The following is a 57353-nucleotide window of genomic DNA, read 5'->3' on the forward strand; positions in this document are numbered from 1 at the left end:
CGATTTGTCGAGCACTCTGTTGCCCGGCTTCTTGCGACGATCGATATCGACAACTCTCCGCACCGTTTCGTCTATCGGACGCGGCTCGAAGCGATGAAGGCCGGGGGGCAGATCACGTTCAAGCTCGAGCCGGAGGCAGTGACGAAACGGTTGATCCATGCGGTCGAGAGCAATCGTCCACGCCGGCACTATTACGTCACGACGCCGACCTATCTCGCTGCCGCCATGCGCAGGCTGCTGCCGCAGTTCGCGATTGATTATTTCGCGCGGCGGTTCTGAGGTTTTGGCGGCAGATAAGGCGCGAGCCGGTCGTGCCAAACCGCAAGCTTTTCCTCAAACGGTATGGTGTGGAGCGGGCTCGACGAGGGAAGATCGATTGCCGTCAGGCGATCGTTCGCAACGATGCCTGGCTTGATGACGTAGCGGCGAAAGAGATCGTGCGCCTTCTGGCCGTTGAACGCCACCGACGTTATGTCTGGATATTTCGAAAAGAATTTTCCAAAGGCGTTCGGGGTCGGATTGCGGATGGCGGCGTCCGAGCTTCCGATGCGTTCGGCACCTTCGAGCACATCCCAGAGTGCCCATCGGTTGCCTTGGAGAAGAGCGACGCGTCCGGCAAACGATGAGGGCATTCGTTTTCCGGCAAGAGCCGCGATCAACGGCCAGAAGTGATTGCGCGGATGTGCGTAGTATTGCTGGAGGCGAAGCGACTCTTCGCCCGGAAGCGTGCCCAATATGATGAGACGCGCGCCGTCGGGTACGAAGGGTGGGAAGCTGTATTTGATCGAGGGGGACGTCTTGGCGATCGCCATAGGTTCAAGCGCGATGATAGGGATGGCCCGACAGGATCGTCGCCGCTCGATATAGCTGCTCCGTCAATACAACGCGAGCAAGTCCGTGCGGAAGGGTCAGAGGACCAAGTGAGAGCTTGAGTTTGGCTGCACGTAAAGCGGCTTCGCCGTGGCCGTCCGGTCCGCCGATCAGAAAGACGCAGCTTTTGGCTCCCCCGTCACGCGTGTCGCGAAGGAAAGCGGCGAAGGCCTCGCTGGTCAAAGATGCGCCAGTGGGTTCCAGCGCGACGGCAAGGTCGCCGAAACCGACGTCCTTCAATAGCCTCGTGGCTTCCTCGCGTTTGCGCTCGGCGACATCGGCAGCGCGGCTTTCGGGATATTCGCGGATGTCGAGCGGGCCGAGGCCCAGCGATTTGCCGGCGCCGTTCATGCGCTTCGCATAACGCTCGACGATTGCGCGTTCCTCGGCGTCTTTCAGCTTGCCGATCGCGGAGATGGCGATGCGCATCAGAAGACTGCTCCGCGGCCGAAGACCTCAGCCGCGCATCAATGAACCTTACGTCGCGATCTGCCTCAGTGCTGCGAGCTATCGCCGCGCGAGGCATCTGGCGGGATCTCCGCCTGCCACATTTTTTCGAGGTTGTAGAATTCACGAACCTCGGGCCGGAAGACGTGGACGATCACATCGCCCGTGTCGATCAGCACCCAATCGCAGGCGTTCAAGCCTTCGACGCGAACGCGAGCCTCGCCGCGCGCTTTCAGCTTTTCGCGCAGTTGCTCGGCAATGGCGCCGACGTGGCGATCGTTGCGGCCGGAAGCCACAATCATAAAGTCGCCAAGGGCGGATTTGCCTTCGAGGGGGATGGTTACGATCTCTTCTGCTTTCGCATCGTCGAGCCAACGGACGATGTCATTGAGCAGAGCTGCCGTCTCGGGCGCCTTGGCGGCGGACGGGGCAATTGAGGAGCTCTTGCGAGCGGCCTCGGTTGTGGGTCGGATCAAGCGGCGAGCGTCCTTTGCTGGTTTGTCCCGCATGTCACTCAGGGTCCGGACCATCCGGACGACGCAGATATTAAAGGGCGTCGGGCCGAGCCGCAATTGGAAATGCGCCACAGGCCGTCTTGGAACTGTCATAAATATCAAATGTTTATGAGTTTTACCCGGGCAAGGCGGGTGCTGCACCGCGTAAAGCGGTGGACGAAAGGCCCGACAGACGGATGGTTAGCAGCACCCAGGCAGGGGGTTTTTGATCGGCAAGCGAGGCAGCCTCGGACTCGGGGAGGCGGTAGCGGCTGAGGGCATGCGCGGCGGGGGACGCCAAACCCGCGTGGCGCCAGCCGGGGCGGTCGACGACGGCGATCGGCATCGTTTTCGCGATCTCGCGCCAGTGCTGCCAGCGGTCAAAGGTGGCCAGATTGTCGGCACCCATGATCCAGACGAACCGGACGGCGGGATAGCGGCGCTTGAGGAAGGCCAGGGTTCCGGCGGTGTAGCGCGTCCCAAGCTCGCGCTCGAAGCCGGTGATCTTCATTCTCGGGCCGCGCGCGAACGGGCTGACGAGTTTCATGCGATGATCGAGCGGCGTCAGGCCGTCGCGGGATTTCAGCGGATTGCCCGGCGTGATGAGCCACCAGATCTGATCGAGGTGTAGGCGCTTCAGGGCCGCTTCGGCCGCAATGCGATGGCCGTCATGGGGCGGATTGAATGTGCCGCCCATGACGCCGATGCGCTGCCCGGGAAGGCAGGTAGGTGTGGCGACGCGAAGGGAGCCAAAACTTTGCAGCGGAATTTTTCGCGTCAACTCAGACGTGCCTCATCCCGCGTGCATCACTTCGGCCGGATCTGGCCGGTGCCTCGCACCTTGTACTTGAAGCTTGTCAATTGCTCGACGCCGACCGGGCCGCGCGCATGCATCTTGCCGGTCGCGATGCCGATTTCGCCGCCGAAACCGAATTCGCCGCCGTCGGCGAACTGGGTCGAGGCGTTGACGAGCACGATGGCGGAGTCGACCTCGTTCAAAAACTTGTCGGCGGCCGCTTCGTCTTCGGTGATGATGGCGTCGGTATGCTGCGAGCCATATCGGGCGATGTGCTCGATGGCGCCATCGACGCCGTCGACCAGTTTCATCGCGATGATCGCGTCTAAAAATTCCTTGCCGAAATCATCGGGCGTTGCAGCCTTGACGCGCGAGTCCGCCTTTTGAATCTCGGGTTCGCCGCGCACTTCGCAGCCGGCTTCGAGCAAGGCTTTGACCAGCGGTGTGATGATGTCCGTCTTGGCATTCTTGTCGATCAGCAGGCACTCGGTCGCGCCGCAGACGCCGATGCGGCGCATCTTGGCGTTGACGACGAGGGGCACCGCAATCTCCATGTTGGCGGCTTTATCGACGTAGGTGTGGCAGATGCCTTCGAGGTGCGCGAAGACGGGGACGCGGGCCTCGGTCTGCACGCGTTCGACCAGGCTTTTTCCGCCACGGGGAACGATGACGTCGATGGCACCGTCGAGGCCGCGCAACATGGCGCCGACGGCTTCACGGTCGGTCGTGGGAACAAGCTGAATAGCAGCTTCGGGTAGCCCGGCCGCGCGCAGTCCCTCGACGAGGCAGGCGTGGATCGCGACGCTCGAATGGTGGCTCTCGGAACCGCCGCGTAGGATCGCGGCATTGCCGGCCTTGAGCGACAAGGCGCCGGCGTCGGCGGTGACGTTGGGGCGGCTCTCGTAAATGATGCCGATGGTTCCGAGCGGAACGCGTACGCGCTGGAACCTCAGGCCGTTGGGCCGCGTCCATTCGGCGAGAACGGTGCCGATCGGATCGGGCAGCGCGGCGATTTCCTCAAGGCCCTTTGCGACGCCTTCGATGCGTTTCTGATCGAGCATAAGGCGATCGACGAAGGCGGCAGGGCGGCCGGCGGCCTTCGCGGCTTCAAGATCCTTGGTGTTGGCTTCGAGAATTTTGGGTGTCGCGGCGCGCAAAGCTTTTGCGGCGGCATTCAGCGCCCTGTTCTTTTCGTCCGGTGTCGCGATGCCGAGGCGGCGGCTCGCGGCCTTCGCGGCTTCGCCAATACCGCGCATCAGGGCGGCGGTTTCGTTTTCAATGCGCTCGGGTCTGTTCATCGGTCACGTCCTCGTCAGCGCCATGTCGTCCCGGTGAATAAGGGTATCGCGACCCTCATATCCAAGTATCGCGGCAATCTCACTCGACCGCTTGCCCATAATACGGCGCGCGTCGGCGGCCGTATAGGCGACGAGGCCACGGCCCAGTTCGCGGCCGTCGGCAGACCTAATGATAACGGCATCGCCGCGGTCGAACGAACCGTCGATGCGGGTGACGCCAGCGGGCAGCAGGCTTTTGCCCGTCAAAAGGGCTTTCTCGGCACCTGCGTCCAGGAAGATTTGGCCGTTCGGTACCAGCTGGCCCGAAATCCAGCGTTTTCTGGCTGTCACGGGATCGGATTTGGCAATGAACCAAGTGACGCGCGCGCCTTCGGAGATGGCCCGCAGCGGGTGATAGACCTTGCCGGTGGTGATCACCATGTTCGTTCCGGCTGAGAGCGCGATCTGACCGGCGGTGATCTTGGTTTTCATGCCGCCTTTCGACAGCTCGGTTCCGGCGTCGCCGGCCATCGCTTCGATCTCGGGCGTGATCTCGGTGACGATCGGAATGTGCTTGGCGTCGGGGTTTTCGTTCGGCGGCGCGGTGTAAAGACCGTCGATGTCCGACAGCAGCACGAGGCAATCGGCCGAGACCATCGAGGCGACGCGCGCTGATAGCCGGTCGTTGTCGCCGTATCGGATTTCGGTGGTCGCAACCGTATCGTTTTCGTTCACGACCGGGATGGTCTTGAGGCTCAAGAGCACTTCGATGGTGTTGCGAGCGTTGAGATAGCGGCGGCGCTCTTCGGTATCGCCGAGTGTCAGCAGAATTTGCGCGGCGGTGAGGCCACGGGCGGCGGCGAGTTCCTGATAGGCGTGCGCGAGGCTGATCTGGCCGACGGCGGCGGCGGCCTGGCTCTGCTCGAGCTCCAGCGGTCCTTTCGGCAATTTCAGCGTATGGCGCCCGAGTGCGATCGAGCCGGACGAAACAATGATGACTTCCTTGCCGGCGCGAGAGAGGGCGGCGACGTCGTCCATCAACGAATTCAGCCATGCGGACTTCAAGCCGCCGGTTTCGCGATCGGTCAGAAGGGCCGAGCCGATCTTGACGACGATGCGCTGCGCATCGGCCCATTCGGGACGGACATTCAGCGTCGTGGCATCAACTGCGGGCGTGGCGGCCATGGCGGCGGATCTCGGCGTTCAAGAAGTAGGCTTGGCGTGCCTTATCTGCAAATGTCGGCCCTCGGGCAAGGGGAACACTCGCATATCGGCAATGCCGGGCGGAATTTTACCTTATCGGAGTCAAAAACGTCGCTGGACGCCCCTTTACGGGACGAAAGCCAGGAACAGAAATGTTCCGAAGATCACCAGATGCAGGAAGCCGAACAGCACGTTGGTGCGGCCGGTTCCGAATGTCAGGATGCTGGCGGCGAGCGTCATGACGACGAGCACAATGTCGCCCGGCTCAAGGCCGAGGACGAGAGGGGTATGAAGGAAAAGATTGGCAGCGGCCATGGCTGGGACGGTCAGACCGATGGTCGCGAGGGATGAACCGAGCGCGAGGTTCAAGCTTTTTTGCAGCTCGTTCTTCTGTGCGGACCTTACCGCCGCGATCGATTCCGGCATCAGAACGATCAGAGCGATGATGACGCCGCTGATGCTCGACGGCGCTTCGAGCCGAGATACGCCGATGTTGATGACGACGGCGATGAGTTTGGCCAACAGGACGACGGCGGCCAATGCAACACAGAGAAGGAAGGCCGAAAGGACGAGCTTCTTGTCGTCGGCGGGGTCGTGCTTGGTCTCGGTGCGCTCGCCCACGAAGTAATCGCGATGGAGCACGGTCTGAGTATAGAGAAAGACCAGATAGAGCGCGATGGTGACGATACTGATGAACATCAGCTGGCTCTCGGAGTAGAACTGGCCCGGCGCGGTCGTGGTGTAGTTGGGCAGAACGACGGTGAGCGTCGAGAGAACGATCAACATCGCGAGATAGATTTTCGCCGAGGTGACGTCGAAGCTTTGCTCGCGGTAACGCAGGCCGCCGACGACGATGCACAATCCGACCAGGCCCGTGGTGACGATCATGATGACGGCAAAGACCGTCTCACGGACAAGCGTCGGCGCGGCCTTGCCGGTCAGAGTCAGCGAAATGATGAGGGCAAGCTCGATGATCGTCACGGCGATGGTCAAGACGAGCGTGCCGACCGGTTCACCCATGATGTGGGCGACCTCTTCGGCGTGGTAGACGGCGGCGAAGACCGTGCCGATCAGAAGCGGTATCAGCAGAGCGGTGATCAGGATGCCCGTTGCGTGCGAGGCAAAATCATCGTCGTAGCCCGTCATGGTCGAGACAACGAACAGGAGCAGGCCGAGCACAGGCACGGTCCACGTCCAGACCGGTGTGCGCGCGGAATGGGTCATCTTGAAACTTCCTGATCATGTTAGGGGAGACGTGTTCTCTGATGTCGCCATTGTGAGCGAGTTGGCGACAGGGGGCAAGGCGATCGTTCGCATCTTGGCGGCTGTGTAATAGCCCGTGCGTTGTGTGACGCCCCGGGCTCGCCGGAGGCTCTATTCGTCAACGCGTGATCTGCGCGATGGATCCGCGGCCTAAAGCCGGGATGACACGGGGGTTATTTGGGTCCGGTCGATTATGACGATTTAGGGCTGCCAGGGGCCGGTTGAGCCGGAGTCCTGGTCTTCGTCGGCGTCGTTGGCGCGGGCGATCTCGCGAGCGAGCGCGTAGAGGGCCTCTTTCACGCCTTGACCCGAGACGGCGGAGAGCACGAGGGGTGTTTTCCTCGCAGCCTTTTTCAGAAGATCGCGGCGTTCGGCGAGCGTTGCTTCATCGAGGGCGTCGGATTTGGAAAGGGCGACGATTTCCTTTTTCTTGTCAATGCCGCTGCCGTAGGCTTTCAGCTCGCGGCGAATGGTCTTGTAGTCGGCGGCGACGTCCTCGGACGTCGCGTCGACGAGATGCAGCAGAACGCGGCAGCGCTCGACGTGGCTCAGAAAGCGATCGCCGAGGCCGGCGCCGTCGTGAGCGCCTTCGATCAAGCCTGGAATGTCGGCAAGAACGAAGTCGGTATCGCCGGCGCGAACGACCCCGAGGTTCGGGTGGAGCGTCGTGAACGGGTAATCGGCAATCTTGGGCTTGGCCGCAGAGACCGCTGCGAGAAACGTCGATTTTCCGGCGTTCGGCAAGCCAACGAGTCCGGCATCGGCAATGAGCTTGAGCTTCAGCCAGATCGTCAGTTCTTCGCCGGGCTGGCCCGGATTGGCGTGGCGCGGGGCCTGGTTCGTTGCGCTCTTGAAATGCGCGTTGCCGAAGCCGCCGTTACCACCCTTGGCAAGCCTGACGCGGTCACCCGGCGTGGTCAAATCAGCGAGGAGCGTTTCGCCGTCTTCGGCGAAAACCTCCGTGCCCGGGGGAACCTTGATGATCATGTCGTCGCCGTTGGGCCCGGCGCGGTTCTGGCCCATGCCCGGGGTGCCGTTCTTGGCGAAGAAATGCTGCTGATAGCGATAGTCAATCAGCGTGTTGAGGTTTTGGACGCACTCAACCCAGACGTCGCCGCCCTTGCCGCCGTCGCCGCCGTTCGGTCCACCGAACTCGATGAACTTCTCGCGCCGAAAGGCGATGCAGCCGTTTCCGCCGGCGCCCGACCTTATGTAGATTTTCGCCTGGTCGAGAAATTTCATGACGCGATCGCCCGTATGGCCATGGTCCAAGGACGCCGGCGCTCGTACGTCAAGGCGGGCAGATCGCACTGGCGAGCTTCGCACCACCCCGTGGACGTGCCGGTCGGCTTGAAGCCGAGCTTGTGAATGACGCGCGCGGAGGCGTCGTTGCCGATCAGATGTTTACAGATGAATCGGCGGACGCCCAATTTCGAAAAACCGTAGGTCATGACGGCGCGCGCGGCTTCGGTCGCGTAGCCCTTGCCCCAATAGGGTTTACCGATCCAATAGCCGAGCTCGGCATCGCCGTCGTCGTCGAGCATGAAACCGCAGATGCCGATCAATGCGCCGTCGAGGTCAATTCCAAATACTTCTTCCTTCTCGGCGAGGCCGTCGACCCAATGATGGGCTTCTCCTTCGGAATAAGGATAGGGAATGCGACCGGTCATGCTGGCGACATCCCAGTCACCCGCCAGCGCAGCGATGCGTGCGGCATCGCCGTGGATGACAGTCCGGAGGGTGAGGCGGGCGGTCTTCATCGTGTCCCTGATGGTGCAATACGGGCAGGATATGAGTGGGGTTATCAAAAGGCAAAAAGGGGACGGCAAAGCCATCCCCGTATCGCTTACAACCTGACGTCCGGTGCGGCGGGATTTATTCCGCTGCGACCGGCTTGGCGGGCTTCACCGAGATATAGGTTCGGCCGTTGCGCTTGGTTGCGAATTCAACGGTGCCTTCTTCGACGGCGAAGATCGTGTGGTCGGTGCCCATTCCGACACCGCTGCCGGGGTGCCACTGCGTGCCGCGCTGGCGGCAGAGAATGTTGCCCGGAATGACGTATTCGCCGCCGTAGCGTTTGATGCCAAGGCGTTTGCTTTCTGAATCGCGGCCGTTACGTGTCGAACCGCCTGCTTTCTTTTGTGCCATTTCAAATTCCTCGAATGGAGCGGCGGTTCGTTATGCGCCGGCGATGTCGGTGATGCGCACGACAGAAAGGTCCTGACGGTGGCCCTTCTTGCGGCGAGAATTCTTGCGGCGGCGCTTCTTAAAAGCGATGAGCTTCGGACCGCGCGATTGTTCGACGAGTTCGGCGACAACCTTGGCGCCCGATACGAACGGCGCGCCGATCGTGACGTCGGCGCCGGAGCCGACCATCAAGACTTCGCCGAATTCGATCTTGGCGCCGGCATCACCTGGCACCCGCTCAATCGTGACGACGTCGTCCTTGGAAACGCGGTATTGCTTGCCGCCTGTCTTGATGACAGCGTACATGGCTATTGTCCTTTCGGCCTTTCAGGCCTGTTACCGCGCCCTGTGGCGTCACCGGAAAACGGTGATCTTTCAAATGGTTGCTGGGCAGAGCCAGCACGAGCCTCGGGCAGCGCATTCGTCGCGGGCAGTTTTTCCTGTCCACGGGTGGCGGGCTTTATTGTCGATAAGAGGCCTAATGTCAATTGCGATACGGCGTCCGGGCCAAGCAATTTCATGGCGATGGACTCTCGCAATCGGGGCTGCGCGCCGCCACCTGTGAGCATGGTTATCGGAAATCAGGTGTCATGATGGCGATACATGCTTCGGCCCGACGTATAAAGCCGCGCGATGCGGTTCTGCCGACCATTCCGGTGATCGGCACCGGGCCGGATTTTCCGGTCGCGTCGCTCAGGTCGTGCGGCGAGAAAACCCATGCGCTCCTGGACGTGGCGACGCGGCGCTATCCGAAGAGCCTTCTCAAAAGCCTCGATAGGGTTTCCCGGGTATGGCTCGCCCGGTCGGATAACGGCCATCTCCGCGAGATCGACACCATCGCCGAAGAGCTCGGGCGGCCGGGCGCCTACTTCTTTTCGATCAACTACGAGTGGGGCTGCACGTGCCGGGCGGCGCCTTCGCCGGAGACCAACTCGGCGAGGCTCATTCGCGTGCTCGACTGGCAGACGCCGGGACTGGGGGGCAATCTCGTCTGCGCAAAGGTCGAGGGTGCGCCGGCTGGGCCATTCGCCGTGCTGACATGGCCGGGCTATACCGGCGTCTTGCAGGTGATGGCGCCGGGACGGTTCTCGGCAGCGCTCAACCAAGCGCCGATGCGCGATCCGACGGGACTTTTTTATGTCGATTGGGCCGCAAACCGTCATCGCGTGTGGAAAATGCCGTTTCCGACGCCGGCGCATCTTCTACGGCGCGTCGCGGAAGAGGCCAAGATTTTCGACGAGGCGTGTCGTCTCCTGAGCGATGCTTTGATTTCGACGCCCGGAATTTTCACGATCGCCGGAGTTGCACCGGAGGAGACTGCGGTCATCGAGCGGACGGAGCACGATGCGCGTATCCGGCGAGGGGACGGTGCCGTCGCGGCGAATCATTGGGGAGAAGCCGGCTGGCGCGGGCAAGCGCGGGGCGACAGCAGTTTCGAGCGCGCGCAAACCATGCAGGCCACGGCGCCGAGTTTCGATGCGGACTTTGCGTGGCTCGCGCCCCCCGTGCTCAACGACAAGACGCGTCTTGCCATGATTGCTGATGCCAAGTTGGGCCGACTTGTTGCGCGCGGCTATGAGGCGGACGGGGCGGCGACCCAGTCTCTCGATTTCGAATGGCATGCGTCCGTCTGAGCCGCTTGCGTCCGGGGCCGAGCGAAGCTACAAGCCCCACTTCGCCGACAGGCGCCACGGCACCAGGAGAGGTGGCAGAGTGGTCGATCGCGCCGCACTCGAAATGCGGAGTACTCGCAAGGGTACCGGGGGTTCGAATCCCTCCCTCTCCGCCATAAGTTTTTGAAATATATCTACAATTTTAGACGTTGAGATAGCGCGCCGGCTTTGGCTGTGGCCGCCATGGGCGGAGCTGCGCGATGGTTGTTTGCTGGTTCGCGGTGGCCGTAGCTTTCAACTCGGCGGAGAAAGCGAAAGCAGCCGTTGCCGCGGCTAAGTCACCGCCTGGGATACGGACGTCCGGAAGCGGGTCAACGCAACGACAAAGAGTAATCCTCCGACGGTGGCGATCAGCAGCAAATTTGGCCAGATGATCGACAGTCCGGCGCCACGGAAAAGAATGGCCTGGGCGACTTTCACGAAGTGCGTCGAAGGCACCGTTTCCATCACCAATTGCAGTTGCCTCGGCATGCTTTCGAGCGGGGTATATCCGCCCGACAGCAGGATCATCGGCAACACGACAAGAATGAAGAGCAGGCCGAATTGCGGCATCGAGGTCGCGACGGTGCCGAGAAGCAAGCCGATGGCTGTCGCGAAAAATAGATAGAGCATCATGCTGAGCATGAACAATGCGAACGATCCGGCCAGCGGCAGTCCGATCAGACCGTGGACGACGAGCAGGAGCGACAGCCCGGCCGCGACCATGATGACGAGACCGTTGGCGGCAACCTTCGCCATGGCAATTTCAAACGGTGTCAGCGGCAAGACGAGCAGATGATCGAGCGTGCCATGTTCGCGTTCGCGGATGACGGCGGCGCCCGACAGCACGATTGCGAGCATCGTCACGATGTTGATGAGCCAGGCGACGCCCATGAACCACGATGATTCAAGATTGTCGTTGAACGCGATGCGCAAGCTCAGACTGACCGGGAGCGTGGTCGTGGCATCTGTGCCATAGAAGAACCTGTTCGCCTCGTTCGTTACGATCTGCTCGATGTAATTGGCGCCTATTCCGGCTTGAAGAATTGCCGTCGCATCGATGTTCACCTGGATCGCCGGAGCGCGGCCCGCTGCGACGTCGGCTTGAAAATTGGGTGGGATATCGAGGACAAAGGTGCTCTGCCCACTGTTCATGCGTTGGTCGAGATCCTTGAGGCCGATCTGCTCCGGCGTTTTGAAGTGCGGCGGCAGGAACGCGTGTGCGATATCGTCGGACAGTCGAGAATGATCTTCATCGACAATCGCGATCGAGGCGTTGCGCAACTCATACGACATTCCCGTCGCCAAACTGTAGATGGCGACCGAGAACGCGAAGATGATCAGGCCGACGAGCACGGGATCGCGGCTCAGGCAGCGCAATTCCTTGATGCTGAGATTCCAGATGTTAAAGGCCTGGCGCTTCATGATCACCGGTCTTGCTTGGGAAGGAAGAACAGGCTGAGGCCCGTCAATAACGGAATGAACAACGCCAGTTTCACGAGGTATCCCGAGAGATCGAGAAGTCCCAGTCCCTTTGTAAAAGCACCGATGCAGATCTTGAGAAAATAGGTCATCGGAAATCCGTAGCCGATGGCGGCGGCGACGCCCGTGAGCGAGGAAACGGGCACGATCACGCCGGAGAACTGGAGCGCAGGCATCACGGTCAGAATGGCGGTTCCAAAAAGTGCTGCGACTTGTGTCGTGGCGAATGCCGAGATCAAAAGTCCGAATCCGGTCGTGACGAACGCATAGATGATCGCCCCCAGCGTCAACGCCAGCAGGCTTCCCTTAATCGGGACCTGGAATACAAAGAGGCCGAGAGCGACCATCGAGATGTAGTTCACCATCGCGAGGCCGACATAAGGCAGCTGCTTGCCAATGAGAAACTCAAAACGCGTGACCGGGGTGACGTAGAGATTCACGATCGAGCCGAGTTCCTTCTCGCGCACGATGCTCAATGCCATCAGGGTCGCGGGGATGAACAGCAACAGCAATCCAATCACCGTCGGCACCATGGCGTAAATGCTCTTGAAATCTTGATTGTAGCGATCGCGAATGGCGAGATCGACAGGCTGCCAGATGACGTCGGAGCCGGCCTCACGCAATTTGAGGTGCTTGAGGTAGGTTTCGTGGACGCCTGAGAGATAGCCCTCGACCGTTTCGGCGCGGAAGGGCATGGCCCCATCGATCCATGCCGAAACCTCGGCCGAAATGCCCTTTTTCACGCTGCGGCCGAAGTTCGGCGGAATTTCAATAGCGAAGGAAAGCTTTCCGCTCTTCAGCGCCTGATCGAGGTCGGCATCGTCGGTGAGTGGCTGGCGCTGCTGGAAATATCGGGTGTCTGCGAATTCCTCGATGTAGTTGCGGCTTTCCGGTGTCTGATCACGATCTAGGACTGCGAACGTCAGGTGCTCGACATCGAGCGTGATGCCGTAGCCGAATACGAGCATGAGAAGAACGGTGCCGAAAAAGGATGTCGCCAGCCGAATCGGGTCGCGAATGATCTCCAGCACCTCGCAACGGGCATAAGCATAAAGGCGCCTGGTGTTCAGCCAGCGATCTGCGATCGGTTGCTGCTTCGACAGGGCGGGCTCGGCGATGAGTTGGCTTGATTGGGGCAGAGTTGTCGTTTGTGGTGCTGCGTCTTCGAGATAGGAAATGAACGCTTCTTCGAGTGTTGCCGTGCCGCGTTTCTTTGCAAGTTCAGCCGGCGCTGCCGTCGCAAGAATCCGGCCGGCGTGCATGAGGGCGATCCGGTCGCATCGGGCCGCTTCGTTCATGAAATGCGTCGAGATGAAGATCGTGACGTTTTCTTTGCGCGAAAGCTCGACGAGCAGCGACCAGAATTCGTCGCGGGCAATCGGGTCGACGCCGGAGGTCGGTTCGTCGAGGATCAACATTTCGGGCTGGTGAACGACGGCAACCGCGAGTGAAAGGCGCTGGCGAATTCCGAGCGGCAGCCGATCCGAGCGATCGTTGAGATGAGAAGCAAGATGGAAACTGCGCACCAGGGTATCGATGCGCGTTTTCGCGAGTTCATCCGGCAACTGGAAGATGCGCGCGTGGAGTTCGAGGTTTTGAAGGACCGTCAATTCGCCGTAGAGCGAAAAGGATTGCGACATATATCCGACCCGCCGCCGCGACTCGATGTCGGTGGCGTCCACCGGGCGTCCGAATAGAAAAGCTTCGCCTTCCGTTGCAGGAAGGAGCCCGCTCAACATCTTCATCGTCGTGGTCTTGCCGCAGCCGTTCGAGCCGACAAAGCCGAAGATCTCCCCCTGTCGGATCGAGAGGTCGATGTGATCGACGGCGACAAAATTGCCGAAACGCTGCGTCAGTCCGCGCGCCTCAATGGCCGGTGGTCCGGGTTGGCTCTGGCGGGGTGGAATTTCGATGGCATGATAATCTTTTCGAATATCCTCGGGCAGAAGGGCAATGAACGAGGCCTCGAGCGTCGGCGCATGCCCCCGGGCTTTCAGCTCAATCGCGATCCCTGTCGCGAGAATACGTCCGGCATTCATGGCGACCAGCGAGTCGAATTGCTCGGCTTCCTCCATGTAGGCTGTGGCAACCAGGACGCTCATCCCGGGGCGCTGCGCGCGCATGGCGCCGATCAGCTCCCAGAATTGACGTCGCGACAACGGGTCGACACCGGTCGTCGGCTCGTCGAGAATGAGCAACTGCGGATCGTGAATGAGAGCACAGCAGAGGCCAAGCTTCTGCTTCATGCCGCCGGACAAATTGCGCGCCCGGCGTTCGCGGAACGGTGCCAGTCCGGTTGCCTGCAACAGGCCGTCAATACGTGCAGCGCGCTCGGCCGGGGACTGACTGAAGAGACGGCCGAAAAAGTCGATGTTCTCAGCGACGCTCAGTTCGGCATAGAGGTTGCTGCCCAAGCCTTGCGGCATATAGGCGACGCGTGGGCAGATGTTACTGCGGTGCGTGGCGTCCGCCATGCTGCCGCCGAGCACGTCAAGCCTGCCCGACTGCAATTTTCGGACGCCCGCGATCAATCCGAGCAAGGAGGATTTGCCGACGCCGTCCGGGCCGATGATCCCCACGATCTTGCCCGAAGGAATGTCGAGCGAGATATGATCGAGTGCCGTCGTGGCACCGTACCGATGGGTGACGTCAACGATCTGCGCGACGAGCGCCGGCCGTTCGCCGCTCATTTTGGAATATTCGGCTGAAGATAGGCGGGCCAAGCGCTGTTGGGATCGATGCGCACATAAGCGACGCCCGGAAGGCCTGTCCGGATATCGGCGATATGACGGGCAAGAAGCTCAGGATCGATCCGCACCTTGACGCGAAACATCAGCTTATCCCGCTCGGATTTCGTCTCCACCATCTTGGGAGTGAATTGCGATTTCGGGGACACGAAGCTGACGGAGGCGGGAATGACGAGATTTGGCAGCGCATCGACGATAATGCGTGCTTCGCTGCCGAGCTTTATCTTGCCGACGTCCTCGGTCGGCAGGAAGACGGTCATGTAAACGTTCGACAGATCCAGCAGGGTAAAAATCTTCGTGCCTGCGCCGACGACCTCTCCGGTGTTTACGAGCTTATACTGCACCCTTGCATCGCGCGGCGCGGTCAGAGTGCCGTCGGCTACAACGATCTTGTAATAGGCGACGTCATGCTGAGTTGCGGCGATTGCTGCTTCGGCTTCTCCGATCCGCGCATTTGCGGCGATAAGGGCCGCGTCCGCGGCGTTCAATGTCTGTTGGCGCTGGTCGAGCAATTCGTGCGTCGCGAAACCCTTCCCCACCAACGATTGAGTACGCTCCAACTCCTGCTCAGCCAGTTTGTGTTCGGTTTGCCGCTGTATCAAGGCGGCCTTGGCTTCCTCGAGCGCTTGCTCGGCGATCATCATTTGCGCTTGAGATTTTTGCAGCGTCGCTTCGGTGTCGCGCGTGTCCATGCGGGCGACGATCTGCCCGGCTTTCACGAGATCGCCTTCGTCAACAAGAAGGGTTTGGACGCGCCCAGAATACTTGGGCGTGATGTCGATGTCGTCGGCTTCGATGCGGCCGTTTCCGGATAAAAATCCGGCCGGCAACGCGGAGTAATAATATTTCCACCAATACCAACCTGCTCCGGCCGCGACGATAAGGACGGCGGCGATGGCGATGAGCGGGAGCCGAGACTTCAATTTTGCAGCGAAAGGGACAGGAAGATTCTCGGATTTTTTTGAAGGGGGAGGAGGGGTCTGCTGTTCCAGTGGGACGAGATTTCCTGCAGCCGTTGTCCGATTGCTATTATCGTCGTGCATCGTGGTCGTTGGTCTCCTAGCAATCATTCGGCTTGTTTAGATTCCAGCCACCCTTTCCTCATGGCGGGTAAGCCAAATCTAGCAGGAGTGCAGTTCAGGAATTTGATCTGTATCAGTTATCGGCCGTGGCCTGCCAACGGCATGACTCGATACGCTTAGCAAATTCCTTAGGACTCATTCCTGGACGTTGGCCAGGGCGGAAGGGGAGGCAGCCCGAGCACTTCGCGCACGGCGGAAAAAGAGCGGCGATGCTCGGGACAGGCGCCGAGCTTCTTGAGAGCAGCTTGGTGCGCAGGCACCGGATAGCCTTTGTGCGTGGCGAATCCATATCCGGGATGTCGGCGATCAATCTTGCACATCATCGCGTCGCGTGAGGTTTTCGCGAGGATGGACGCCGCGGCGATGCTGATGCTTTTTTCGTCGCCTTTGACGATTGCCTGTTGAGGTATGTCGATGTCCTCGAGACGGCGCGCGTCGAGAAGGAGATGGGCGGCCGCCTGACTGAGACCTTCGACCGCTCGTCGCATCGCGAGAATACCTGCCCAATAGATATTGATGCGATCTATTTCCTCGACGTCCGTGAAGGCAACGCACCAAGCCGTCGCTTTAGCTTTAATTTCGACGGCAAGCTCGGCGCGCGATTGAGGATCAAGCTTCTTGGAATCATCGATGCCGATAATGCGCGTGTTGGGCGGCAGGATTACTGCGGCTGCAGCCACGGGGCCGGCGAGGGGACTCATACCGGCTTCGTCGACGCCCGCAACGTTCAGGATATCGTTTTTCCAGAGCACCGTTTCGAAACGCATCATCTTGCGCAGGCGCTGCCCCTCAGAGCGGTTGCCGAACCGTCTCTTCGACACCGCCTGAAGAATAGCCTTTGCGCCGGCACGACTATCGTTGCGCAGCGCCTCTTCGACATCGGCTTCGAGAGGGCGTTGGTCGACAAGGTATCTTTGACGCAACTCTGAGAGTGAATATCTCGTCAACGACATCTTTCCTGGATTAGATCTTGGCTACCGGACACTATAGCGTGGGAGCGGCGGAATACCGCCATCCATCCGTTGCATACTGCAACACTTCCGGCGGAGTAAGCATGACCATCACCATCTACCATAACCCCGCTTGCGGCACGTCGCGTAACACGCTTGCAATGATCCGGCAAAGCGGTGAGGAGCCGGAGATCATCGAATACTTGAAAACGCCGCCTGCGCGCGCAACGCTGGTTGATCTGATGAAACGCATGGGCGTCGGTCCGCGCGAATTGCTCCGCCAGAAGGGCACACCCTATGGGGAACTTGATCTCGGCAATCCGAAGTGGTCCGACGATCAGCTGATCGATTTCATGATGAAGCACCCCATTCTCATCAACCGGCCGATCGTGGCGACGCCGCTGGGTGTGAGGTTGTGCCGGCCGTCGGAGATGGTTCTTGAGATTCTGCCGAACTCAAACATCGGCACATTTACCAAAGAGGACGGCGAATTGGTGCCGGCGAAGAAGAAAGATTGAATGAATAGAAGCGGCGCGCCCTATTGCGATCGCGGGTGGGCGTGATGGGGCTGGGAGAGTTCGCGCTGCTAACCGGCGACCGCATCGCTCGTGGTGGGTAGGCGAAATATGAAATTTGCATGATGGAAGCGAAAAAGCGGATGCAGCTCGCGAATGAGCAGGCGACTTATCTTCCGACTGCGCGCGAACTTGCGGATGGTTCTGCGCGCGCGTCGGCTCGGCTCTCGTTCTCGCCTTACTGGTGGGAAGCCGTTTCGCGAGAGGCGGAAGATGGCGACAGTTTCCTCCCACGGCGATGCGACGTCGTCGTTGTCGGATCGGGCTTTACCGGATTATCGGGTGCTCTGACGCTGCTTCGAAACGGCAGGCAGGTCGTCGTCATCGAGCGTGGACGCGCAGGTTTTGGCGCGAGCACGCGCAACGGCGGGCAAATCGGCAGCGGCAACCAGAAATTCCGAGTCAAAAAGCTTATCGCGATCAGAGGTCGCAAAAAAGCGGAGGAGATGCTTCGCGAGGGAACGAGGATGCTGGATCACATCGCAGCTCTCATTTCCCAAGAGAAGATCGAATGCCATTTCCGGCGCTGCGGACGTTTCCGCGCTGCGGTACGTTCCGAACATTATGAAGCGATGGCGCAGGATATGCGCGATTTAAAAGACATCGCGGGTGTTGAAAGCAGCATGGTTCCGCGTTCAGAGCAAAGCGCGGAGATAGACACCGACTGCTTTTTCGGCGGCTCGCTTCTGCCGAATGACGCTTCGCTGCATCCCGCACTTTATCATGCCGGCCTGTTGGACAGGATCAAAGCCGCGGGAGGGAAAGTTCTCGCGTATACGCCGGCACGGCATATCACCCGAGCCGGCCCCGATTTCCAAGTGGCGACCAATCGTGGCGTCATCGTCGCGAAAGACGTCGTCATAGCAACCAATGGCTATACCGATGGGCTCGTTCCGGAACTCGGTCGGCGGATCGTGCCGATCGGGTCAGCGCTCATCGCCACGGACGAGCTACCTGCAACGTTATTCGACAGGCTGCTGCCGCGCAATCGCGTCTATGGAAACACAAATCGTGTTTTCTTTTACTTCCGGGGTGCTCCGGACGCGCGTCGCATTATCTGGGGCGGCCGCGTGGGGCGTCTCGTGCCCGCTCAATCGCTCGCAGCAGTTCGGCATCTTGCCGGGGACATGCTTCACGTATTTCCCGACTTGAAGGACATTGCGATCACGCATGCGTGGGATGGCCAGATCGGCTACACATACGACGAAGTTCCGCACATCGGCTGCACAAGAGATGGGATCCACTACGCGCTCGGCTATTGCGGCACCGGTGTATCGCGCGCCACCTACTTCGGAACGAAGATCGCCTTGAAGGTTCTGGATAAGCCCGAGGGCCGCACTTCATTCGACGATTTGACGTTTCCTGCATATCCGGCACATCCAGTGGCGAAGCATGCGGTGCCGTTCGTCGAAACCTGGTATCGCATCCGCGATGCCGCAAATTTCTAATTGCATTGGAGGCAAACATGGCGGGCGGGATGTCAATGCACTGCGTTTGCCGAAAATATTCAGCCCAGCGAAGATCGATGCCGAACTATCACTCGACTGATTTGCGGTAAGCCAGGTGATAGCGAACGCAACGCGGCGCGATGGCGTCACGGCATTTCATCAGCGATTGCGGGTGAGCCGATGAGCGTGGCCCGCGATCCTTTGCAAGAACGGTTTCCTGCGTGCAGGCTGGTCTGAGATTTTTTCGCCGGCGGCGGAGTCAAATGTCAACCAATCGAAGCCGCGGAGGCTATGGGCGTAGATTCCACGGTTCTTATTATAGGAATTGTCGAGAAGCCGGCATTGTTTGCCGAGCAAGGCGCAGGCAATCGCGACGTGGAGCCGGTCGGTCACGACGCGTTGTGTGACCGAGATGGTTTTGAGGAAGCACCATGCGGCAATTTTGGAAGTTTCGGCGTCGGCAACCCTGCCGAACGCTCTCGATACATCCAGATCGGTTTCAACCCTGGACGATAGCGCTTCGCGATCGGTCCGCATGAAGCGGACGAGTGGCAGCTCGGAAAGCCGCTCGAGGCTGGTGTTGTGATCGCGCAGACCGGTTTCGAGCAACGATTGGGCTCTTTTCCGATAGTCGGGATCAGCGAGAAATTCGGTGGCGTCGCAATGAAAGGCCATATCGTGGCCGAGCCGGCAATCCAGATCGGGTCTCAATTTCCGGACGTGCTCGAATGAGTGTAGTTCGCGGCACCATATCGTGAAGCGATCATCGAGCGATTGGATCAAGTCGATATTGCCCCTGATGGTATGAGGCAGGAGAACGACGCGCGCGCCATTTGAGCGGGTGGCTTCCAGTGTCTCTCGCATGCCGCGATAGATATCGACGAGATTTCCGCCGCCGCCGAGGAAGACCGTACGATCGTGAAAATCCGCTGTGTCGTCGACGACCTCGACGGCGATTCCCGCTTTATCGAACGCGCTGAGCGTGGCCGCGAAAATCAGGCAATCGCCGACGTTGCCCTCATTGGGGATGAAGAGGACTTTCTGACCGGCGAAACCAGCGAGGAAGCTTTGCATTTCGGAGCGCAACGGGGCTGCGAGGTCAGTCATCGGGCGGATATGATCATTCAGTTGAAGACTTCGCTGCCATGATAGCGCCGGCGGAGATCTTCGCCAGCAGTCTCTCAAAGCGCGGGACTGCACAATGTTTTTTGCGGGCACGACAGGAAAAAAGCATATTCCTCGCGCTCGGCTAACGTTGATAACTTTTTTCGATGCTTGGCTCAGGGAAGCCGGGTAGGCTCAGCATTGGGCATAGGGGGCAATCGATTCGACCGCCGCGCGCGGTAAACGAGAGAAAATAATGACGAACCCGGTTCGCCAGTCGGCCATCGCGGCCTTCTACATCAATCTCGACCGCGATACGGATCGACGCACGCGGATGGAGGATGAGTTATCGAGCGCCGGTATTTCGGCGGAACGTCTTGCTGCGGTCGACGGACGCAACGTTCCCGATTGGCTTGCCGCTTTCTATGACGGGCGAATGGGTCCAGGCGAGGTCGGATGTTCGGCTAGCCATCTTTCGATCTGCAAGCTCGTTCTCGATAGGGCTCTGCCGTTCGCATTGGTGCTGGAAGATGATGCGCGCATTGAGGGCGATTGTCTTGCCGTGGTCATGAGGGCCGTACGTTCTGCTCCGTCGGGCTGGGATGTCATTCGGCTCATCGAAGCATCGCCGCGACCCACTCAATTGATCAGCCGTCTTTCCGAAGGGCGATCGCTTGTTCGCTATCTGCGAGTACCAAGGAGCACGACGGGCCTTGTCGTCAGCCAATCCGGCGCCCGGAAGCTTTTGACGCCGCGGCTTGTCAAAGAACCTATCGATGTCGAGATACGCTGGCCGTGGCAGCTCGATCTCAACGTCTATGGTATCGATCCACCTCCCGTCGCACAGGCAAGCGGAGTGGAGGTCGCAACGACCATCCCGTCGAGAAGCCGGCCACAGAAGTTCAATCAATTCAGACGAATGCTTTTCAATATCCGGAAGATGGGGCTTGGCCCTTATCTCGCGTGCAGTTTCAAACGCACGTCCAAACCTCAGCAGGATTTGCAGAATTTCATTCGAGGGTCGGAGCCGGTCGCTCCATCGACTTAAGCTTGCCATGCTTCGGGCGGCAGCGGCGCCGGCGGCTCGGCGCAGTCCTGCATCATCTCCGATAGATTGGCTATTGCGGCCGGCGAGATTCTTCCAGGCTTAGACGTAGATGCGTGAGCGTGTCGTGTTCGCGGAAGCCGCGGTGTATGGCCCAGACCTCGCCCTGGCCGTTGTGATGGAAGCGGTGCAGGGAGTGCCGGATCGGCTCGTGCCCCATGATCTGATATCCAAACGTTCGCTGATACCAATTGACCGCTCGAGGATCATCGCTCCACGTATGCACATCGATGGCGCCGCATTCCCGCATTTCATCGAGCCGGCGCTTCTGCAGCAGTTTTCCGACGTTTCGTGCTCGACCGGCGTCGGTAACCGAGATCAGCACGGTCTTGGCGGATCGTGAGGAAACGTCACGCCAATCCCAGCAGCAGAAGCCGAGGATATCTTCGCCGTTGTCGGCTATCCAGCATTTGTCCGCCAAGTCGATATGGGAAATCGCGTTGCGAACGGTCAGAATCTCGTCGTCATCGAAATCCGAATCCGCGCGTTCCGTGTCTCCCCATAGAACGTGGATGTTGTAGTATCGCAGACACTGAAACACGCCGCCGAGATCGGAATATTCCGGTCGTCGAATTGCGATGCTCTGTTCGAGGCGTGGCTCGCTTATTGTCATATTTTCCCCGTCGTGGTCTGTCGTTGCATGACTACACGGTGCACACTGATTATTTTGTGTTCGACAGCATCAGCTTCTAACATGCCATGGCTTCGCGAACGCGCCGATGCCACTTGGCAAGTTTTTTCCGGTATCCAGATCGGCGAGCGCTGCTGCGCGCGATCAGTCGATCGACCGCGGCCGCGAGTTCCTGGTCCGTGATGTCCCGGCGCAGCTCTTTCATAATCGAAATCAAATGAGGTCCAATGACGGGCAATCGATCGACGCGCGTTGCGAGCGGCACGCGCTGGTCGAAGGCCTCGCAGCGATCGAGCATGCCGGCGTTGGCAAATGCGATCATGGTTCGAACGCATTTCTCGCAATGAGAACAGTTGCCAGTCGGGGCGTTATTCTCGTGGCAAACACGGACGTAGCGCAAGGCGAGATCGTTGGTGGCGATGGCCTTCACTTTGCCGTTTCGCCGATGCGTCGCATCACCGTGCCGGATCTCGACCCCGGTCGAAGACCACAATGGATCGAGGTCCCAATGCGATCCCCACGGCTTCGGATCGTGATAGGGATAGCTTGCAGGTAGCGTGAGAGTGGCGATTTCACCGGTGAGAAGATGACCGACGGCGGCCAATGCGCCGCCATGGCTTTTCTCCCAGGAGCTTTCTCTGATGCGTGGATGCTCGCGCAGGTTCGTCGTGATCACGACCGGCTTGGCGCCAAACGCCTTGGCCGTCTCGTAGAAACCCGGAAGGAACGCTTCGAGGCGCTGCGTATCATGACGCTGGATATCGTAGCCGTGAACGAATACCAGCAAGTCGGGCGATGGCGACGAGGTGATGAGCTCGTAATACGAATCCACGCCGCCGGTGAAGCACTGTGCTGAGAGCGTTGGCCGCGCGAGCAACGGCCGAGCTTCTTCGCGGGCTACGATGCGAGCGCCCGGAAATTGCCACCAGACGTTCAACTGGTCCTGTGCGCGATCGGAATTTTCAAGCCAGACCGGATCGACTGCGCCTTCGATGAAGAGATCGCAGCCTTTTGCGGCAGCAGGCACGAGCAGTGCGGACGCAAATGCTTCCGCGCGCGCCGACAAGCGGATGTCCTGCGACGAGAACCAGATCGGCTCGCCGTCGACGTCGGCTGTCACAACAGACGAACCGTTGCTGTTGTTCCCAAATCTCGGGACGCCAATCCTGATCGCCGGATTGGACGTCTGGCTGCAGGAAACGTCGTATGGGCGGCGCATGGCTTTGTCCGTGGGTCTCGATCAGAAATGTACGAGGTAGTACCAAAAGCCATTGTCACAATACTGTAAGGGATGAGAATATTGTGCATACGACGGCAGTGGAGATGTGTTCATTCGTAGGCGTTGTAGTTGTGCACTAGCGCCGAACATTGTTCGGAAAGAGAACCTTCGCATTTTTTAGTGTTTCGGAAGCGGCGCGTGGTGACTGGCATCGGAAAAGTGCCCCATCAAATCATTGAGCAATTTGGTAGCGCGATAGGCGGTATCCGCTCGCGATGGGACGGGATGCGGGTTGGGCGTCGCGCACTCAAACGCCAGATCCAGAAATTGGAGGCGCATGTCCGACGTCGTCGGAGCCCCGCCCAGTTCATCGCGGTGACTGGAAGCAGCGGCAAGACAACGACGGTCAGCCTGCTCGCGCATATTCTTTCCAGCCAAGGCCAGACATTCTGTCAGGTCTTCGGCAATGGGATCGAGGATACGACAAAAACAATAAAGGAATCGCAGAGGTCCGATAAGTTTGTCGTGATGGAAGTCGGAACTGCGAGGCCCGGGCAAATCTTTCCGCAGGCCAAACTTGTCAGGCCCAACATCTCGATCGTCACCCTGGTTGCGCTGGAGCACTACTCAGCATTTCGTTCCGTCGAAGCCGTTGCGAGCGAGAAGGCACAACTCGTGCGAGTCCTGCCCCGTGACGGAGTCGCGATTCTCAATTTCGATAACGACTTCGTGCGGGCGATGGCAGCCGGTACGAAAGCACGAGTTGTGGGGTTCGGCATTGAACATGGGTCATACCGAATAAGCGATCTGCGGATCGGGTCGGATGGCCGACTTTCCCTTACGCTTCAGCCACCGTCAAAGGCATCCCTCCGCATCGAAACTCAGCTGCTTGGAACATACAGCTGGTTGGCCGTCGCCGCAGCGGCGACGTGCGCCCTGGAACTGGGTGTAAGCGCTGAAGTCGTCGTCAGCCGCATTGCATCGTTCACGCCGGTGCCCGGTCGAATGAGCGTCCACCAAATTGCGCACGGTCCGAAATTCATTCTCGACACGACAAAAGCGCCTTGGTTCAGCATGTCACTGCCTTTCGGAGTGATATCCAAGATCGTTGCGCCGCGCCGGAGAGTCGTAATCGGTCAAATCAGCGATTACGCCGGCAATCCAAAAGCGAAATATCGAGATGCTTACCGCGCCGCGCGGGAGTTTGCCGCCGAAGTCATATTTATTGGTTCGCATGCGCATCGGGTGAAGCCAGTCGAGGACGATGTCGCGCAAGGAAGGTTTCGCGTCTTTTCGAGCGTGCGCGATTGCGCCGACTACGTGCGTGAGACGGCGATTGAGGATGAAGTGATATTCGTCAAGTCATCCGGCAATCTTCATCTCGAACGGCTGTGGCTGCACTGCGCCACGGATGTGCAGTGCTGGCCGACAGAGTGCGGCTTCAACAGCCGGGCCTGCGTCCATTGCCTTCCCGACAAGCCGTTCGCCGAACATGGCAAGTTCAAATATTCGAAGTCCAGAGTAAGGCTTTAAGCGAGGATTTCCGCTTGCTAACGAAATGTAGGCTGTCGCCGGATAATCTCGCACGCGTCACATGTTGATCGAGTTGTTTTTCAGATAAGACTCGACTATGCACGAAGGGAGGGCTTTCGACGGAAACGTCCGACCCGTCAGTTAGCAACGTGTCAAGTTCTTGGGCACGCGCTCGACCAGACTGTAATGCTTGCTGCGCTAAGTTATCGACGCCAGTCCTCTGCTGCGTTATTGGATGGTCGAGGATCTCATACAGGAAGACATGCGAATTCTTTGCTTCATGCCCCGCAATATGAGATTTGGCCCATCGAACGCGACCTCGATCGATCTTTGTGTGCATGATCTCATTCTCGCCAGCCGGTATCGCGAAGAGACGAGGATTCTTTGCTGCGAAAATGAGACTTTGTTCTCTGGCTTGGATATCGTGACGTATCCGCCCTCGACCGATCGACACAAGGCGAGAAAAATCAAGTTTGCGCTCGGGCAAGCGAAAGCTCGTGCCGTCGACCTTATCGTCGTGCAACAGCATCTGCCGACCGCCGCAGCCGTGGCACGGCGATCGTCGACTCCGGTCATTCTGCACAAGCACAACCTGACGAAGCCGACACCGGCGACAGGTTTTTTAAACCGACTGAAGCGTATCTGGCGGATCCGTCAGCACAATGCATTGGCGGGCATTATCTTCGTCAGCGAAGCCTGTAAGGACGCATTCCGCGCCGATTGGCCCGAGATCACGGCGCCAATGGCCGTTGTCTACAATGGCCTTGATTTCCGCCAGTGGAATGCGGACGGCCCCCGACGCAACGAAATAATCTGTGTGGGGAGGGCTGCGCCGGAGAAAGGTATCAAAGAAGCGGCGGAGGCAGTCGTCAGCGTTCTTAAGACAGAGCCTTCATGGTCGGCGCGTTTTGTTTTGAGCGAGTCTCATCGGTTCGCCAACTATTTGCGACTCGTAACCGAAACTTTGCAACCGCTCGCAGATCGCGTGAGCATCGAACTCGATCAAACTCTTCCCGTCGTTCGCCGTCGTTTGGAGGAAGCCGCCATCGCCATTGTGCCGTCGCGATGGGAGGAACCGTTTGGCCGAACTGCACTCGAAGCCCATGCGGCAGGATGTGCTGTCATCAGTTCCGGCACCGGGGGATTGAAGGAAGTGAGCGGTGGTCATGCGGTCTTGTTGCCCGAAAGGTTCACAGCGGGCGACATTGCCGAAAAGCTGAATGCCTTGATCGGCGATGGGGCCAAACGCGAGGCGATCGCGCGCGAAGGGCGGGCCTATTGCGAAAGGCGGTTTGCGCTGGATGAAATCTCGGCGAGCGCGGATCGGTTTTATGAACAGATCTGTAAGCAGGTGCCACGTAAGGCAGCATGAGCCAGGGATCGCACCGTTTTCCCGGGCTTTCTAGCGCAAGGTCGAGGCCCAGGGCTCTACACGCCGGTGCGGCTACGGAGAGGTTGGGGACAAAACTTGCATTTTATTTGATGGGAAAAATGTCGCCTACTACGATCCGGCCAATGATGCTCGAAAATCAATGGAGGTTCCACACCGAGAGTGTTGTGGATCCCGTGGGCCGGGTTTTAAGCGCGTCCAATAGGATTGGACGCGCCATCAATAAACCGTTTGCCGACGAAATTCGAAACCTAGTTCACCTTGCTGAAAAGCGGAAATGGTTCGACCACGGTCTCGTAAATACTTGGATCGTCGATGATACGATCGACGGGTATGGCCTGGTGCTTGAGCACGAACGCATCCCGTATGTAACCTACCGCAGAGAGTGGCCGGCGTTGGCGCTGCAGCGGGCTGCGTTATGTACGTTGGATCTGGCAATTGCGCTTTATGCTGACGGTTATGCGCTGAAGGACGCGCACTGCTGGAATGTGCTTTTCCAGGGGACACGGCCGAAGTTCGTCGATTTCGCATCCATCAGGCCAATTCGCGAAATGAATGCTCATGCCTGGATGCGGGAGTTCCGAAACTATTTTCTGGCGCCGCTATGTCAGTTTTCTGAAGGGAAGCCGGACCTTGCGCGGGCACTTACCCAGGAGCACCTGAGCGGCACCGGCCTTTGGATCCTCAATCACGAGCCATCGCGTCTTGTCTCGTTGCCGTCGGCCAACGAATACACGATTGCTGCTCTTGAAGCATTGAGGAAGTCCGTTGCCGATCTCAAGTTTTCGAAGCTGGGCGGGGCATGGGGTAACTACGAACAGCCTGCCGCATCAAACGATGGGCTACGGCAAAAGGACGTTCAGGTCGCGCAGATTCTAGATAGGCTCAAATTCTCGTCTGCGATCGATATTGGCGCGAACCGGGGGCTCCATTCGTTTATGTGCGCCGATCGAGGCGCATCGGTGGTCGCTTGTGATATCGAGGAAGGCTGTCTCAACGATATTTTCCTAGAAGCGGAAGCGAGAAACGCTTCCGTCATGCCGACGTATTTGGATCTAGTAAATCCCGCCGGAACATCAGGAGCGTTTGCAAGCCAGCCGTCCGTTAGCGAACGATTGAGGTGCGACCTGGTCATTGCGTTGGCGATCGTGCACCATATCTGCTTCCGTCGCCGCTATTACGTCGATACTTTCGTTCGGAGCATAGCAAGCTTTTCCGATGAACATGCGATCGTTGAGTTTGTGCCCGACTCCGATTTTCACGTGGCTCAATGGAGATTGCCGCCTCTTGAGGGATATTCGACCGATGAATTCCGGCAGACGCTCCTGAAATATTTCAGACAGGTTGAGGAAGTGCCTATCGAGCCTGAGCCACGGTGCTTGTTCGTTTGCAGCTCTAAAATCTGATCGTCGGCTGGCTAGGCACGCATCTGATTTCGCTTGTATCGAGCGGCGGACTCGCGCTCGGTCAGAGGGCTTCGAGCCCGCCCGTTTCGACGTTGATGACGGGAAGTCCGGCGATCTCTCTGACCCGATCTGAGCCGGAGAGGAAATTGAGGCGGCCGGTTTCGTCACGGCTTTCGCGGTATTTGGAATCTGTGAATGTCTCTTCGAGCGATCTTTCGAAGACACGATTGTTGAGGAGGTCGCGGCGAACGAAGAAGGCGTTGTTGCCGGCGTTGTTGGTGCCGACGAGCGCGTAGCCCCAGGACGCCGCCAGATGAACCAGGGCCTTGAGGCTCGCGCCCCAATAAAGGTTCGAGTGGTGCGCGACCGTCCTCTGGAAGTTGTCGCTATAAGGGACCGTTATGGCGCGGTCTCGGCCGAAGACGGCGTTGTATTCCATGATGAGGATGCGCGGACGCCAAGTTTTTTTCAGTTCCGCTGCGACCCAATAATCGACGCCGTCGATGTCTATCGACAGAATTCCAACATCGGTGTCAAAACCGCTTTCGGCCAAAAGACTCGCTATGTTCTCACGCGTTATGAATGCGCAGTGGGCTTGAAGCGAATATTTCCAGGATTCACCCCATGAGTTCAGGCGACCGATGTTCTCGGGCGAGCCGTCAATGACGAAGCCGCTCCAGTTACGGTCCTCCAGCAGAAAGCGACAGTTTGCTTCGGAAAAGTCTTCGACACCGAACTCGATGAAGGTGTGATTTGCGATGTCGAGGTTCTCGACGAGGTAGTTGATAATGCCGTCTTCGCCCCACTGCGAGAAAATCCGAAATTCGGAGTCCTGCAGGTTCGACGAACCGCGGTTGACGGTCTTTAGAATGGCGCCCTGTGCGAGCAGCAGCCGTTTTTCGGCAGCCTGAAGCTGATATTGGAGACTTCCGATCTGGGCCCGCAATCCTTCGTTGGCGGCGACCGCTTCAAGGCCGCCCAGGCGGCCATTGAGTTCGAGGATGGCAGACTTCAACTCGCGAAGGTCATCACGCACATCGCTGCGGAAATTAAAGACGCTGTGCCTGAATTTATTCAGCTGCTTCAGCATGATCGCGACAACCTACCTGACATCCTACACCGCGAGCGGTAAACGCTCGCGTGACGCGGACCCGACGAAAGTCGCTCAATTCAAGTACGTTTTGACGGAATGCAAAAGGGCTTTTGAACAGTCGTCCACTGTTCTTGTAAGGGCTCTTAGGCGCTTATGCCTTGACGGGCTAAATCGACGTTATCGCGATACCAAGCATATGCGTTTTCCAGGCCTTCGCGGAGGCTATATTTCGGCGACCACCCGGTCGCAAAAAGCCGAGAAACGTCCATCAACTTGCGCGGTGTTCCGTCGGGCTTACTGGTGTCCTGGACCAGCCTGCCCTTGAAGCCTACAACTTCGCAAACGAGTTTTGTCAGTTCCAGGATCGTGAGATCCTCGCCCGATCCGACATTGATGTGAGACGCTTCCGAGTAGGTTTTGAGCAGATGAACGATCGCATCGGCGGCGTCGTCGACGTGCAGGAATTCGCGCCGAGGCGAACCGGTTCCCCAAACCGTTAGCGTCGGGGCGTTCGCGATTTTGGCTTCATGGGCTTTGCGGATCAAAGCCGGGATGACGTGACTGCTCTGCAAGTCGAAATTATCGCCGGGTCCATAGAGATTGGTGGGCATTGCCGATATGAAGTCGGCGCCGTGTTGACGGCGATAGGCTTCGCACATTTTCAGGCCGGCGATTTTCGCGATGGCATACCACTCGTTGGTGGGTTCGAGAGGGCCGGTCAAAAGCGAATTTTCGGGAATCGGCTGAGGGGCAAATTTTGGATATATGCATGAGGAGCCTAAGAAGACGAGCTTCTCGACACCTTCACGAAATGCCGCCTCGATGAGGTTCGCTTCGATGATCAGGTTGTCATAGATGAAGTCTGCGGGATAGCTGTCATTGGCGAGGATGCCACCGACCTTCGCGGCGGCGGCAATGACGGCTTGCGGTTTGTTCCGCTTCATCCAAGTTCGAACGGCCAGTTGATCGCGAAGGTCAACCTCAGCGCGACTGGCCGTCAGAACCTGGCATGGTTCGTCCGCCAAGCGCCGCACCACGCCTGCTCCAACCATTCCGCGATGGCCGGCAACGAAAATGCGTTTCGAAGTTATGTCGTATGGCATTTGTGCTCGCGCATCGATGTGTGTGTCGACTTTGCCACCCGGTTTCCGATCCTGCTAGGCCGAGCGATCGTTCCGCCAACTTTCGCGCTCTATAAAAGCCAGGTCTGCTGCGACCATCTCCGATACAAGCTGGCGGAATGTCGTCGTATGTTTCCAGCCGAGCTTGGCAAAGGCCTTCGATGCATCGCCCAACAGCAGGTCGACCTCGGTCGGGCGAAAATAGCGCGGATCGATGCGCACTAAAACTTTGCCGTTTTTGGCATCGCGACCGATTTCGTCGACCCCATGGCCTTCCCACGCAACTGTGCGCCCGACCTCGGAAAATGCCAGTTCGACGAACTCGCGGACGGCGTGTGTTTCGCCGGTGGCAAGCACAAAATCATCGGGTTCGTCGTGTTGCAGTATCCGCCACATGCCTTCGACATAGTCGCGGGCGTGGCCCCAATCTCGTTTGGCGTCGAGATTGCCGAGAAAAAGCGTCTCTTGCATGCCCCTTTCGATGGCGGCGACAGCGCGGGTGATTTTGCGCGTGACGAATGTCTCGCCGCGGACAGGGCTCTCGTGATTAAACAGCGTGCCGTTCGAAGCGAACATGCCGTAGGCTTCGCGATAATTCACGGTAATCCAATAGGCGTAGAGCTTGGCTGCCGCGTACGGCGAGCGCGGGTAGAACGGCGTCGTCTCATTTTGCGGAACCGCTTGGACCTTGCCGTAGAGTTCCGACGTCGAGGCCTGGTAAAAGCGCGTCGACTTTTCCATTCCCAGAATTCGGATGGCTTCAAGGATGCGCAGGGTACCGAGCGCGTCGGAATTTCCGGTGTATTCCGGCGTTTCGAAGCTCACCGCGACGTGGCTCTGTGCGGCCAGGTTATAGATTTCGTCAGGCTTCACTTCCTGGATCAGGCGGATGATGTTGGTCGCATCCGTGAGATCGCCATAATGCAGGTGAAAGCGGGTTTTGTGCTCGTGGGGGTCTTCGTAGAGATCGTCGATGCGCTCGGTATTGAATGAAGAGGAACGCCGCTTTACGCCATGGACGGAGTAGCCTTTGTCCAGAAGCAGTCTGGCCAGATAGGAGCCGTCCTGGCCGGTTACTCCGGTGATCAGGGCAATCGGTGATTTCGACACGTTCAGACGTACCTCGTCATTTCGCATTTCGTCCATTGCGGACCGAAAATCATAGAAATTTCAACTTGCCGCAGCGGCATGAGTAGATCAAGTTCTTGGAACCCGCGCTCTAGCTTTGGCTCGGATCGCCAGTGCGAGGCTTGGTGCCGCAGATGATGTGCTTTCATTTTGGCTGAGATGTCAAAAGCAGAGGGGGTGAAGGCAAGTGATCTTAGAGCCACGGTTCTGCGAGAACCGGCCATTTTTGAAGACTGCGAAATGGTGCGACATACGCCTTCCGTGTTCAATTTGAATAGCGGCTATTATGGATCTTCTGCAAAAACCTGTGCACTACATGTGCTGAGGAATCTTTTGCTGCGATCTGAGGTTGACGGTCGTCTCTAACGGCGTCTGTCATGGCCTCTTACGGCGCGAATTTGAGGGAGTTCACCGAGCGTTGGAAGCATCTTCATGAGCGGCATGAACGATCCGGCTGCTTCGATGCAGGTCGAATTGTCTGCGAAGGACGATCGGAGCGCTAGGCGTGCGTTTCGAGCGGTCGTAGGAGACACGGTTACCGAGCAGCTGCGGCAGACAGCTCATCACTTGCGCGACGGACTTCGGGTCGTGCGGCGCGGCAAGTTATTTCGTTCGGCCGAACTTGGCAGCAATGGTGGAAGCCCATTGATCCTCGACGGTTCCCGGATCAAAAAGATCGGGGTGTTGCGCAAATGGGCGCATGATTTTCGCGATCTTAGCAGGGCGGCGCGGCGCCAACGTCGGAAACAGCAGGCAGTCGCAGCTCTTTCCAATATCAGTGATGGAGAGTTCATCCTTGTCGTCGCCGAGCTCCTTTTTCAGGGTCGTGGCGCCAGGCCGGAAGATCTTGCGCAATTCAAGCAGTTCCTGCGTGAGGATCCCGCTCGACGTTATGAACTCATTGTCAGGTTGCTCGGTGAGCATCTGATCCGTCTCGAACATGGCGAGCATCTCGAGCTGAACCCGCATAGTGTCCATATCATGGGGACACGTATACGGCTCACCAAAGAGATATGGGAAGCACGCGCCGCCGAATTGGGCTTAGATGTACGAAGCGATAAACGAGGGGTGCCGCTCTCGGAACGCAAATTTCAGCACACAGGGCAATATGAGGTCTCGGCGATTGCCAGCCTCTATAAGGGACGACGATACCTCGAGAAGTTTCTCGATAACATTACCGCCCAGACGATCTTCGATCGCAGCGAGCTCATCATTATCGATGCCAATTCGCCGGAGGGCGAGAGCGAGCTGATCGCGCAATACCAAAAGGTCTATCCGAACATTGTCTACAAGCGCGTGAATCATCGCATCGGCATCTACGATGCTTGGAATGACGGCGTAGCACTGGCGCGGGGCCGGTATCTGACGAATACGAATCTTGATGATCTGCGAAGGTCAGATTCATTTGCGCTTCAGGCTGCGGCTCTGGACAAATTTCAGTTCGCGGACGTCGTGTATCAAGACTTCCTCTACAGCTTCGATTCAGACTTCGATGTCGAAGATGTCGCGAAAATGGGCTTCAAAAGCGAGGTTCCGATCGTAACCGCGAATAATCTTCTCCGGTTCAACTCGCCGCACAATGCCCCGATGTGGCGCGCCCGACTTCACGGCGAGGTTGGTCTCTTCGACACGTCTTTCAAATCGGCGGGCGACTACGAATTCTGGTTGCGGTGTTTGCTGAATGGGAAGCGCTTTTACAAGCTGAACGCGCCTCACGTCGTGTATTTCCAGAATCCGGAGGGCATTTCGACATCGCCGCAATCGAGAGGCATCGTCGAGGCTCGGCAGGCACTCAATATGTATGGGCGCAAATTGACTTCTCGGTACTTGAGCAAGTCACGGTCAGATTTTGCGGCTGATATCGGCGTTGAGCCGGAGTGGTCCTGGGAAACACCACTCTATAATGTCGTCCAGGATAAGCTGGTCGGTCTCAATCGCCAATTTCGATAAATTTCGGATTGTCGCGAGAATGGCTAAGGGCGCACGGATGAAGTTGTTGGTCGACGGCGTATTTTTTCAATTGGCCAATTCCGGTATCGCGCGCGTGTGGCGTTCTCTGCTCCCACGGTTGGCGACATATCCGGATATCGAAATCTGCTTGCTGGATCGCGGTCGAGCACCCGAGGTTCCGGGAGTTCGGCGGATCGATTTCCCTGCTTATACCATGACAGATACGGCCGCAGACTCTCTGCTCATCGAACAGATAGGCGAAGATTGGGGTGCCGATATTTTCTCATCAACTTACTACACGACCCCTGTCTCGATTCCGTCGGTCTTGATCGTGCACGACATGATCCCGGAGCTGTTCGATTTCGACATGGCGGATCGCATGTGGCAGGAAAAGGCGCTCGCAATCAGCTTCGCGCGAAGTTTTCTCTGCGTCTCCGAAAATACGAGAGACGATTTGCTGAAGCATTATCCGGATTCGGCGGATAGATCGGCGATTGTCGCCCGATGTGGATTGGATCACGATGTCTTCAGGCCGCAGCGCGATGTCGATGTTCAGGAGTTCAAGCAAGAGTACGGACTGAAAAAGCCGTATTTTCTGCTGGTCGGCTCACGTGAGCAGCACAAGGGCTATAAGAACGCGCGCTTGTTGTTCGATGCCATCAAGGAGAAGCGCGTCAACGAATTCGATATTCTCTGCGTCGGCGGCGAACGCGAATTGCAGCGTGGCTTCGTCGCTGGACTGCCGAAAGGTGTCGAGGTGAGAAAGATTGAGGTAGACGATCGGATACTGGCGCGAGCGTACGCGGGTGCGCAGGCTTTGGTATTTCCCTCGTTGTATGAAGGTTTCGGACTGCCCGTCGCCGAGGCTATGGCCTGCGGTTGTCCGGTGATCACGACGGCGCTGGGTTCGTTGAAGGAAGTGGCTGGGGATGCCGCCGAACTCATTTCCGGTCGCGATCCCGGCGAACTAGCGAAGGCTCTTGATGCCGTAAGAGAGCCACGCCGCAGGGCCGAGTTGATCGCGCGCGGCTATGAGCGAGCAAAAGCTTTCGATTGGGATACCATGGCCAAGAAGTTTCATGATCTTCTCGGTGCGACCTTGGCCGGAAGCAAGGCGCAGACGACGCAGCGGTTTCTGGCCGAGTGGAAAAGGCTGCGGGAAATTCAGGCTGCCGTCGATATTCACTAGTCATCGTGCCGCCGACAAACGAGATGCAAGACGAACCGATGGACGAGATTTCGGTTGTCGAAATTCCGATGGCTCTGAAGCTGCGTTGGTTGCGGCGACGATGGACGCTCGGTCATCTCTGGTATCGATCGCGCCTTCCTTTGCGGCGGCGGCGATGGTGGCGAGGCAGAAGCCAGCTTGCGAAGATTTATAGGAAGGCATCCGACGCCCGGCTGTCCGAAGGGCATGCCGTTGTTCTTGGAGACTTCTCGGGCAGGACGGGGATCTCGCGCGGCGCAATCTACGATCTGGCGAAAATTCGCGAGCGCCATGCCAGCGTGAACGCGATCGATATCAGCGACTATCTCTCGGGGAAAAAGGCGGTCGCCGAACTTCGAGAGCCGGTCGAAAATCTTTATCTGCTGTGTCAGCCGGATGTTTACGAGCATGTTCTAGGCTTGGCGACGCCGGATGCCATCAAAAGCTCCTATCGCGTGGGGCGATGGGTTTGGGAGACCGCCGAGCTCCCCGCAGGATGGAGTTTTGCGGGCGATATCGTACACGAAGTCTGGGCACCGTCCGATTTCTGCGGTTCGGTTTTTTCGCGAACCTTGTCGCTGCCGGTGCACGTGGTGCCCCATGCGGTCACAGCGCCGTCTCCGTCTTCGACCGACATGCGGGCTCGTCTCGGGATCTCCGATAGCGCGTTTCTCGGGCTTGCGATCATGGACATCAGGTCATGCCCGGAGCGAAAAAACCCCTGGGCGCACGTTTTAGCCTGGCAATCGGCATTCGGCAGCGACGACAATGCCGTTCTGGTTATGAAGGTTCGTGCGAGTAAGCGTACCGCTATCGTGCTTGAAGAACTCAACGACCTGATGGCAGGCAGCAAGAACATCAAACTTATTACCGATCATTTGGCGGACGAAGAGCTAAGCTCCCTGCAGAGATCGTGTGACGTTTTCTTGTCTCTGCACCGGTCCGAGGGCTACGGACTGAACGTCCATGAAGCGCTGCTTTGCGGCCGACCGACACTTGCGACGGACTGGTCGGCAAATCATGAATATGGGCCAGAGTTTCCGAATTATCGCGGCATTCGATATCGGCTCATGCCCTATCGTGATTGGACGAACCACTACGAGAACGGCAATTTCAAGTGGGCGGACCCCGACATCTTGCATGCCGCGGCCGAGCTTAGAGCGACGCGAAATTCATCAATGGCCGAGGGGAGACGAACCGCGCGCGTCCTTGCGGGAACGTCGCGCGGCTGAGCAATACGCAGAGTAAGCGAGGTTTCTAGGCAATCGGCGCGATCAGCGAGTGCGACGTGTCTTCGAACGTAGCTGTCAGCGAATTGATGTGAACCTGCTGAAGATTGTGCGCGCCACCGGTTCCGCCTGTGAATCCGAGATAGGCATATTCCGATCCGTTCTCATATTGAGCGACAATGTCCTGTGTGAGGATGGCTTTCTGAACCCCATCGAACCAGTACGTCATCGTATGGGTCTCGGCATCCCAGCTGACGAGAACATTGTGCCACTGGCCGTCGGTGACGTTGCCGTTGCCGAGCGTTTGCTGATCGCTGACACGGCCGAGCGCCAGCGGCGAACTGGTGTTGAAGAAGTTGGTATGATCTCCGGCGATATCTCCGGTCGAGGTATTTTGGTAGGTGTCGAAGGCGATGCCGAAGCCGTTCGAGATCCCGACCGCACCATAGCTTCCGCCGGATCCGCCGAGGGCATTGGCGCCATTGGGATCATTCTGGAGCACGAATGCCATGCCATCGGCGCCCTTGGAGTTGTTGCCCAAGTAGAGATCAAATGAGATCTGGAAGTCGTAGGAAAGGTCGACCCGCTGGTTGAGCATCACCGAGCCGGCCTGGCTGGATGAATTGGGGGTCAGCACAAAGGAATGATGCGTGCTGTCGTAGCTCGCCGATCCGTTGACGACCGCCTGATCCGAAAGCGCGATCGGATCCTGGATGTTGGCATAGTTCTTACTGACGCCGTCGAAGTAGGCGTCAACGGCATTGACGCGAACCTGCTGCAGGTCGTGGGCGCCGCCCGTTGCGCCGGTGAAGCCGGCGTAGGCTGTCGTCTGGCCGCCGAGGTATTTGGTGACGATGTCGCCAGTGAGCGTTCCGCCGAGTTTTCCGTCAACCCAATACTGCAAAACCTGGGCTTGCGCGTCCCAGGTTATGCCGACCTGATGCCAGCCGCCATCGACGATATTGCCGAGGTTGGTCGGGTTGGTGAGGCGGCTTCCAGGCGTCGCATCGGTGTCGAAGATGTCGGTGTGATTATAATTGGGGTCCTTGTAGGAGACGTTCCGGTAAGTGTCGAATTCGATGGCAAGGCCGTTCTGGATTCCCATCGCGCCGAGGCCGCCGCCGCCATTGCCGACAGCGTTGACGCCATTGGGATCATTCTGGAGCACGAAGGCCATGCCGTCGGTTGCCTGACCCGGACCGAAGTAGATGCTGAAGGCAAGATTGAAATCGTGGATCAGATCGATCTTGTCGTTTAGGAACGCGCTTCCCGCTTGTCCCGAGGCATCGGGCGTCAACGTAAGAGTGTGTTGCGCATCCTGGTAGTTCGCCGAACCGTTCAAGGTCACGTGCTGGCTGATCGAAGTGACGTCGAAGATGCTGCCGTCGTGGGCGCGGCCGGGTGCTAAACTCTGCTCCAATGTTGCGGTGAGAGAATTGATATGGACCTGTTGGAGGTTGGAAGAACCGCCGGTTCCGCCCGTGAAACCCAGATAGGCGTATTGCGACCCGTTCTCGTATTTGGCGATGATGTCCTGGGTCAGAGTGGCTTTCTGAACGCCATCGAACCAATAGGTCATGGTGTGACTCGAAGCGTCCCAGCTGACGAGGACGTTGTGCCATTGGCCGTCCGTGACGTTACCATTGCCGAGCGTTAGCTGGTCGCTGATGCGGCCGAGCGCCAGCGGCGAGCTGGTGTTGAAGAAGTTCGTGTGGTCGACGGCCACGTCGCCGGTGGAGATGTTCTGGAACGTGTCGAAGGCAATGCCCAAACCGTTCGAAATGCCGACGGCACCGTAGTTTCCTCCGCTTCCCCCGAGTGCGTCGGCGCCATTGGGGTCATTTTGGAGCACGAAGGCCATGCCATCGGCGCCTTTGGAGTTTTTACCGAGATAAAGATCGAAGGAGATCTGGAAGTCATAGGTAAGGTCGACGCGCTGGTCGAGCATTACGGAGCCGGCTTGGCCGGACGCATTGGGTGTCAGCACGAAATTATGATGAGAACTGTCATAGCTCGCAGAGCCGTTGAGCACGGCACGGTTTGCGAGAGCAATCGGATCCTGGATATTGGCGTAATTCTTACTGACATTGTCGAAATACGCATCGACCGCCGTGACGCGGACCTGCTGCAAATCGTGAGCGGTGCCGGTTGCGGCGGTGAATCCGGCGTAGGCTGTCGTCTGGCCGCCGAGATATTTAGTGACGATATCGCCGGTGAGCGTTCCGCCCAGTTTGCCGTCAACCCAGTACTGCAGGACATGGGCTTCAGAATCCCATGTGACGCTGACCTGGTGCCAGCCGCCATCGACGATGTTGCCAAGGTTGGTCGGGTTTGAGAGACGACTTCCGGGCGTGGCGTCGGTGTCGAAGATGTCGGTGTGATAGTAGTTCGGATCGTTATAGGAGACGTTCCTGAACGTGTCGAACTCGATGGCGAGGCCGTTTTGAATCCCCATTGCACCGAGACCGCCGCCGCCATTGCCGACAGCGTTGACACCGTTCGGATCATTCTGGAGCACAAAGGCCATGCCGTCGGCCGCTTGACCCGGTCCAAAATAGATGTTGAACGAGATATTGAAGTCGTGCGTGAGGTCGATCTTGTCGTTGAAGAAGGCACTTCCCGCTTGCCCCTGCGCGTCAGGGGTTAGAACCAGAGTGTGATAGGCATCGCTAGAATTCGCAGCCCCGTTCAACGTCAAATGTTGGGTGACGGTCGCGACGTCGAAAATACTGCCGTCGCTTTCGTGGGGTGTCCACGGCGGGGCGCCGACTTCATAGGTCGCCGATATGGACTCGAAGCGGACCTGATGAATTGCGCCGACTACGCTCGAAGCACCGGTGATGCCGAAATATGCATAATTCGATCCGCCAAACAGGCTCGCAAACTGTGCGGCCGTGAGCTGGAGTGAGCCGATCTCGACGCCATCGTAGGAGTACGCGAGCGTCTGCGTCGCGGCATTCCACGAGACATTGACTGAATGCCATTGGCTGTCGTCTAGGTTCGTGAGCTCGGTCTGGTCGGTGAGCCGGTATGTGCCGGCGGTCGGATCAGTGGCGACGATGTCGGAGTGGGGGGCGGCAATGTCACCGAGCGAGGCGTTCTGATAGGTGTCGAATTCGATCGCGAGACCGTTACGAATTCCTTCTGACCCGAGCGCGGAACCGTCGTTTCCGATAGCGGCATTTCCAAACGCATCGTTGTGTAGAACGAAGGACATGCCGTCCGAGCCTGCGCTCAACAGGATGCTGAACGACAAGTCGAAATCATGTGTAAGATCGATCCGCTTGTCGCTCATCACCGAGCCCGTTTGGCCGGTGTTGTCGGTATTCAAGGTGTAAACGTCACTGCCGAAGGCGTGGGAGGCCGTGCCGTTGAGCATGAGATTGGTGCCGGCAATGCTCGGCGCGGTCGTATCAACTCCGAATTGGCTGATTTTAATCGATGCGGCGATTGACGGCGTACCATTGGTATTGCTGGCGAACAGCATCCAATAGCCGTTGGTGAGGGCGTTGACGTTCGAGGGAAGCGTGATTTGAATCGTGTGAGAGTCAATGAGCGTGAAATCGAGATCGAACGATCTTTCTTCAGCATCGACGGAGTGCGTGACGGTGCCAAACTTAATGAGCTCGAGCTTCTGGATCACGTCCGCGTTGTCGACGGTGATCGTGAACGTCTCGCCCTGCTGAAGCGTTTGCGGAGCGTCGGTTATGACGGGCCGATCCGTGCGCAGACTGCCGTCGGGGTTGAGAAGATAGGAAGGCGTATAAATTTCAGCGTTGAGGTTTGTCAGTGGACCCGGCGCGCCGCCACCAGCCGAGAGCACGGTGCCGTCGGCAAGAAGCATCGTGGTCGAGTGATAGAAGCGGCCGACGGCGGCATTTGCGTCGTTGGTCCATTCGCCCGTTGTCGGGTTCCAGATCATCGCGTTGTTGGTTTCGGTCGCAACGTTGCCGGCCCCGCTTGGGCCGAGGCCGTCGCTGCCGCCCGTCAGAAGAACCGTGCCATCGGCGAGGGTGGTCAAATTCGACCACGCGCGGTTCGAGCCGACTGATCCCACCTGCGTAAATGTGGGGGTGGCGCCGCTGATATCCATGACCCAAGCTTTGCCCGTCTCGTCGATTGTCAGGACTTTGTCCTGCGCGAACATTACGGCGGGGTCGTATTGATTGGATTCGAACGGTGTGTGCCCGAGATTGGTGATCGAGCCGTTGCCGTCGGTGGAGATTGAAAACAGGGTTCCGGCATTGGCGCCTTCCGTGCGCGCTGAGAAGCCGACAATCTCACCGCTGCTCGCCAGCCACGCACGGGGATAAAACCAGTTGTCAGCGATATCCGCGCTCGCGGCGCCCGGCATCGTCTGCCAGCCGACGCCGCTCGTGTAAATTTCCGGAGTGGCGACGCCCTTGTAATCGCCGTCGATGCCGCCCATCAGGAAAATTCTACCGTCGGCGAGCGTGATAGTCGTCGCATACCAGCGCGAATAATGAAGCGTCGCCGAGGTGTCCTGAACCATTTGGTTGGTTTGGTAGTCATACATTTGAACGTAGGGAACACCGGCGTTCAGATGTCCTTCGGTGCTGGCATCACCTCCGGCAATGACGATCTTATCGGTGATGGGATCAATCACACAGCAAGAACAAAAGATATTTGTGGCCTGCGTGTAGTTGAGGGTCGTGTGTACTCCGGTTGTCGGATCCCAAACGTCGTAGAGCATATGACTGCCCTGTTGACCCTGCTGATCGGTGCCGAAGGTCAGGATTTTTCCGTCTGGCGTCATGACGGAGTGAAGGGCGACGATAGGCCAAGGTTGAACTGCACTCCAGCTGCCAGAACTCATCGTCGACTTCCCGGGTTGGTGGAAAAAACGAACGTGTTGCAATTCGAGTGCCGCGAATTTTGGCTCTCGATGCGCACATGCCGATCGCTTTTTCGGGATTTCGTTTCGTTTTGAAACACTCGGAAATTATTGCGCAACTCGCTATCTAGCGGCTCGCACGCACGACTTGAACGGGGGCTGCGGAATTGATTGATTTTTAAGTTAAGTGGATCTTTCTCCGACCGCGTGTGTCGGAATTTTAAATTAACTTCAAAATGAATTGATCGTTGAGCCGACTCTCGACCGGTCTATTTCTTGAATACTCGGGGGTGAAGCATTGGTCTGATCGGGCCGTGCAAATTGGATCCGCCGGTTCGCTCAACCGGCCGCAGCCGGAGAATAACGATGCTCGCGAACGAAATTGAACACGGCGGCGGAGCAAAGATCGCGAACCTGCCGCGTCAGAATTTTCAAGGTCCGCCGCAAAGCAGGCGGGTCGTCATCAACCAATCGATGACGTTGGCGCAGATCGTCACGCTGATGCTTCGCTCGCAAAATCACAGGCACTTCAGTCTTGCGGACCTCGAATGGATGGTTCTGCCGGCGTTGAATCTTGGACAAGTTGCGATGGCGGAGTCGAAGCCGGATCAGACCGGAACACGGCAGCCGTTGTCGGCTGTGCTGTGGGCTTCGGTTTCCGCCGATGTCGATAGGCGGCTTACTTCCAATCTCGATGCTCCCATTCGGCTTCGTCCGGACGAGTGGCGGTCGGGGGATAATCTTTGGATCGCCGACATGATCGGCGACATGAGCACCGGTCATGCGCTCGTAAAGAACATACTTGAGACCATTTTCTCCGGTCGCGCCGTCAAAGTGCGTTCGATGGACGGCAACGGAAAGCGCGTTGTTCTGGAACTTTCGGCATCATCGGTTTCGGTCGTCACGACGGCCACAGCCGAGACGTGTGGTCAGTCGGGCTCCTGCCCGCCGACAGGGATGCTCTGTGCATCTTGTGTCACGACTGGTTGTTCGGGACGCTGCCGACAGGGCAAGGGCGTGGCCAGCGCGGCCGACCACTGATGGGTCTGCAAGTGCGGGTCATCGACTGCTTTGGCCGTCGCGCATAGGAGCTTTCGCCGTGTCGTACATCGAATGTCAACGAGCATTGCCAGCCATTTCATGGCGAAGCTCCTTGACCGAGTGTGCGCTCAGCATCGGCAGTCAGCTTTCCGCACATGCGCTTTGCATTGCGACGGCGTTCTCGAATGTGGTTGTCGGCGGCTTGGCAATCGCCACGGGACACAATCCATGGACGTCATTTCTAATTGGTACGACGATCTATTCAGCGTCGCTCGGGATTCGGGCTTTATTCAATCCGCATGCGTGCTTGCCAAGCCTCAAGACTATCTTGTTAGGACTTGCGCTCGGCGTCGCCGCAACCGCCGGTCTCGACAGGGCGGGACTTTACGATCACCGCCAAGAGCTGGCGAACTGGTATTCCGAACTATCGGACGCCGATCGCAAGGAAGTCCGGCTGAAGGTCCGTCGATGGATGGACGAGCAGAGTGTCGCCCAGCAGGCGGCTTTGACTGAGACTGCTCAGGTGATGGGATATGCGTTTGCCGAAGACTACGTCATCCTCAATTACTGCTCGCCATCGAACAAGGAATTGGCGGCTATCTGGAAAGGCTCCGGGCGGGGATAATGCCTGCGGATGGGTACGCGGTTGTCCCAAATTGAATTTCTGACCGCGGCATGGCGCTTGCTCCTATCTCAATCAGATTGGGAGCGTGCAGCAAATGAACGAAAGAACAGCGGATCCCCTGACGTCAAAGAAATCGCTAGGCTTGGCGCGAGCCGTTTGGTCGTCGTGCCGGTTTGCGGTCGTCGCGGTCGTGCTTATCAGCATGGTGATGAACATCCTCATTTTGACGGGGCCGTTCTACATGCTGCAAATCTATGATCGCGTGCTTCCGGCGCACAGTCTTGCGACGCTTGTGGCCTTCAGCGTGCTGGCGCTCATTCTTTTCGTGGCGCACGGGTTCCTCGATCTCACCAGAACGCGGCTGATGGCACGTCTCGCAAGCGTGCTCGACATGAAGTTCGCCGACGCGGCATTCGATCGGAGTACCGGGCACAGCACCGCTGATGCATCCGCCTACGCATTGCGGGATCTCGGCGTCGTCCGGCAGTTTTTGAGTGGCCCGGGGGCGACCGGACTTCTCGATACGCCGTGGCTACCGATTTACATGGGGCTGATCTTCCTGCTGCATCCGCTGATCGGCTGGGTGGCGATCGGAAGCGCCACGGTGTTTCTGCTGATCGCGGTGCTGAATGAATGGGCGGCTCGAAATCCCGGGCGGCTGGGTGAGATCTACGGCCGCAAGGAGGAGCAATTCGTTTCCGACGTGCGCGCAAACATCGACACCGTCGGCGGCATGGGAATGATTCCCGATCTGCGCCGCCGTTGGAACATCGCGCACGCACATACGATCGAGACGACGCAGGGTGGAAGCGATCTCAATTCATCTTTCGCGGTGATGTCGCGGAATTTGCGGCTGATCGCGCAGAGCGCCATTCTTGGTCTCGGCGCCTATCTCACCATGCAGGGCGAGCTTTCAAGCGGTGCGTTGATTGCCTCGTCGATCATTTTCTCGCGAGCGTTGTCTCCCGTCGATCAGGCCGTCGCGCATTGGCGCAGCATTCTGGCGGCACGTCAAAGCTGGAAGAGGCTTGGTCTCGTCGCAGAGACTCGTCACGACGCAGCCGATCGCACCGAATTGCGACCTCCGAGTCGCTCACTTTCGGTCGCTAATGTCGGTGTGGCGACGCAGGATCGCAAAAAGCTAATCCTTCCCAATGTGTCGTTCCGGTTGGAAGCAGGCGAGTGTCTTGCGGTGATCGGCGCGAGCGGAGCTGGAAAATCGTCGCTGCTGCGCGCCTTGATCGGCTCGATGCCGACGGCAACGGGTGAAATCCGGATCGACGGCGCGACGTTGGATCAATGGAACGCCAACGCGCGCGCCAAGCACATCGGATATCTCGCCCAGGACGTTCAACTGCTCGACGGAACCATCCGGCAAAATATCTCCCGCTTCCAGCCCGACGTTTCGTCCGAGGACGTGATTTCGGCAGCCGAGATGGCCGGAGTGCACGACTTCATCCTGTCGCTTCCCGACGGATACGATACGCTCGTCGGCTCGGGTGGAATGACGCTGTCGGCCGGTCAGAAGCAGCGGATCGGCTTGGCGCGCGCCGTGTTCGGACGTCCATTTCTCATTATCCTAGATGAACCAAACGCGCATCTCGACCGGCAGGGCGAAGATGCGCTTGGTCTGGTCTTGCGTCAGTTGCGCACTGCCGGCTGCATCGTGATTGTCGCCGCGCATCGGTCGGCCATTCTGTCCGAGGTCAATAAGATGCTTCTGCTCGAAAGCGGACAGCCGAGCCATTTTGGAAGCAAGGATGAAATCCTCGCCCATCTGGCTGCGAGCGCTAGAAAGCAACAGGAGAGGGCTCTGCATGTCGTTAGCGCATAATCTCGACGCGGCCGTCAGGAGCCTCAACCGACACGCCGCTGCGGGTGCCGTCGGCGCGGTTTTGCTCGTTGCTGCGACGGCGAGTTGGGCATCGTTCGCCACGATCCAGGATGCGGTGATGGCTCCGGGCACGGTTGCCGTCAATTCGCAGAAGAAGAAAGTTCAGCATCTCGACGGCGGCATCGTCGCGGCGATTAACGTTGCGGATGGCTCGCACGTCGAAGCCGGCGATGTGCTGTTCCGGCTGGACGGAAAGCAGCTGACGGCCGACATGGGCACGGTGCGGCGGCGGATATTCGAGCTTGCCGCCAAGCGATGGCGATTGCAGTCGGAGCGCGACGGTCTTCAAAAGCCAGCCGCCTGGGTTCCGCCGTTCTCGACCGACGAGAACAGCGGCGAAGGCGCAGATCTCAAAGCCATCGTCGATGGGCAGCGGCAACTCTTCGAGACCAAGCTCGACGTGCTGAAGCAGAGAAAGCTGCAGCTCAAGGAGCAGATCGATCAGCTGCAGCAGCAGGTCATCGGCTTGTCGTACGTCGAGGATTCCCGAAATAAGCAACTTGATATCGCGCGCGACGAAATGGGCAAGCTCTCGGATCTTGCCAAGAATGGGCTGGTTCCATTGACGCGATGGGGGCCGATCCAGCGCGAAGAAGTCGGCCTCGTCGGGCAGGTCGGTCAGGCGCATGCCGAAAAGGCGAGAGCAAAGGGGCAGATTGCCGAACTCGAATTGAAGCTCATCGAGCTCGATCAGGATTATCGTAAGGAAGCTCTCGAGGATTTGCAGGCTGTCGAGGGAGAACTCAGCCAGCTCGCCGAAAAGCGGACGGCCATCGAAACCAAATTGCAGCGCCTTGACGTTCGCGCGCCAGTTTCCGGGCGGATCCACGAACTTGCCGTCCACACTGTCGGCGGCGTGGTCGCGGCGGGCGACACGCTGGCCTATGTCATTCCCGACAACGACAAACTCGTGGTCGATGCGCTCGTGCAGCCGAAGGATATCGATCGCGTGCACGACGGCTCACCGGCGCGCATTCGCTTCACATCCTTCGATCGCACGACGACGCCTGAGCTTAACGGCGAGGTCATGTGGGTTTCGCCCGATCAGGAACTGGTCGGTGAATACAAGCGTCCGGTCTTCCGGGTGCGAATTGGGCTTGCGCCGGAGGAACTGGCGCGGGTAGCAGAAGCCAAAATCGGGCCTGGCATGGAAGCTGAGGTCATGCTGACCGGCAAGGAGCGCACGGCGCTGGGCTTCATCATGAAGCCGATGGCCGACCAGCTGCATAGCGCCTTCCGCGAACGGTGAGCCTCAAGAGGCGCGTTTTCCTGGAAGGCGATTGCCGTCGCGGGAGCGCTTATTGTTGCGGCTGTGAGTCATTGTCCTGATCGTCGGGATCGCGATCGTCATCCTGCTGTTTGGGCGGCGGCATCTTTGGGCCGGCCTCCAAAACGTAAGCGCTGCAACCTTTTTCGAAGTCGCGCGTGCGGCCAATGCAAAGGTAGGGGTCGTGAGCGTCCTGGTCTTGCGCCCACTTGTACCCGGCTTTCATTTCCGGACAGCCGTCGAAGCAATTCTGGCCATGGAAATCTTCACAATGGGCGCCTTGCGCGCTGAGAAGATAGAGGGCGGGAATAAAGACAAGACTTTTCCGCATCGCTTTTCCTAGGCGCTGGCTTTGGTTGAAGCGGTTTCGTTGGCACCGGCTTCAAGCGCGGCGGCGACAGCATCGTCGACGCGTTCAAGCCAGATGAACTCGAGCCGGTCGCGGGCATCCTGCGGAATATCGTCGTAGTCGCGCCGATTGCGCGCGGGCAACATCACACGGGTGACGCCTGCAGCAGCGGCTGCCACGACCTTCTCCTTGATGCCGCCTACCGGGAGCACCAGACCACGAAGGGAAATCTCACCCGTCATCGCCGTGTCGTTGCGGATGGTTCGGTTGGTCAGCAGCGAGACGAGGGCCATAAACATTGCGACGCCCGCGCTAGGGCCGTCCTTCGGCGTCGCTCCGGCCGGAACGTGAACGTGAATATCGTTTCGTTCAAAGATTGCGGGATCGATACCGAGTGAGGCGGCGCGACTTTTCACGAGCGTCATTGCGGCTTGCGCGCTTTCGCGCATGACGTCACCGAGCTGTCCGGTCAGGATCAGACCGCCTTTGCCGGGGGCGCGGCTTGCCTCGATGAAGAGAATGTCGCCGCCGACGGGCGTCCATGCGAGGCCGGTTGCGACGCCCGGCACACTTGTCCGCATGGCGACTTCGTTTTCAAAGCGCGGCTGGCCGAGAACGGCAGTGATATCACCGACGCCGATGTGGACGTGCGTCGCGCTACCATCGGCGATTTGGACGGCGGCGTGGCGGAACACCTGCCCGATGTCGCGCTCCAGATTGCGGACACCGGCTTCGCGGGTGTAGCCGCGGATAATGGCCGCGATGGCATTATCGTCGATGTCGACCTGCTCTGGTTTCAGGCCGTTGGCGTCGAGCTGGCGCTTGACGAGATACCGGCGGGCAATCTGCACCTTCTCCGTCTCAGTGTAGCCGGCGAGGCTGATGATCTCCATGCGGTCGCGCAACGGGCCAGGAATGGTGTCGAGCATGTTGGCGGTCGCGATGAAGACGACGCGGCTCAGATCGAATGGCACGGCTAGATAGTTATCGCGGAAGGTGCTGTTCTGCTCGGGGTCCAAGACTTCGAGCATGGCGGCGGAGGGATCGCCCTGGATGCCGCGGCCCATCTTGTCGATCTCGTCGAGCATCATCACGCAGTTTCGGGCACCGGCTTTCTTTATGCCCTGGATGATGTTGCCGGGCAGCGCGCCGACATAGGTGCGGCGGTGACCGCGAATTTCGGCTTCATCGTGGACGCCGCCAAGGCTGACACGGACAAATGGCCTGCTCATCGCGCGCGCGATCGATTGGCCGAGCGAAGTCTTGCCGACGCCCGGAGGTCCGACGAAGCAGAGGATCGGTGCCTTGCCGTTGGGTGCCAGCTTGCGAACGGAGAGATATTCGATAATGCGGGTCTTGATCTTCTCGAGGCCGAAGTGATCCTGATCGAGGATGCGCCGAGCTTCGGCGATATCGATCGGCTTCTCCTCCGAAAGGCTCCATGGCAGCTCGATCAGCCAATCGAGATAGGTGCGGATCATGCCTGCTTCGCCGGAGGCTTCGGGCATACGCTGATAGCGCGCAAGTTCTTTTTTGGCCTGGCTCTCGACTTCCGGCGGCATCTTCGCTTTCGCGATCGCTTCCGTGAGTTCGGCGACCTCCTGGGTCTTGCCGTCGCCTTCGCCAAGCTGGCGCTGGATGGCGGCCATTTGCTCGCGCAAGACCGCTTCGCGCTGGCGTTCGTCGAACGCGGCTTTGGTCTGACGGCCAATTTCGGCAGTCAGACGCATGACCTCAATGCGTTGCGCCAGAAGTGCCGAGACACGTTCGATCCGCGTCATCAGATCGACGGTTTCGAGGATCGACTGCTTTTCCTCAGGAGCTATATCCATGTAGCCGGCGGCAAGGTCGGCGAGGGCCGCGGGCGATGTGACGTTCTGGATCGTCGCGATGAGTTCCGGTGGTGCTTGCGGAAGCAGTTCGGCCGCTTCGAGCGCCTGGGCCTGCAAGTTGCGAAAGCGCGCTTCGATTTCGGTCGAGCGGGTTTCTGGCTCAGGAATGTGGACGACGCGGGCGACTGGGAATGGCGTTCCCGGCAGGAAGTCGAGAATGCGAATGCGTTGCACGCCTTGCACGACAATATGATGGCTGCCGTCGGGCGCCGCGATGTAGCGCACGATATTTGCCAAGGTGCCGATGCGATGGAGATCATCCGGGCCCGGGTCGTTGTTGTCTGCGTCGCGCTGAAGGAGGATGCCGATCTGCCGTTCTTCACGAACAGCCTGCTGGACCGCGGCGATGGACTTGGCGCGTCCGATCGTGATCGGCAGAATGAGGCCCGGAAAGAGAACCATCCGCCTGACGGGGACGAGAATGAGTGCGTCGGACGGAAGGGCGATGTTTGGTGTGGCGCCCTGGCTCGCGGGAGCGGAGCCTTCGGGCTTCGGCGCATTTGTGTCACCAAGTGTCATCATTGGGGATTCCTCAACCGGCCTTGGTCAGCGAGAAAACGAGGCAGCCGTTTTGCACGAACTGACGAACGGCATACCGTCCAGCCGGCAGTTGCAGTCGGCGTTCGAACCGTCCTTGCGGCAGTTCGAGACGGTGGATGATGGCGTCGCGAAGTTCGCGCGGGAGAACGCGACGGCCGGAGACGATAAGGACGCCGTTTTCGATCGAGGCTGAGACGTTATCGGGGTCGACGCCCGGCAGGGCGACGAAAACGAGAATTTCCCGCTCCGTTTCCAATACGTCGATCGGTGGTTCCCAAGACGGCTGCTCGTTGGCTGCGCCGGACGAGCGAAGCTGAAAGAACTGACGATGCATCCGCTCGGCGCGGGCCAGGGACTTCGACAGCTTCCGATAACATCCAACTCATCGGGTCTCTGTTCGCCATGGCCAGCCGTTCCCTTGCCGATCGCGTCTCGCGTTAGTCGTTTGCCGAGCAAATCTAATGAGCCTCAGGGGGTATCGCCAGCGGAGGTTTGTCAAATAATGACGACTCCGGGCGAATACGAGCGCTCCAAGGGAAATGCCCGGAGTTCGGTGTGATCAGTTCACGCGCGGCGGTTCTTGGTGATCGTCTTTGAAGAATTTACGTGCGAGCGCGAGAATCTCGCCGTCGGTGGGATGATCGAGCGGCTCGACAGCCTTGATCTTGGATTTGAGCGCGGGAGCGTGGCGGCCGATATGTTCCATCAACACCGTCTTTTCGCCAGCTGGGCCGGTAATGAGGATGGCGCCGGCGTCGGCCACGGCATCGGTAACGTTCTTTAGAAATTCCTGATCCTCGGGCGCGTGTCCGCTACCGATCGAATTTGCCTTGTGATGGATATGGCGGACCGGATCTTTCGGGTGAACGGTGATCTTGTCGGAATCGGACGCATTGAAGTGAAAGACGCGGGCTTCGTGGTGGTCGATCCAAACGACAGCGTGGAAATGGCCTGACATAAATTCTCCCATTGAACCAGTGCGCGTCAGATGGCGCCGACACGTTTTACCTATCGGTCGTGGTAGCCGTTTGCGATTTGTCAAAATCTTACGGCGCCGCAGCGTCTGCGGGCTTGGCAGTCTCGGTCTTTGTGGACGTACTCTTTTTCTTTTTGGTTTTCTTCTTGGTTTTGGCGTCGGCGGTAACGGTAGTTTTCTTTGTCCCGGATTTTGTTTCGGCGGACGCCGATTTCTTTTTCTTTTTTGGCGTTGGCGTACCGGCGGCAGGTGTTGCGGCGGCGCTAGAGGAGGCGGATGCTGCCGCCGGCGAAGCGTCGGTTGCCTTGGACTTCTTGCCCTTCTTCTTTTTCTTCTTCGGAGTTTGGCCGTCAGTCGCCTGCGCGGGGACGGACTTGTCCGTCTTTGAGACCTCTTCAGGCTTCTTGGCATCGTCGGCCGGTGCTGCTCCCGCAACGGCGGCTGATTTCTTGGCTTTCTTCTTATGCTTCGTTGTCTTGCCCTTGGACGGCGATTGGTCTGGGGCGTTGGCGCTCACGGATTTCTTGTCGCCTTGAGCAGCGTCCGTTACCGGTGCGCTCGCTTCGGCCACGGATTTCGACTTCTTCTTTTTTGAGGTCTTTTGCTTCTTTGCGGGTTTGGCGTCGGCGTCCTTGGGGTCACCGGGATCGGTGCTCGCGACTTCGCTGCCCTTCTTCTTCGGAGCAGCCGACTTTGCGGCGTTGTGGCGCTCGACGTCCTCTTTGGTGATTTCGCCGTCCTCGACGAGAGCTACGAGGCAGGGTGTCGACAGGTCTTCTCCGACTTTGCGCATACATTGGCGCAATTCTTCGCTGCCGACCGCATATTGGCTGCAATGTTGGAAGTAGTCGTCGCGGCAGGCGCTTTTGACCTTGTCGCTGACCGCGAAGGCACTGGAAGCAAAAATGAGCGACAACGCGACGGCCGCGCCAGCGGCGACACTGCCGCGCACCCATTTTAGCCGCCGACCAACGTTTATTCGGATCGTCATGGAGACCATGATCCACAAACTGTTTTTCGGCGCCGACATTAAAGCCTTCGCCGCCCGGCGCAAACGCGACGACGTTTCCCGGCAAAAATATGGTTATCGTCTAAAGGGTTGCAAGGTCGCGGCGGGGCGTTCGAGGGTTCACCGCTGGTTCATGCCGTGTGGCGCTCTATCCGGCTCAGCTGGTTAAAAATACTTGGCATTGAAACGAATGTCGTGGCATTGGCAGACCAGATTATCACCGTCCGGTGGGCTGTCGGGAAGGACGCAATGACGAAAAGTGGAATGGTTCTGAAAATCGTGGTGGCGGCGGGCGCCATGGGCCTCGCTTGGTCGCCGGCGTTCGCGTATTCGCAGAAAGTCAAGGATGCCTGCTCGGCCGATTACGGAAGCTTGTGTGCCAAATATAAGCAGGGAAGCAGCGAGCTTCGCCGGTGCTTCGAGAGCAATCGTCGCGTGCTTTCGACCGAATGCGTGCAGGCGCTGGTGGACGCGGGTGAAGTGCCCGCTCGCTATTTGAGAGAGCGCAAGTAGCTTTGACATGCTCGTCGAAGGTCTGATCTTCGATCCACAGATTAAAGTCTGCGTATCTGTCGACTACGGTCGCGCAGCGCCATGATTTAGTTTAGCCTTTGACCCGCCTAGCAATGGAGGGGGAAATGGGCTTGCTGGATCTGCTGCGGCTGCAAAAGGCGGAAGCGGAAGAACGGCTTCACAATCCGGAAATGACGAGCGAGATGCGTGAGGTCGATCAGACCTACCTTGCGGAGCTTGAGCGTCTGATCGCCGCGAGCTGATCAGTCGGTCCGCGCCTTCTTGCGCGAGACGCCGTCGATATCCACGTTCTCCTTGCTCGGCGACTGGCCGGGGAGGAGACCGAGGATGAAGACCATCTGGTTGGCAGTGGCGACGGGGCTTTCGATGCTCTGCGCTTCCGGAGCCAAGGCCGACGATATCGCCTGCATCAGCACGACTTTCCGACTGATCGGCGCAAACGACAAAGTCTGCATCAGCGCGTTCGACGATCCGAAAGTTCCCGGCGTTGCCTGCCACATCAGCCAGGCGCGAACCGGCGGCATCAAGGGAACGTTTGGGCTGGCGGAAGATCCGTCGCGGTTTTCGATCGCCTGCCGCCAGATCGGGCCGATCACGACGGACATTTCGAAGCTTTCCGATGAAGAGAAGGTCTATTCGGAAAGCACGTCGCTGTTCTTCAAGCACACGCACATCTTCCGGACCGTCGACAGGAAGCGCAACACGCTGGTCTATGTCGCCATCAGCGATAGGGTGATCGAGGGCTCGCCATACAACGCGATCTCGACGGTTCCGATCATGCCGTGGGCAGGACATTAGACGGGGAGCGCGATTTATCGCGCGGCGGTGGCGCGCGAGACGAGTTGCTCACCCTTATCCGTCGGCGCAAACTGTGTGCGTTGCGAGCGTTCGTTCCGGCTTATGATGCGCAACAGTCCGAGTTCGGGACTTGAAAGTGCCGTGACCTCGCGAAGTGTCAAAGCGTGCTCGACGCCGAGCCGCAATGAAAAAGCACGGCTATCGTCGGCGATACCGAAATGGAGCGCGGCCAGAATCGCGGCTCCAATCGGTGAGAGGTCCGGTGCTACGAAACGGATCGCCGAGACGGCTTCGAGGAACTGATCCTCGGTGATTTCGTCTGCTGATGGCTCGCTCATGCAGCTCGGGCTTGCTCTGCCAGACGGAACGACACGAGGACCGATTTCGATGTCGGCGTGTCGCTGAGTTCTCCAGCAGTCGAGATCGGCACCAGCACATTAAGCTCAGGATAATAGCCGGCGACCGAGCCACGGGGTAACTCGTAGGGGACGACGCGGAAGCTTTCGGCGACGCGTTCGACGCCGTCTTCGTGCAATCCGATGATGTCGACACGATCTCCGGCATTGGCGCCGATCTCGGTGAGATCGTCAGGATTGACGAACACGATCCGCCGTTCGCCGTAAATGCCGCGATAGCGATCATCGAGGCCGTAGACCGTAGTGTTATACTGATCGTGCGAGCGGAACGTCTGCAACACGAAGGTGCCGTGCTCGCCCAGAGCGCGCTGGTGTTCGGTCAAGGCCGGAAGCTCGCAGTCCGAGAACGTCGCTTTGCCGGCGCGGGTCGTCCAGATGCGTTCCGACGGACCGTTGGGTAAGCGAAAACCGCGGGGCTTGCGGACGCGCTCGTTGAAGTTATGGAAGCCCGAAATGGTTCGCTCGATCAGATCGCGGATGCGATCGTAGTGGTGAGCGAGACCGCGCCAATCGACGATCTGCGAGCCGACGGTCGCTTCGGCGATGCCGGCGATGATACCGATTTCGGAGCGTAGCTCGGGGGACGCGGGGCGGTTGATGCCGCCCGAGCCATGCACCATGCTCATCGAATCTTCGACCGTTACGATCTGGGCGATGCCGTCGGAATTGCGGTCGATCTCGGTACGGCCGAGGCACGGCAGGACGTAGCTCACCTCACCAGGAAGAAGATGGGAATGGTTGAGCTTCGTTGCGATGTTGACGGTCAGCTTCTGGTTCATCAAAGCCTTGGCGATCAACGGGCTGTCGGGTGTGGCGCGGGCGAAGTTACCGCCGAGCCCAATGAACGCCTGAGCCGTTCCGTCGAGCATCGCGCCGATGGCAGCGAGAACATTGTGGCCGTGACGGCGCGGCATCGGTACGCGGAATTCCTTTTCGAGCGCGTCGAGAAAAGCGTCGGAGGGCTTCTCGTTGATGCCGACTGTGCGGTCGCCTTGAACATTGGAGTGGCCGCGAACGGGGCAGAGGCCGGTGCCTGGGCGGCCGACGTTGCCGCGTAGAAATAGGAAGTTGGAGATTTCCCGGATCGTCTGGACGGAATGGCGGTGTTGCGTGACGCCCATCGCCCAGGTGCAAATCGTGCGGTTGGATTCGATGTAGATTTTTGCGAGGTCTTCGAGCTGCTCGCGCGACATGCCCGACTGGTTTTCGATGTGCTCCCAACTCGTGGCGTCGACCGCGGCTCGGTAGGCGTCGAAGCCAGTCGTATGCTGTTTCAGGAAAGCGCGATCGAGAAGGGAAGCGCGGCCAGAGGCGATGGCCGCGTCGTCGGCTGCCAACACCGCTTTGGCGATGCCGCGGATGGCCGCCATGTCGCCGCCGAGGCGAACCTGAAAATATTCGTTGGCGATCGCGGTGCTGCCGCCCGTGATCATTTCGAGCTTGTCTTGCGGATCGGCGAAGCGTTCGAGGCCCTTCTCGCGCACGGGGTTGAAGACGGCAATCTTGGCGCCGCGCTTCGCGGCACGACGCAGGTCTCCGAGCATGCGCGGATGGTTGGTGCCAGGGTTCTGGCCGATGACGAAAATGGCGTCGGCTTTCTCAAAGTCTTCGAGCAGGACGGAGCCCTTGCCAATGCCGATGGCCTGCTCAAGGGCGACGCCGCTTGCCTCGTGGCACATGTTCGAGCAGTCGGGAAAATTGTTGGTGCCGTAAAGGCGAACGAAGAGCTGATAGATGTAGGCGGCTTCGTTGGAAGCGCGGCCGGAGGTGTAGAACTCGGCGCGATCGGGACTATCGAGGCTCCGCAGGACTTGGCCGATTTCGGAAAAGGCTTCGTCCCATGTCACCTGAACGTAGCGGTCGGTCGAGGCCTCGTAGCGCATCGGATGCGTGAGGCGACCCGCACGCTCGACTTCGTAATCCGTCCAGGTGCGCAGTTCGCTGACAGTATGAGTTTTGAAAAAGTCAGGGTGGACGCGTTTGTCAGTCGATTCCCAGGCGACGGCTTTGACGCCGTTCTCACAGAACTCAAAGGACGAACCATGCTCCGGATCGCCCCAGGCGCAGCCCGGGCAGTCGAAGCCGTCGGGCTGGTTGGCCTTGAGCATCGTGACGGCGCCCGATAGCGGTGCGCCGCTCGCCAGCAGCTTTTTTCCGCAACTGCGCAGTGCGCCCCAGCCGCCCGCAGCCTTCGATTTCTTGCCAATAAATTCGGGTTTGCCCATCGCACATTTTCCAAAATAGTCGCCGCCGCCCGGCTCCTATTGTGCATGTGCGAAATAAACTTGAGCTGCAACGCACACCGGAGGAATAACCGTTATGCGCAAACGGTATATCCGGAGTGTTTTCAGTGTTTTAGCGGGCTTTGGGCGAGCCGCGTGGCGGACGCGCCGTCGCCTGCGTCGTTCTGCGCCACGTCAGGGGAAGACCTGATAGATCCAAGTCTCGCTCAGGGCCTGATCGCCTTTGGCGAGATAAGCGCGGAGATCGGCGGGCTGGCCGTTGAGATCGCCGAGGTCGAACATCATGCGCCAACGGTTGGTGCCGACGACCGGGAACGCTTCAATGCCGCTCAAAGTGCCGTTGCTGGTGGTGACGACGGTTTTGGTGCCGCCGTAACGCGTTTCATCGTCAAGAACCTTGCCCTCGACGTCGATCATGAATTTCTTCCAGTCCGGCTTCACATGGCGGAGGTCAAGATCGCGGCCACCGAGGCCGCCGATGCCAATCCGCGTCGCGACGATCCGGGCGACGTCTCCCGCGGGCGGCGAATCGATGCCCCAGAACAGGCGATAGCGGGCATTGATCACCGAGCCGGCGACCACAGGCTCGGCCGGCGTCCAGAACGCGACCATATTGTCTTCGGTTTCGTTGGTCGTGGGCAGCTGGACAAGATTGACGGCGCCCTTTCCCCAATTGGCCATGGGCTCAACCCACATGCTGGGCCGCCGGTCGTAGAACAGGCTGTCGTCCTGATAATTTTCGAAATTGCGGTCGCGCTGGATCAGGCCGAAGCCCTTCGGATTCTCGTCGACAAAGCTATTGGTCACGATGCGAGGCGGATTGGAAAGCGGACGCCAGATGCGCTCGCCGCGGCCTGTCCACATCGACAGGCCGTCGCAGTCGTGGACTTCGGGGCGCCAGTCACCGCGGAAACGGCCGGAATTCTCGCCGTACCAGAACATGCCTGTCAGCGGGGCGATGCCAAGAAGGTCGACGGCGGCGCGGAAATAAAGCTCGCATTCGATGTCCTGCAGAGCGCCGCCCTGGCCGCCTTCGATGCGCCGGCTGTCCATACGATAGGCGCCGGTAACGCTTTGGCTTTCGAGCAGCGCATAGATGTTCATGCCGTTGCCGTTCGGCTCGAGCCAGAAGCTGGAAAAGCGCGGAAATTCTTCGGGCTTGCCGGTGTTGAGCGCCAGCCCGCGCGCCGAGCCACCATACTGATCCCTGGGGTCGGAGGCCCGGAAATACGATGCGCCGAGGTAAGCGAGCCAATCGCTGACGCCGCCGCGGCTCATCAAGCGAAAGCCAGCGAAGCCGGCGTTTCTCAAAGTGCGCAGCGGGTGGTTGGCTGGCATGTTGAAGTAGTCGGGACTGTAGATGACTTCGCGCGCCACGCCGTTCTCGAGAACGTAGATGCGAACGGGCTCCGCATAGAAGCGGCCCTGCGGAAAGAGGCGGACAGTCTGGGCGCCGGGGATGCCGTGCCACAGTTCCATCTCAGGCTTGTAGACGGCTTGCGCGAAGGTATCGAACGTCATGCCGCGTAGGGGATCGTTGGCGTCGGGTTGCGGCGGCGGCGTGTAGGGAGATTGAGAGAGCGTCTTGGCCTGCTGCTTCAGGGCATCGAACGAAAACGGCTGCGGTGGACCAAGGTTTACCGCTCCGATCGCGGCGTCGCTTTTCGCCGACGTGGACCATCCCGACACGGTGGTCGTGAGCGCGCCGGCCAGAACGTGTCGACGGTCGATCAATAAAGCCATGATTTCCAGAGACCAATGATTGGGAATGGGTATGCGTGTTGGAGGGCTTATATCGGTCCGCAGGCTGTTATTTCAACTTCGATGGATGAGCTGGGCCTTTGGCGCTTCCGAGCCCATTCGTCATGCGGAATTGGTCTTGTTGGCCGCCTTTCGATGGCAAGCTTGGGGTCGAGGCAGGGAGTTAGTTTGGCGATATTGCGGCTAGGGGCGACAAAGCCACGTCAACAGTGCTTTGTCGACTTACACATTTGCAATCGTTTCCAGCGGCCAATGGCTCATTGCAAGGGCTGTGGTGGGACTGGGCGCTGCCGGAGACGAACGGCCGCAAGTGTCGGGGCGACCAAGGCGCACTCGGTGAATCCGGCTTTTATCGTGCTTAGACTGGCAAACCCGATAACAGCGTTAATTCCCGGCTAAGCCCTGTTTCGGAGTGCGGCACTTCGGGGGGGCAAAGGCGCAATTTCGTTCATCCGGCGGTCATGTTCGTTAGAAATGTTATCCAATCGGTCACTATCGCGCCGCTATTCTTCAGCCGCGATCGGGGCGTGTTGGTTCGGCTCCTTTGCTGCAATTTCCGGATGGGATTTGCGAACGTGTGAACGCGAACCATCGACTGTTGGCTGCTCATGAACGGCGCAGAGGCCATTTCTGACCCGAAAGGCATCCGGGAGAATCTGCAGACTCTCCAGCAGGAACTTCTTGTTGGAATAGCGCTGGGCGATTCCCTTGCCAATGTTCTGGCAACATTTTGTCTAGGCGTCGAGGAAATCGCGCCCGATGTCGTGTGTTCCATCACCGGGGTCGACGACGACGAGCGGCTGACATTTATCGCCGGGCCTTCCCTGCCCGAGGTCTACGCAAAAGAAGTAAACGGAATCCGCATAGGGGCCGATGTGGGTTCGTGCGGCACAGCTATTTTCTTGCGGCGCGCGATCGAGGTTCGCGACATCAATACCGATCCGCTGTGGGCACCATACAAGTCGCTGGCGCTTCCGTTCGGTCTCAAGGCCTGTTGGTCTTATCCGATCCAGTCGCTCGATGGACGAATGCTCGGAGCTTTCGCGCTTTATTTCCGCACCACGCGCGGGGCGTCTCCCTTGGAGCGTCTCATCGCGGGAGAGTGCGTGAAGTTTTGCGCGATTGCGATCGAAAACTCGGAAGCCCGCACACGCCTTAATAATCTAGCGTTTTTCGATCCGCTGACGGGGCTCGGAAATCGGGTCACGCTCAAGGACCGCCTCGGCATTATCCTTCAACGCGCTTCGGACATGCACCGCGGCGTCTCTCTCTATCACGTCAATCTCGCCGAGTTTCGAGCTATCAACGATCTTCACGGCCGAGAGGTCGGAGACAAGGCGCTGATCAAGGTCGCGCAGCTTCTGCGGACCCTGGCCGCCGATAGCGATCTGATCGTGCGGATGGGCGGCGACGAATTTCTCGTCGTCAAGACGGCGGTGATCGACGAGGTCGATTCCGAACAATTGGCGCGAGAGATTGTCTCAGGGATTCACGGACGCTACAACCTCGAGCGGGGCGAAGACGTCATGCTCGATGTAAGAGTTGGGGTGGCGAATTTCCCGGAGGACGGCAAGGCGCACGACGAACTTCTCGAGCACGCCGAGACGGCATTGCGCCGGGCGAAGCGCAATGGCCGCGGCTATGCGATGTTCGAGCGGCAGATGGAGCTTGAGCAACGGCGACGGCGATCATTGGAACGCGACGTCGGGCTTGCGGTCGAACGAGGAGAGCTGTCGGTCGTTTTCCAGCCGCAGGTCGATGCGAAGTCCGGAGCCGTCCGCGCGTTCGAAGCGCTGCTGCGTTGGAACCATCCAGAGCATGGTCTTGTCTCGCCGGCGCAATTCATCCCGGTGGCAGAAGCGAACGGCGCCATTCACGCGATCGGAAATTTCATCCTCCGGCGGGCTTGCGAAAAGGCGGCGCAATGGGATGAAAAAGTCAGAGTGGCGGTCAACGTCTCCGCCGCGCAAATCGTGCGAAGCGATTTTGAAAAACTCGTTGCCGGCGTCCTCGCTGAAACCGGTTTAGAGCCTGAGCGTCTCGAAATCGAAGTTACCGAGAGCCTGTTCATTCAAGATCTCTCTGGCGCATCATCGATCCTGCGCCGGCTGAAGCGGCTCGGCGTCAGCGTGGCGATGGACGATTTCGGCACCGGTTATTCATCGCTCAGCACGCTGAGGGCCTTTCCGTTCGATCGGATCAAGGTCGACCGAAGCTTCGTGTCCGACATGGTCAACAATTCGGATGCAGCGGCGATCGTCAATTCCGTGATTGGGCTTGGGCGCGCAATGGGCCTGCGGGTGGTTGCCGAAGGCGTTGAATCGCACGAACAGCTGGCGATGCTGCGTCTCATCGGTTGCGACGAGATCCAGGGCTATCTTTTCGGCAAGCCGCTTCCCGCCGAAAGCTATGCCTATCTGACAAATCCGCGGACCGACGTCGAAGAGGATCGAGCCAGCCGCTCCGCTGCACTTTAGGGCATGGTGGTTCGCAGCGGCTTGCTAGACATCGGACCAGGGGTCCGACTTGTTCGCGACGCGGGTTAGGATTCCGGTGGTGTGCTC

Annotated in this window: 51 protein-coding genes, 1 tRNA gene and 1 pseudogene (2 of these 53 cut by a window edge); 21 read left to right on the plus strand and 32 right to left on the minus strand. The window is 58.9% G+C overall.

The genetic code is table 11. The features are described from left to right. Window positions 1–279: the final stretch of an SDR family NAD(P)-dependent oxidoreductase gene (locus QM780_RS17310; protein ID WP_415071676.1), read on the plus strand. Its footprint begins 546 nt before the window's first position; the window shows 279 of its 825 coding nt (coding positions 547–825); its start codon lies off the left edge, out of view; the stop codon is at window positions 277–279. On the opposite strand, the gene QM780_RS17315 is transcribed toward QM780_RS17310, so the two are convergent. The 11 genes from QM780_RS17315 to rplU all read right to left on the minus strand — a co-directional run bounded on the left by QM780_RS17315 (window position 258) and on the right by rplU (window position 8843). Continuing rightward, a complete protein-coding gene (locus QM780_RS17315; protein ID WP_415071677.1) occupies window positions 258–812 on the minus strand; it encodes a DNA-deoxyinosine glycosylase in 555 nt (184 codons plus the stop codon). The two genes, QM780_RS17310 and QM780_RS17315, sit on opposite strands and share 22 nt — an antisense overlap. Before the next feature lie 4 nt (window positions 813–816). Further along, the gene (gene rlmH / locus QM780_RS17320; protein WP_415071678.1) at window positions 817–1299 is read right to left on the minus strand and encodes a 23S rRNA (pseudouridine(1915)-N(3))-methyltransferase RlmH; all 483 of its coding nucleotides are present in this window, start codon (window positions 1297–1299) and stop codon (window positions 817–819) included. 65 nt (window positions 1300–1364) lie between these two features. Further along, complete coding sequence (rsfS, locus tag QM780_RS17325) at window positions 1365–1826, minus strand: ribosome silencing factor (RefSeq protein WP_415071679.1); 462 nt, start codon at window positions 1824–1826, stop codon at window positions 1365–1367. 121 nt (window positions 1827–1947) lie between these two features. Then, on the minus strand, window positions 1948–2592 hold the full coding sequence (locus QM780_RS17330; protein WP_415071680.1) for a nicotinate-nucleotide adenylyltransferase: 645 nt from the start codon (window positions 2590–2592) through the stop codon (window positions 1948–1950). 26 nt (window positions 2593–2618) lie between these two features. Next, window positions 2619–3905, minus strand: a complete 1287-nt coding sequence (locus QM780_RS17335) for a glutamate-5-semialdehyde dehydrogenase (RefSeq protein WP_415071681.1) — start codon at window positions 3903–3905, stop codon at window positions 2619–2621. Between the two features lie 3 nt (window positions 3906–3908). Next, on the minus strand, window positions 3909–5069 hold the full coding sequence (gene proB, locus QM780_RS17340; protein WP_415071682.1) for a glutamate 5-kinase: 1161 nt from the start codon (window positions 5067–5069) through the stop codon (window positions 3909–3911). A gap of 144 nt (window positions 5070–5213) precedes the next feature. Beyond that, window positions 5214–6311, minus strand: a complete 1098-nt coding sequence (locus QM780_RS17345; RefSeq protein ID WP_415071683.1) for a calcium:proton antiporter — start codon at window positions 6309–6311, stop codon at window positions 5214–5216. Between the two features lie 240 nt (window positions 6312–6551). Continuing rightward, window positions 6552–7592: a GTPase ObgE gene (gene obgE, locus QM780_RS17350; protein WP_415071684.1), complete on the minus strand. Its 1041-nt coding sequence runs from the start codon at window positions 7590–7592 to the stop codon at window positions 6552–6554. Beyond that, window positions 7589–8110 carry a GNAT family N-acetyltransferase gene (locus QM780_RS17355; RefSeq protein ID WP_415071685.1) on the minus strand — a complete coding sequence of 174 codons (522 nt, stop codon included), beginning with the start codon at window positions 8108–8110 and terminating at the stop codon, window positions 7589–7591. Before QM780_RS17355 ends, obgE begins: the two co-directional genes overlap by 4 nt. A 115-nt stretch (window positions 8111–8225) precedes the next feature. Beyond that, window positions 8226–8498 carry a 50S ribosomal protein L27 gene (rpmA, locus tag QM780_RS17360; RefSeq protein ID WP_415071686.1) on the minus strand — a complete coding sequence of 91 codons (273 nt, stop codon included), beginning with the start codon at window positions 8496–8498 and terminating at the stop codon, window positions 8226–8228. Between the two features lie 30 nt (window positions 8499–8528). Continuing rightward, window positions 8529–8843, minus strand: coding sequence for a 50S ribosomal protein L21 (gene rplU / locus QM780_RS17365; protein WP_415071687.1), 315 nt, complete (start codon window positions 8841–8843; stop codon window positions 8529–8531). A 284-nt stretch (window positions 8844–9127) separates the two neighbouring features. On the opposite strand from rplU, the gene QM780_RS17370 reads away from it, so the two are divergent. Both QM780_RS17370 and QM780_RS17375 read left to right on the plus strand, forming a co-directional pair. Then, window positions 9128–10171: a hypothetical protein gene (locus QM780_RS17370; protein ID WP_415071688.1), complete on the plus strand. Its 1044-nt coding sequence runs from the start codon at window positions 9128–9130 to the stop codon at window positions 10169–10171. A gap of 65 nt (window positions 10172–10236) precedes the next feature. Continuing rightward, window positions 10237–10326, plus strand: a tRNA-Ser gene (locus tag QM780_RS17375). 157 nt (window positions 10327–10483) lie between these two features. Here the strand turns inward: QM780_RS17375 and QM780_RS17380 are convergent. From QM780_RS17380 to QM780_RS17395, 4 genes are all read right to left on the minus strand, one after another. Continuing rightward, entirely contained in the window at window positions 10484–11614 is a 1131-nt protein-coding gene (locus QM780_RS17380) for an ABC transporter permease (RefSeq protein ID WP_415071689.1), read from the minus strand. A 2-nt stretch (window positions 11615–11616) separates the two neighbouring features. Beyond that, window positions 11617–14361 (minus strand): ribosome-associated ATPase/putative transporter RbbA, encoded by a 2745-nt coding sequence (gene rbbA, locus QM780_RS17385; RefSeq protein WP_415071690.1) that lies wholly within the window; start codon window positions 14359–14361, stop codon window positions 11617–11619. After that, window positions 14358–15341, minus strand: coding sequence for an HlyD family secretion protein (locus tag QM780_RS17390; protein WP_415071691.1), 984 nt, complete (start codon window positions 15339–15341; stop codon window positions 14358–14360). The genes rbbA and QM780_RS17390 overlap by 4 nt, the downstream gene beginning before the upstream one ends. A 287-nt stretch (window positions 15342–15628) precedes the next feature. After that, window positions 15629–16447 carry a ribonuclease HII gene (locus tag QM780_RS17395; RefSeq protein WP_415071692.1) on the minus strand — a complete coding sequence of 273 codons (819 nt, stop codon included), beginning with the start codon at window positions 16445–16447 and terminating at the stop codon, window positions 15629–15631. Window positions 16448–16554: 107 nt separating this feature from the next. Here QM780_RS17395 and arsC point away from each other — a divergent pair, with 107 nt between their 5' ends. Together arsC and QM780_RS17405 are read left to right on the plus strand one after the other, a co-directional pair. Continuing rightward, window positions 16555–16968, plus strand: a complete 414-nt coding sequence (arsC, locus tag QM780_RS17400; protein WP_415071693.1) for an arsenate reductase (glutaredoxin) — start codon at window positions 16555–16557, stop codon at window positions 16966–16968. A 119-nt stretch (window positions 16969–17087) separates the two neighbouring features. Next, window positions 17088–18473 carry an NAD(P)/FAD-dependent oxidoreductase gene (locus QM780_RS17405; protein ID WP_415071694.1) on the plus strand — a complete coding sequence of 462 codons (1386 nt, stop codon included), beginning with the start codon at window positions 17088–17090 and terminating at the stop codon, window positions 18471–18473. Window positions 18474–18632: 159 nt separating this feature from the next. On the opposite strand, the gene QM780_RS17410 is transcribed toward QM780_RS17405, so the two are convergent. After that, complete coding sequence (locus QM780_RS17410) at window positions 18633–19580, minus strand: polysaccharide pyruvyl transferase family protein (RefSeq protein ID WP_415071695.1); 948 nt, start codon at window positions 19578–19580, stop codon at window positions 18633–18635. Window positions 19581–19833: 253 nt separating this feature from the next. On the opposite strand from QM780_RS17410, the gene QM780_RS17415 reads away from it, so the two are divergent. After that, the gene (locus tag QM780_RS17415; RefSeq protein ID WP_415071696.1) at window positions 19834–20625 is read left to right on the plus strand and encodes a glycosyltransferase family 25 protein; all 792 of its coding nucleotides are present in this window, start codon (window positions 19834–19836) and stop codon (window positions 20623–20625) included. A gap of 70 nt (window positions 20626–20695) precedes the next feature. Here the strand turns inward: QM780_RS17415 and QM780_RS17420 are convergent, their stop codons facing one another. Together QM780_RS17420 and QM780_RS17425 are read right to left on the minus strand one after the other, a co-directional pair. After that, a complete protein-coding gene (locus QM780_RS17420; RefSeq protein ID WP_415071697.1) occupies window positions 20696–21295 on the minus strand; it encodes a GNAT family N-acetyltransferase in 600 nt (199 codons plus the stop codon). A 76-nt stretch (window positions 21296–21371) separates the two neighbouring features. After that, window positions 21372–22532 (minus strand): hypothetical protein, encoded by a 1161-nt coding sequence (locus QM780_RS17425; protein WP_415071698.1) that lies wholly within the window; start codon window positions 22530–22532, stop codon window positions 21372–21374. Window positions 22533–22907: 375 nt separating this feature from the next. On the opposite strand from QM780_RS17425, the gene QM780_RS17430 reads away from it, so the two are divergent. The 3 genes from QM780_RS17430 (at window position 22908) to QM780_RS17440 (ending at window position 26861) form a co-directional block, all read left to right on the plus strand. After that, window positions 22908–24065 carry a Mur ligase family protein gene (locus QM780_RS17430; RefSeq protein WP_415071699.1) on the plus strand — a complete coding sequence of 386 codons (1158 nt, stop codon included), beginning with the start codon at window positions 22908–22910 and terminating at the stop codon, window positions 24063–24065. A 280-nt stretch (window positions 24066–24345) separates the two neighbouring features. Further along, window positions 24346–25437: a glycosyltransferase family 4 protein gene (locus QM780_RS17435; RefSeq protein ID WP_415071700.1), complete on the plus strand. Its 1092-nt coding sequence runs from the start codon at window positions 24346–24348 to the stop codon at window positions 25435–25437. Between the two features lie 143 nt (window positions 25438–25580). Further along, window positions 25581–26861: a hypothetical protein gene (locus QM780_RS17440; RefSeq protein ID WP_415071701.1), complete on the plus strand. Its 1281-nt coding sequence runs from the start codon at window positions 25581–25583 to the stop codon at window positions 26859–26861. A gap of 61 nt (window positions 26862–26922) precedes the next feature. On the opposite strand, the gene QM780_RS17445 is transcribed toward QM780_RS17440, so the two are convergent. The 4 genes from QM780_RS17445 to QM780_RS17460 all read right to left on the minus strand — a co-directional run bounded on the left by QM780_RS17445 (window position 26923) and on the right by QM780_RS17460 (window position 31172). Then, complete coding sequence (locus tag QM780_RS17445) at window positions 26923–27951, minus strand: hypothetical protein (RefSeq protein ID WP_415071702.1); 1029 nt, start codon at window positions 27949–27951, stop codon at window positions 26923–26925. Between the two features lie 146 nt (window positions 27952–28097). Further along, complete coding sequence (gene fcl / locus QM780_RS17450; protein ID WP_415071703.1) at window positions 28098–29057, minus strand: GDP-L-fucose synthase; 960 nt, start codon at window positions 29055–29057, stop codon at window positions 28098–28100. 54 nt (window positions 29058–29111) lie between these two features. Beyond that, complete coding sequence (gene gmd, locus QM780_RS17455; protein WP_415072074.1) at window positions 29112–30212, minus strand: GDP-mannose 4,6-dehydratase; 1101 nt, start codon at window positions 30210–30212, stop codon at window positions 29112–29114. 594 nt (window positions 30213–30806) lie between these two features. After that, on the minus strand, window positions 30807–31172 hold the full coding sequence (locus QM780_RS17460; protein WP_415071704.1) for a hypothetical protein: 366 nt from the start codon (window positions 31170–31172) through the stop codon (window positions 30807–30809). Window positions 31173–31184: 12 nt separating this feature from the next. On the opposite strand from QM780_RS17460, the gene QM780_RS17465 reads away from it, so the two are divergent. The 3 genes from QM780_RS17465 to QM780_RS17475 are packed head-to-tail and all read left to right on the plus strand — an operon-like array spanning window position 31185 to window position 34592. Next, window positions 31185–32153: a glycosyltransferase gene (locus QM780_RS17465; RefSeq protein WP_415071705.1), complete on the plus strand. Its 969-nt coding sequence runs from the start codon at window positions 31185–31187 to the stop codon at window positions 32151–32153. A gap of 19 nt (window positions 32154–32172) precedes the next feature. Next, window positions 32173–33342: a glycosyltransferase family 4 protein gene (locus tag QM780_RS17470; RefSeq protein WP_415071706.1), complete on the plus strand. Its 1170-nt coding sequence runs from the start codon at window positions 32173–32175 to the stop codon at window positions 33340–33342. 38 nt (window positions 33343–33380) lie between these two features. Then, window positions 33381–34592 carry a glycosyltransferase gene (locus tag QM780_RS17475; RefSeq protein ID WP_415071707.1) on the plus strand — a complete coding sequence of 404 codons (1212 nt, stop codon included), beginning with the start codon at window positions 33381–33383 and terminating at the stop codon, window positions 34590–34592. A 25-nt stretch (window positions 34593–34617) separates the two neighbouring features. Here the strand turns inward: QM780_RS17475 and QM780_RS17480 are convergent, their stop codons facing one another. After that, window positions 34618–39426, minus strand: a complete 4809-nt coding sequence (locus QM780_RS17480) for a lectin-like domain-containing protein (RefSeq protein ID WP_415071708.1) — start codon at window positions 39424–39426, stop codon at window positions 34618–34620. Between the two features lie 384 nt (window positions 39427–39810). Here QM780_RS17480 and QM780_RS17485 point away from each other — a divergent pair, with 384 nt between their 5' ends. The 4 genes from QM780_RS17485 to QM780_RS17500 all read left to right on the plus strand — a co-directional run bounded on the left by QM780_RS17485 (window position 39811) and on the right by QM780_RS17500 (window position 44253). Further along, window positions 39811–40485, plus strand: coding sequence for a toxin-activating lysine-acyltransferase (locus tag QM780_RS17485; RefSeq protein ID WP_415071709.1), 675 nt, complete (start codon window positions 39811–39813; stop codon window positions 40483–40485). 112 nt (window positions 40486–40597) lie between these two features. Next, a complete protein-coding gene (locus QM780_RS17490) occupies window positions 40598–41110 on the plus strand; it encodes a hypothetical protein (RefSeq protein WP_415071710.1) in 513 nt (170 codons plus the stop codon). A gap of 94 nt (window positions 41111–41204) precedes the next feature. Next, complete coding sequence (locus tag QM780_RS17495) at window positions 41205–42944, plus strand: type I secretion system permease/ATPase (RefSeq protein WP_415071711.1); 1740 nt, start codon at window positions 41205–41207, stop codon at window positions 42942–42944. Then, window positions 42928–44253, plus strand: a complete 1326-nt coding sequence (locus QM780_RS17500) for an HlyD family type I secretion periplasmic adaptor subunit (protein ID WP_415071712.1) — start codon at window positions 42928–42930, stop codon at window positions 44251–44253. Before QM780_RS17495 ends, QM780_RS17500 begins: the two co-directional genes overlap by 17 nt. Window positions 44254–44302: 49 nt before the next feature. On the opposite strand, the gene QM780_RS17505 is transcribed toward QM780_RS17500, so the two are convergent. From QM780_RS17505 to QM780_RS17525, 5 genes and pseudogenes are all read right to left on the minus strand, one after another. Continuing rightward, complete coding sequence (locus QM780_RS17505) at window positions 44303–44602, minus strand: hypothetical protein (protein WP_415071713.1); 300 nt, start codon at window positions 44600–44602, stop codon at window positions 44303–44305. 8 nt (window positions 44603–44610) lie between these two features. Then, the gene (lon, locus tag QM780_RS17510) at window positions 44611–47034 is read right to left on the minus strand and encodes an endopeptidase La (RefSeq protein ID WP_415071714.1); all 2424 of its coding nucleotides are present in this window, start codon (window positions 47032–47034) and stop codon (window positions 44611–44613) included. Window positions 47035–47044: 10 nt separating this feature from the next. Then, a pseudogene (locus QM780_RS17515) lies at window positions 47045–47456 on the minus strand (Hsp20/alpha crystallin family protein). Between the two features lie 155 nt (window positions 47457–47611). Beyond that, window positions 47612–48010: a translational machinery protein gene (locus QM780_RS17520; protein ID WP_415071715.1), complete on the minus strand. Its 399-nt coding sequence runs from the start codon at window positions 48008–48010 to the stop codon at window positions 47612–47614. An 88-nt stretch (window positions 48011–48098) separates the two neighbouring features. Continuing rightward, window positions 48099–48944: a hypothetical protein gene (locus QM780_RS17525; protein ID WP_415071716.1), complete on the minus strand. Its 846-nt coding sequence runs from the start codon at window positions 48942–48944 to the stop codon at window positions 48099–48101. On the opposite strand from QM780_RS17525, the gene QM780_RS17530 reads away from it, so the two are divergent. The 4 genes from QM780_RS17530 to QM780_RS17545 all read left to right on the plus strand — a co-directional run bounded on the left by QM780_RS17530 (window position 48934) and on the right by QM780_RS17545 (window position 50369). Beyond that, window positions 48934–49206: a hypothetical protein gene (locus tag QM780_RS17530; protein ID WP_415071717.1), complete on the plus strand. Its 273-nt coding sequence runs from the start codon at window positions 48934–48936 to the stop codon at window positions 49204–49206. The two genes, QM780_RS17525 and QM780_RS17530, sit on opposite strands and share 11 nt — an antisense overlap. Window positions 49207–49286: 80 nt before the next feature. After that, complete coding sequence (locus QM780_RS17535; protein ID WP_415071718.1) at window positions 49287–49550, plus strand: hypothetical protein; 264 nt, start codon at window positions 49287–49289, stop codon at window positions 49548–49550. Window positions 49551–49675: 125 nt separating this feature from the next. Further along, a complete protein-coding gene (locus QM780_RS17540) occupies window positions 49676–49813 on the plus strand; it encodes a hypothetical protein (RefSeq protein ID WP_415071719.1) in 138 nt (45 codons plus the stop codon). An 85-nt stretch (window positions 49814–49898) separates the two neighbouring features. After that, complete coding sequence (locus QM780_RS17545) at window positions 49899–50369, plus strand: CreA family protein (protein WP_415071720.1); 471 nt, start codon at window positions 49899–49901, stop codon at window positions 50367–50369. Window positions 50370–50383: 14 nt separating this feature from the next. Here QM780_RS17545 and QM780_RS17550 read toward each other — a convergent pair whose 3' ends face one another. From QM780_RS17550 to QM780_RS17560, 3 genes are all read right to left on the minus strand, one after another. Continuing rightward, on the minus strand, window positions 50384–50707 hold the full coding sequence (locus QM780_RS17550; protein ID WP_415071721.1) for a hypothetical protein: 324 nt from the start codon (window positions 50705–50707) through the stop codon (window positions 50384–50386). Continuing rightward, window positions 50704–53010 (minus strand): FdhF/YdeP family oxidoreductase, encoded by a 2307-nt coding sequence (locus QM780_RS17555; RefSeq protein ID WP_415071722.1) that lies wholly within the window; start codon window positions 53008–53010, stop codon window positions 50704–50706. Before QM780_RS17555 ends, QM780_RS17550 begins: the two co-directional genes overlap by 4 nt. A 192-nt stretch (window positions 53011–53202) precedes the next feature. Further along, complete coding sequence (locus tag QM780_RS17560; protein WP_415071723.1) at window positions 53203–54771, minus strand: glucan biosynthesis protein; 1569 nt, start codon at window positions 54769–54771, stop codon at window positions 53203–53205. Between the two features lie 626 nt (window positions 54772–55397). Between QM780_RS17560 and QM780_RS17565 the strand changes: the two genes are divergently transcribed. Then, window positions 55398–57266 (plus strand): putative bifunctional diguanylate cyclase/phosphodiesterase, encoded by a 1869-nt coding sequence (locus QM780_RS17565; protein WP_415071724.1) that lies wholly within the window; start codon window positions 55398–55400, stop codon window positions 57264–57266. A gap of 24 nt (window positions 57267–57290) precedes the next feature. On the opposite strand, the gene QM780_RS17570 is transcribed toward QM780_RS17565, so the two are convergent. Continuing rightward, on the minus strand, window positions 57291–57353 hold the 3' end of the coding sequence (locus QM780_RS17570) for a CaiB/BaiF CoA transferase family protein (protein ID WP_415071725.1). 1137 nt of this gene lie beyond the right edge of the window; only the last 63 of its 1200 coding nucleotides appear in the window; its start codon lies off the right edge, out of view; its stop codon occupies window positions 57291–57293.

The sequence above is a fragment of the Hyphomicrobium sp. genome (genome assembly GCF_047600905.1).
Lineage (GTDB): Bacteria > Pseudomonadota > Alphaproteobacteria > Rhizobiales > Hyphomicrobiaceae > Hyphomicrobium_B.

Coding starts and splice junctions, on each gene's coding strand:
- proB (WP_415071682.1), bottom strand. CDS start 5,069: ATGGCCGCCACGCCCGCAGTTGATGCCACGACGCTGAATGTCCGTCCC.
- QM780_RS17345 (WP_415071683.1), bottom strand. CDS start 6,311: ATGACCCATTCCGCGCGCACACCGGTCTGGACGTGGACCGTGCCTGTG.
- QM780_RS17495 (WP_415071711.1), top strand. CDS start 41,205: ATGAACGAAAGAACAGCGGATCCCCTGACGTCAAAGAAATCGCTAGGC.
- QM780_RS17460 (WP_415071704.1), bottom strand. CDS start 31,172: ATGCGGGTTCAGCTCGAGATGCTCGCCATGTTCGAGACGGATCAGATG.
- obgE (WP_415071684.1), bottom strand. CDS start 7,592: ATGAAATTTCTCGACCAGGCGAAAATCTACATAAGGTCGGGCGCCGGC.
- QM780_RS17445 (WP_415071702.1), bottom strand. CDS start 27,951: ATGCTGAAGCAGCTGAATAAATTCAGGCACAGCGTCTTTAATTTCCGC.
- QM780_RS17540 (WP_415071719.1), top strand. CDS start 49,676: ATGGGCTTGCTGGATCTGCTGCGGCTGCAAAAGGCGGAAGCGGAAGAA.
- gmd (WP_415072074.1), bottom strand. CDS start 30,212: ATGCGAAATGACGAGGTACGTCTGAACGTGTCGAAATCACCGATTGCC.
- QM780_RS17555 (WP_415071722.1), bottom strand. CDS start 53,010: ATGGGCAAACCCGAATTTATTGGCAAGAAATCGAAGGCTGCGGGCGGC.
- QM780_RS17505 (WP_415071713.1), bottom strand. CDS start 44,602: ATGCGGAAAAGTCTTGTCTTTATTCCCGCCCTCTATCTTCTCAGCGCG.
- fcl (WP_415071703.1), bottom strand. CDS start 29,057: ATGCCATACGACATAACTTCGAAACGCATTTTCGTTGCCGGCCATCGC.
- QM780_RS17425 (WP_415071698.1), bottom strand. CDS start 22,532: ATGCGCCGCCCATACGACGTTTCCTGCAGCCAGACGTCCAATCCGGCG.
- QM780_RS17560 (WP_415071723.1), bottom strand. CDS start 54,771: ATGGCTTTATTGATCGACCGTCGACACGTTCTGGCCGGCGCGCTCACG.
- rpmA (WP_415071686.1), bottom strand. CDS start 8,498: ATGGCACAAAAGAAAGCAGGCGGTTCGACACGTAACGGCCGCGATTCA.
- QM780_RS17565 (WP_415071724.1), top strand. CDS start 55,398: ATGAACGGCGCAGAGGCCATTTCTGACCCGAAAGGCATCCGGGAGAAT.
- rbbA (WP_415071690.1), bottom strand. CDS start 14,361: ATGAGCGGCGAACGGCCGGCGCTCGTCGCGCAGATCGTTGACGTCACC.
- QM780_RS17420 (WP_415071697.1), bottom strand. CDS start 21,295: ATGACAATAAGCGAGCCACGCCTCGAACAGAGCATCGCAATTCGACGA.
- rlmH (WP_415071678.1), bottom strand. CDS start 1,299: ATGCGCATCGCCATCTCCGCGATCGGCAAGCTGAAAGACGCCGAGGAA.
- QM780_RS17480 (WP_415071708.1), bottom strand. CDS start 39,426: ATGAGTTCTGGCAGCTGGAGTGCAGTTCAACCTTGGCCTATCGTCGCC.
- rplU (WP_415071687.1), bottom strand. CDS start 8,843: ATGTACGCTGTCATCAAGACAGGCGGCAAGCAATACCGCGTTTCCAAG.
- lon (WP_415071714.1), bottom strand. CDS start 47,034: ATGATGACACTTGGTGACACAAATGCGCCGAAGCCCGAAGGCTCCGCT.
- QM780_RS17415 (WP_415071696.1), top strand. CDS start 19,834: ATGACGAACCCGGTTCGCCAGTCGGCCATCGCGGCCTTCTACATCAAT.
- QM780_RS17485 (WP_415071709.1), top strand. CDS start 39,811: ATGCTCGCGAACGAAATTGAACACGGCGGCGGAGCAAAGATCGCGAAC.
- QM780_RS17475 (WP_415071707.1), top strand. CDS start 33,381: ATGGACGAGATTTCGGTTGTCGAAATTCCGATGGCTCTGAAGCTGCGT.
- QM780_RS17530 (WP_415071717.1), top strand. CDS start 48,934: ATGAGCGACAACGCGACGGCCGCGCCAGCGGCGACACTGCCGCGCACC.
- QM780_RS17520 (WP_415071715.1), bottom strand. CDS start 48,010: ATGTCAGGCCATTTCCACGCTGTCGTTTGGATCGACCACCACGAAGCC.
- QM780_RS17315 (WP_415071677.1), bottom strand. CDS start 812: ATGGCGATCGCCAAGACGTCCCCCTCGATCAAATACAGCTTCCCACCC.
- QM780_RS17550 (WP_415071721.1), bottom strand. CDS start 50,707: ATGAGCGAGCCATCAGCAGACGAAATCACCGAGGATCAGTTCCTCGAA.
- rsfS (WP_415071679.1), bottom strand. CDS start 1,826: ATGCGGGACAAACCAGCAAAGGACGCTCGCCGCTTGATCCGACCCACA.
- QM780_RS17500 (WP_415071712.1), top strand. CDS start 42,928: ATGTCGTTAGCGCATAATCTCGACGCGGCCGTCAGGAGCCTCAACCGA.
- QM780_RS17405 (WP_415071694.1), top strand. CDS start 17,088: ATGATGGAAGCGAAAAAGCGGATGCAGCTCGCGAATGAGCAGGCGACT.
- QM780_RS17410 (WP_415071695.1), bottom strand. CDS start 19,580: ATGACTGACCTCGCAGCCCCGTTGCGCTCCGAAATGCAAAGCTTCCTC.
- QM780_RS17465 (WP_415071705.1), top strand. CDS start 31,185: ATGGGGACACGTATACGGCTCACCAAAGAGATATGGGAAGCACGCGCC.
- QM780_RS17380 (WP_415071689.1), bottom strand. CDS start 11,614: ATGAAGCGCCAGGCCTTTAACATCTGGAATCTCAGCATCAAGGAATTG.
- QM780_RS17440 (WP_415071701.1), top strand. CDS start 25,581: ATGATGCTCGAAAATCAATGGAGGTTCCACACCGAGAGTGTTGTGGAT.
- QM780_RS17545 (WP_415071720.1), top strand. CDS start 49,899: ATGAAGACCATCTGGTTGGCAGTGGCGACGGGGCTTTCGATGCTCTGC.
- arsC (WP_415071693.1), top strand. CDS start 16,555: ATGACCATCACCATCTACCATAACCCCGCTTGCGGCACGTCGCGTAAC.
- QM780_RS17535 (WP_415071718.1), top strand. CDS start 49,287: ATGACGAAAAGTGGAATGGTTCTGAAAATCGTGGTGGCGGCGGGCGCC.
- QM780_RS17435 (WP_415071700.1), top strand. CDS start 24,346: ATGCCCCGCAATATGAGATTTGGCCCATCGAACGCGACCTCGATCGAT.
- QM780_RS17370 (WP_415071688.1), top strand. CDS start 9,128: ATGATGGCGATACATGCTTCGGCCCGACGTATAAAGCCGCGCGATGCG.
- QM780_RS17335 (WP_415071681.1), bottom strand. CDS start 3,905: ATGAACAGACCCGAGCGCATTGAAAACGAAACCGCCGCCCTGATGCGC.
- QM780_RS17355 (WP_415071685.1), bottom strand. CDS start 8,110: ATGAAGACCGCCCGCCTCACCCTCCGGACTGTCATCCACGGCGATGCC.
- QM780_RS17470 (WP_415071706.1), top strand. CDS start 32,173: ATGGCTAAGGGCGCACGGATGAAGTTGTTGGTCGACGGCGTATTTTTT.